The organism is Paraburkholderia nodosa DSM 21604, assembly GCF_000519185.1.
In the GTDB taxonomy this organism is placed as follows: Bacteria; Pseudomonadota; Gammaproteobacteria; order Burkholderiales; family Burkholderiaceae; genus Paraburkholderia; species Paraburkholderia nodosa.
Window position 1 is genome coordinate 1 of the sequence record NZ_JAFA01000052.1, and the last position, 50,704, is coordinate 50,704.

Annotated in this window: 47 protein-coding genes; 21 read left to right on the top strand and 26 right to left on the bottom strand. The window is 66.1% G+C overall.

Annotation, left to right across the window (positions count from 1 at the left end):
* Positions 1 to 141: 141 nt before the first annotated feature.
* From tssA to A3CW_RS0139775, 5 genes are all read right to left on the bottom strand, one after another.
* Positions 142 to 1,257 (bottom strand): type VI secretion system protein TssA, encoded by a 1,116-nt coding sequence (tssA, locus tag A3CW_RS0139755; protein WP_028208503.1) that lies wholly within the window; start codon positions 1,255 to 1,257, stop codon positions 142 to 144.
* Entirely contained in the window at positions 1,254 to 5,195 is a 3,942-nt protein-coding gene (locus A3CW_RS0139760) for a type VI secretion system protein (RefSeq protein ID WP_028208504.1), read from the bottom strand. Before A3CW_RS0139760 ends, tssA begins: the two co-directional genes overlap by 4 nt.
* Complete coding sequence (locus tag A3CW_RS50490; RefSeq protein ID WP_051482028.1) at positions 5,192 to 6,253, bottom strand: DotU family type IV/VI secretion system protein; 1,062 nt, start codon at positions 6,251 to 6,253, stop codon at positions 5,192 to 5,194. The genes A3CW_RS0139760 and A3CW_RS50490 overlap by 4 nt, the downstream gene beginning before the upstream one ends.
* Positions 6,246 to 7,613, bottom strand: coding sequence for a type VI secretion system baseplate subunit TssK (tssK, locus tag A3CW_RS0139770; RefSeq protein WP_035515335.1), 1,368 nt, complete (start codon positions 7,611 to 7,613; stop codon positions 6,246 to 6,248). The genes A3CW_RS50490 and tssK overlap by 8 nt, the downstream gene beginning before the upstream one ends.
* 88 nt (positions 7,614 to 7,701) lie before the next feature.
* The gene (locus A3CW_RS0139775) at positions 7,702 to 8,196 is read right to left on the bottom strand and encodes a hypothetical protein (RefSeq protein ID WP_051482029.1); all 495 of its coding nucleotides are present in this window, start codon (positions 8,194 to 8,196) and stop codon (positions 7,702 to 7,704) included.
* A 548-nt stretch (positions 8,197 to 8,744) separates the two neighbouring features.
* Here A3CW_RS0139775 and tssB point away from each other — a divergent pair.
* The 16 genes from tssB (at position 8,745) to A3CW_RS49170 (ending at position 26,721) form a co-directional block, all read left to right on the top strand.
* Positions 8,745 to 9,320 (top strand): type VI secretion system contractile sheath small subunit, encoded by a 576-nt coding sequence (gene tssB / locus A3CW_RS0139780; protein ID WP_028208507.1) that lies wholly within the window; start codon positions 8,745 to 8,747, stop codon positions 9,318 to 9,320.
* A 21-nt stretch (positions 9,321 to 9,341) separates the two neighbouring features.
* A complete protein-coding gene (gene tssC / locus A3CW_RS0139785; protein WP_035515337.1) occupies positions 9,342 to 10,817 on the top strand; it encodes a type VI secretion system contractile sheath large subunit in 1,476 nt (491 codons plus the stop codon).
* Positions 10,818 to 10,950: 133 nt separating this feature from the next.
* Positions 10,951 to 11,457, top strand: a complete 507-nt coding sequence (locus A3CW_RS0139790; protein ID WP_028208509.1) for an Hcp family type VI secretion system effector — start codon at positions 10,951 to 10,953, stop codon at positions 11,455 to 11,457.
* A 12-nt stretch (positions 11,458 to 11,469) separates the two neighbouring features.
* Positions 11,470 to 11,964 (top strand): type VI secretion system baseplate subunit TssE, encoded by a 495-nt coding sequence (tssE, locus tag A3CW_RS49155; RefSeq protein WP_051482030.1) that lies wholly within the window; start codon positions 11,470 to 11,472, stop codon positions 11,962 to 11,964.
* Entirely contained in the window at positions 11,948 to 13,735 is a 1,788-nt protein-coding gene (gene tssF / locus A3CW_RS0139800) for a type VI secretion system baseplate subunit TssF (RefSeq protein ID WP_028208510.1), read from the top strand. Before tssE ends, tssF begins: the two co-directional genes overlap by 17 nt.
* On the top strand, positions 13,699 to 14,829 hold the full coding sequence (gene tssG / locus A3CW_RS49160; RefSeq protein ID WP_035515339.1) for a type VI secretion system baseplate subunit TssG: 1,131 nt from the start codon (positions 13,699 to 13,701) through the stop codon (positions 14,827 to 14,829). Before tssF ends, tssG begins: the two co-directional genes overlap by 37 nt.
* Entirely contained in the window at positions 14,826 to 17,492 is a 2,667-nt protein-coding gene (tssH, locus tag A3CW_RS0139810; protein ID WP_028208511.1) for a type VI secretion system ATPase TssH, read from the top strand. Before tssG ends, tssH begins: the two co-directional genes overlap by 4 nt.
* A gap of 49 nt (positions 17,493 to 17,541) precedes the next feature.
* Positions 17,542 to 19,530, top strand: coding sequence for a type VI secretion system Vgr family protein (locus A3CW_RS0139815; protein ID WP_028208512.1), 1,989 nt, complete (start codon positions 17,542 to 17,544; stop codon positions 19,528 to 19,530).
* Between the two features lie 7 nt (positions 19,531 to 19,537).
* Positions 19,538 to 20,083, top strand: coding sequence for a toxin-antitoxin system YwqK family antitoxin (locus A3CW_RS0139820; protein ID WP_028208513.1), 546 nt, complete (start codon positions 19,538 to 19,540; stop codon positions 20,081 to 20,083).
* A gap of 43 nt (positions 20,084 to 20,126) precedes the next feature.
* Positions 20,127 to 20,522: a DUF4280 domain-containing protein gene (locus tag A3CW_RS0139825; protein ID WP_028208514.1), complete on the top strand. Its 396-nt coding sequence runs from the start codon at positions 20,127 to 20,129 to the stop codon at positions 20,520 to 20,522.
* Between the two features lie 362 nt (positions 20,523 to 20,884).
* The gene (locus A3CW_RS0139830; RefSeq protein ID WP_028208515.1) at positions 20,885 to 21,658 is read left to right on the top strand and encodes a hypothetical protein; all 774 of its coding nucleotides are present in this window, start codon (positions 20,885 to 20,887) and stop codon (positions 21,656 to 21,658) included.
* 237 nt (positions 21,659 to 21,895) lie between these two features.
* Positions 21,896 to 23,479 carry an alpha/beta hydrolase family protein gene (locus A3CW_RS0139835; protein WP_028208516.1) on the top strand — a complete coding sequence of 528 codons (1,584 nt, stop codon included), beginning with the start codon at positions 21,896 to 21,898 and terminating at the stop codon, positions 23,477 to 23,479.
* A 42-nt stretch (positions 23,480 to 23,521) separates the two neighbouring features.
* On the top strand, positions 23,522 to 25,096 hold the full coding sequence (locus A3CW_RS0139840; protein ID WP_028208517.1) for a serine/threonine-protein kinase: 1,575 nt from the start codon (positions 23,522 to 23,524) through the stop codon (positions 25,094 to 25,096).
* An 82-nt stretch (positions 25,097 to 25,178) separates the two neighbouring features.
* Positions 25,179 to 25,595: a hypothetical protein gene (locus A3CW_RS49165; RefSeq protein WP_051482031.1), complete on the top strand. Its 417-nt coding sequence runs from the start codon at positions 25,179 to 25,181 to the stop codon at positions 25,593 to 25,595.
* The gene (locus A3CW_RS0139850) at positions 25,592 to 26,161 is read left to right on the top strand and encodes a MerR family transcriptional regulator (RefSeq protein ID WP_028208518.1); all 570 of its coding nucleotides are present in this window, start codon (positions 25,592 to 25,594) and stop codon (positions 26,159 to 26,161) included. The genes A3CW_RS49165 and A3CW_RS0139850 overlap by 4 nt, the downstream gene beginning before the upstream one ends.
* 140 nt (positions 26,162 to 26,301) lie before the next feature.
* A complete protein-coding gene (locus A3CW_RS49170) occupies positions 26,302 to 26,721 on the top strand; it encodes an ester cyclase (protein ID WP_051482033.1) in 420 nt (139 codons plus the stop codon).
* A 70-nt stretch (positions 26,722 to 26,791) separates the two neighbouring features.
* On the opposite strand, the gene A3CW_RS0139860 is transcribed toward A3CW_RS49170, so the two are convergent.
* On the bottom strand, positions 26,792 to 28,063 hold the full coding sequence (locus A3CW_RS0139860; RefSeq protein ID WP_051482034.1) for an NAD(P)/FAD-dependent oxidoreductase: 1,272 nt from the start codon (positions 28,061 to 28,063) through the stop codon (positions 26,792 to 26,794).
* A 182-nt stretch (positions 28,064 to 28,245) separates the two neighbouring features.
* Here A3CW_RS0139860 and A3CW_RS0139865 point away from each other — a divergent pair, with 182 nt between their 5' ends.
* Positions 28,246 to 28,983 carry a class I SAM-dependent methyltransferase gene (locus A3CW_RS0139865; RefSeq protein WP_028208520.1) on the top strand — a complete coding sequence of 246 codons (738 nt, stop codon included), beginning with the start codon at positions 28,246 to 28,248 and terminating at the stop codon, positions 28,981 to 28,983.
* Positions 28,984 to 29,024: 41 nt separating this feature from the next.
* On the opposite strand, the gene A3CW_RS0139870 is transcribed toward A3CW_RS0139865, so the two are convergent.
* The 18 genes from A3CW_RS0139870 to A3CW_RS0139955 form a co-directional block, all read right to left on the bottom strand.
* Entirely contained in the window at positions 29,025 to 29,465 is a 441-nt protein-coding gene (locus tag A3CW_RS0139870; RefSeq protein WP_028208521.1) for a YbjQ family protein, read from the bottom strand.
* A gap of 17 nt (positions 29,466 to 29,482) precedes the next feature.
* Entirely contained in the window at positions 29,483 to 29,938 is a 456-nt protein-coding gene (locus tag A3CW_RS0139875; protein ID WP_028208522.1) for a signal peptidase, read from the bottom strand.
* A gap of 35 nt (positions 29,939 to 29,973) precedes the next feature.
* Positions 29,974 to 31,218, bottom strand: a complete 1,245-nt coding sequence (locus A3CW_RS0139880) for a beta-ketoacyl synthase N-terminal-like domain-containing protein (protein ID WP_028208523.1) — start codon at positions 31,216 to 31,218, stop codon at positions 29,974 to 29,976.
* A 2-nt stretch (positions 31,219 to 31,220) separates the two neighbouring features.
* Complete coding sequence (locus A3CW_RS0139885; RefSeq protein ID WP_028208524.1) at positions 31,221 to 32,447, bottom strand: beta-ketoacyl-ACP synthase; 1,227 nt, start codon at positions 32,445 to 32,447, stop codon at positions 31,221 to 31,223.
* A complete protein-coding gene (locus A3CW_RS0139890) occupies positions 32,447 to 33,172 on the bottom strand; it encodes a 3-ketoacyl-ACP reductase FabG2 (protein WP_028208525.1) in 726 nt (241 codons plus the stop codon). Before A3CW_RS0139890 ends, A3CW_RS0139885 begins: the two co-directional genes overlap by 1 nt.
* Positions 33,169 to 33,654: a hotdog family protein gene (locus A3CW_RS0139895; protein ID WP_028208526.1), complete on the bottom strand. Its 486-nt coding sequence runs from the start codon at positions 33,652 to 33,654 to the stop codon at positions 33,169 to 33,171. The genes A3CW_RS0139890 and A3CW_RS0139895 overlap by 4 nt, the downstream gene beginning before the upstream one ends.
* An 8-nt stretch (positions 33,655 to 33,662) precedes the next feature.
* Positions 33,663 to 34,841, bottom strand: a complete 1,179-nt coding sequence (locus tag A3CW_RS0139900) for a beta-ketoacyl-[acyl-carrier-protein] synthase family protein (RefSeq protein ID WP_028208527.1) — start codon at positions 34,839 to 34,841, stop codon at positions 33,663 to 33,665.
* The gene (locus A3CW_RS0139905; RefSeq protein ID WP_028208528.1) at positions 34,841 to 37,252 is read right to left on the bottom strand and encodes an MMPL family transporter; all 2,412 of its coding nucleotides are present in this window, start codon (positions 37,250 to 37,252) and stop codon (positions 34,841 to 34,843) included. Before A3CW_RS0139905 ends, A3CW_RS0139900 begins: the two co-directional genes overlap by 1 nt.
* Positions 37,252 to 37,935 carry an outer membrane lipoprotein carrier protein LolA gene (locus A3CW_RS0139910; RefSeq protein WP_028208529.1) on the bottom strand — a complete coding sequence of 228 codons (684 nt, stop codon included), beginning with the start codon at positions 37,933 to 37,935 and terminating at the stop codon, positions 37,252 to 37,254. Before A3CW_RS0139910 ends, A3CW_RS0139905 begins: the two co-directional genes overlap by 1 nt.
* Entirely contained in the window at positions 37,923 to 38,363 is a 441-nt protein-coding gene (locus tag A3CW_RS0139915; protein WP_028208530.1) for an acyl-CoA thioesterase, read from the bottom strand. Before A3CW_RS0139915 ends, A3CW_RS0139910 begins: the two co-directional genes overlap by 13 nt.
* A complete protein-coding gene (locus A3CW_RS0139920) occupies positions 38,360 to 39,937 on the bottom strand; it encodes an HAL/PAL/TAL family ammonia-lyase (protein ID WP_028208531.1) in 1,578 nt (525 codons plus the stop codon). Before A3CW_RS0139920 ends, A3CW_RS0139915 begins: the two co-directional genes overlap by 4 nt.
* On the bottom strand, positions 39,924 to 41,633 hold the full coding sequence (locus A3CW_RS0139925) for a glycosyltransferase family 2 protein (protein WP_028208532.1): 1,710 nt from the start codon (positions 41,631 to 41,633) through the stop codon (positions 39,924 to 39,926). Before A3CW_RS0139925 ends, A3CW_RS0139920 begins: the two co-directional genes overlap by 14 nt.
* Positions 41,630 to 43,345: an AMP-binding protein gene (locus tag A3CW_RS0139930; RefSeq protein WP_028208533.1), complete on the bottom strand. Its 1,716-nt coding sequence runs from the start codon at positions 43,343 to 43,345 to the stop codon at positions 41,630 to 41,632. Before A3CW_RS0139930 ends, A3CW_RS0139925 begins: the two co-directional genes overlap by 4 nt.
* On the bottom strand, positions 43,342 to 43,941 hold the full coding sequence (locus A3CW_RS0139935; RefSeq protein ID WP_245623857.1) for a COG4648 family protein: 600 nt from the start codon (positions 43,939 to 43,941) through the stop codon (positions 43,342 to 43,344). The genes A3CW_RS0139930 and A3CW_RS0139935 overlap by 4 nt, the downstream gene beginning before the upstream one ends.
* Positions 43,942 to 44,006: 65 nt before the next feature.
* Positions 44,007 to 44,258 carry an acyl carrier protein gene (locus A3CW_RS0139940; protein WP_028208535.1) on the bottom strand — a complete coding sequence of 84 codons (252 nt, stop codon included), beginning with the start codon at positions 44,256 to 44,258 and terminating at the stop codon, positions 44,007 to 44,009.
* 3 nt (positions 44,259 to 44,261) lie between these two features.
* Positions 44,262 to 44,561, bottom strand: coding sequence for a phosphopantetheine-binding protein (locus A3CW_RS0139945; protein ID WP_028208536.1), 300 nt, complete (start codon positions 44,559 to 44,561; stop codon positions 44,262 to 44,264).
* Positions 44,536 to 45,330 (bottom strand): lysophospholipid acyltransferase family protein, encoded by a 795-nt coding sequence (locus A3CW_RS0139950; RefSeq protein WP_028208537.1) that lies wholly within the window; start codon positions 45,328 to 45,330, stop codon positions 44,536 to 44,538. The genes A3CW_RS0139945 and A3CW_RS0139950 overlap by 26 nt, the downstream gene beginning before the upstream one ends.
* The gene (locus A3CW_RS0139955) at positions 45,314 to 46,015 is read right to left on the bottom strand and encodes a beta-ketoacyl synthase chain length factor (protein WP_028208538.1); all 702 of its coding nucleotides are present in this window, start codon (positions 46,013 to 46,015) and stop codon (positions 45,314 to 45,316) included. Before A3CW_RS0139955 ends, A3CW_RS0139950 begins: the two co-directional genes overlap by 17 nt.
* 420 nt (positions 46,016 to 46,435) lie before the next feature.
* Between A3CW_RS0139955 and A3CW_RS0139960 the strand changes: the two genes are divergently transcribed.
* Positions 46,436 to 47,035 carry a LysE family translocator gene (locus A3CW_RS0139960; RefSeq protein ID WP_028208539.1) on the top strand — a complete coding sequence of 200 codons (600 nt, stop codon included), beginning with the start codon at positions 46,436 to 46,438 and terminating at the stop codon, positions 47,033 to 47,035.
* A gap of 10 nt (positions 47,036 to 47,045) precedes the next feature.
* On the opposite strand, the gene A3CW_RS50495 is transcribed toward A3CW_RS0139960, so the two are convergent.
* Positions 47,046 to 47,564 (bottom strand): plasmid fertility inhibition factor family protein, encoded by a 519-nt coding sequence (locus A3CW_RS50495; protein ID WP_051482035.1) that lies wholly within the window; start codon positions 47,562 to 47,564, stop codon positions 47,046 to 47,048.
* Between the two features lie 271 nt (positions 47,565 to 47,835).
* Here A3CW_RS50495 and purU point away from each other — a divergent pair, with 271 nt between their 5' ends.
* The gene (gene purU / locus A3CW_RS0139970; protein WP_028208541.1) at positions 47,836 to 48,717 is read left to right on the top strand and encodes a formyltetrahydrofolate deformylase; all 882 of its coding nucleotides are present in this window, start codon (positions 47,836 to 47,838) and stop codon (positions 48,715 to 48,717) included.
* Between the two features lie 16 nt (positions 48,718 to 48,733).
* On the opposite strand, the gene A3CW_RS0139975 is transcribed toward purU, so the two are convergent.
* On the bottom strand, positions 48,734 to 48,994 hold the full coding sequence (locus A3CW_RS0139975) for a hypothetical protein (RefSeq protein WP_028208542.1): 261 nt from the start codon (positions 48,992 to 48,994) through the stop codon (positions 48,734 to 48,736).
* Positions 48,995 to 49,230: 236 nt separating this feature from the next.
* On the opposite strand from A3CW_RS0139975, the gene A3CW_RS0139980 reads away from it, so the two are divergent.
* Together A3CW_RS0139980 and A3CW_RS0139985 are read left to right on the top strand one after the other, a co-directional pair.
* The gene (locus tag A3CW_RS0139980) at positions 49,231 to 50,340 is read left to right on the top strand and encodes a GlxA family transcriptional regulator (protein WP_028208543.1); all 1,110 of its coding nucleotides are present in this window, start codon (positions 49,231 to 49,233) and stop codon (positions 50,338 to 50,340) included.
* A gap of 144 nt (positions 50,341 to 50,484) precedes the next feature.
* Positions 50,485 to 50,704, top strand: a 220-nt coding sequence (locus tag A3CW_RS0139985; RefSeq protein WP_028208379.1) for a transposase, incomplete at its 3' end; no start/stop codon positions are given.

The following is a 50,704-nucleotide window of genomic DNA, read 5'->3' on the forward strand; positions in this document are numbered from 1 at the left end:
CCCATGTCCCCGCACACCTGTTACCCATGTCTCCGGTCCATACACCGCTGCAAAGAAAGGAGGTGCCGCCCCGCACAGGGGCAACGCCTGCATACCGACGCGAAAACAAGCATGCCCAGTCGGTGTGAACAGAAAAAAAGCCTACGTTTCCCCACTCTCGGGCAGCAACCCAAGCGCCGCCCCCAACGCCCTGCCCCGCTCGCCGGCCATCAGCTCAGCGAGCAGTTCCGGCAACGGCTTACCACCCCAGTCAAGCGCCCGCTTGAGCATATAAGGCACAGGACTATGCGGCTCATAGCGCATGAGGTACTCCGCAACAATAGCGAGCAACCGATACGCCTCATCGCGCGACTGCGGCGCATCCAGTCTCCTCGGCCCAACGGGCTCCAGCACCGCGCCAGCCGCAGCAACCTGAACCGCCGCAGGCTCAACCACAGCCTCCTCCTGAATCGATGCGGCCTCAACCATCGGTACGTCCTCCCATTCGGGATGCGTCGTGAGCCAGTCACGCAACACGCTCTCCATGCGCTCCAGCGTCTCCAGTAGCGCTCCGAACGACGGCGCCTCCGCGCCGAGCCGCTGCGTGCACCACGCATCGAGTTTCGCTATGGGCGCCCGAGCCGCGCGCAGCGCCTGTAACTGGTCGCGCAACGCGGCAGGCGCCGCCGCATGCGCTGCCTGAGCCAATGCCTGCGCCACGCGGGCGACCTCCTCCCGCTTCGCGGCCGGCACGTCTTTGCGGTCTTTCAACGCGACAGCCTCGCGCTGCGCGCCCTGCCAGCGCGCAAGCGTCAGCGCTGATCCGTCCGGCCCTGCGCACAACGCAATCCGGCCGCCGAGCAAGGTCGGATACTGCTGGGCCACCCACGCGAGCGGCGCGGCCCGAAAGCCCAGGTCGCCATCGCGCGGCAACGGATGAATGTCGTCCCAAAAGCGCGCACACAATTCGCTCAGTAATACGAAGCTATCCGGCAAGGCAACACATCCGTATCGATGCAGCCAGCTCTCGCCCAGCCATGCGGCGAGCGTCAAATCCTTGCTACGGCGCGCGAGGATGTCCTCGCAGCCCGCTTCGACGGCGGCCCAGTCGGCAACCTTGAGCGTGGTTTGCCAGATGCCCGCTGGCAATGCCGGATCGTCCTCGCGTCGCGCCGCCTTGATGGCGTCGAACGCGGCGTCGTGCAGGAGCGAGACGCCGGCTGGCGCGCCGCCCGGTATCGGTTGAACGAGTGCTTCGATGTCGAATGCCGGGTTCATCCGCGCCCCGCTTGTGTGCTCGACGGATACGGTCCATAGGTGACCGCAGGGGTGCCGTATGCGCTGTAGCCCGGCGCGGCGTACGGCAGGTCAGGCCAAATGAGCGCCGCTTTCGACGCGCCCGTCATGCCCACACGCATGAACATGCGCGCGGTTTGTGTGCCGCCGTTGCGGTCGCGCACCGGCACGCTCAGCACCATGCGTGCGTTGCCCGCGCCCGTGCCGGTATCCACGCCGTCGTCCGGAACCGCGTGCAGGCGCACGAGGCGCAATAGCGCCCACGTGTCGTTTGCCGCCCAGGTGGCGGCTTCGCCGTCGACCGAGAGCGTCGGCTGCGAGGCGTCCTGCATAGGCCGCCACGGACCGTCCTTCGCCCAGCGCAGGCTCAGCGCGGCAGGCTGCCCCGGCGCCCAGCGCAGCGGCGTGCCCGCCGTGGCGGGCCAGGCGAGCGTCTGGCTGCCGCTCGCAAGCGACCACTGGATGACCTGGTCCGCACCGGCTTCGTCGGCGCGATCGATGCGCCAATCCACCGCCACGTCCACGCCCACGAGCGCGCCGTCCGCGCCGCGCGCCACCAGCGCGTCGAGCCATGGCTTCGCGCGTGCGAGCTTCGAGAGAAACTGCTGCGCGCCCGCTTGCGGGCCGCCGCTCGCGGCCGCGGCGCTCATGCCGCGTTGCGCGTCCGCGAGCTTCGCGTCGAGCAGCGCCACGAAGGCCGCCGTCTGCCGCAGGTCGGCGGCCTGCGCGTTCGCATCCGCGGAGAACGGGAAGCGGCCCGCCAGGTAGCGCGCAAAATAGTTGCGCAGCTGTTCGTAGGCCTCCCCACCAGTGCCGATTTGCAGCCGGTAGCAGCGCTCGCGCGCGGAAGAGACGAGCCGCATGCCCGCGCTCGCGACGATGTCGCCCGAGCCCGGTACATCGACCTGTGCGAGCGAGGCGCTGCACGTGTCGAGGTCCATCTTGTCGAGCTGGTTGGAGATGATCGACGGCACCGCCACCAGCGCGCTCGCCGGGCTGCGCGCGCGGTATTGCGCGAGGTCCGCGAAGAGCGCCTTCCAGCGCGCCACGAGCCGTGCGTCCGCGGTGGAGAGCGGCGGGTTCTGCGCGGTCAGCCAGTCGAGCGCGCTCGACGCGAGCGTGGCCGTGTCCGCCACCGCACTCGACTGCGCGGCAAGGTAGGTTTGCAGCGCTTCGGGCGTGGCGGCGCCGAATGCGCGCATCGACCCGCCGGCGTTGCCGTTCCACGCCGAGAAGTCGCCGCGCAGCGGTCGAAACGGTTCGAGCGATTGCAGCTGGACATCGGTCGAGCGCAGCACGTCCAGCGCGGCGTCGCTCACGCGCAGGGCGACCGCTTGCGCGAGATCGGCGCGACCGAGCGAGTCGAACGCTTCCACGAGATCGGTCGCGTTCTTGCGCAGCGTGTCGAAGGACGCGCCCTGCGTTGGCGGCGCGTAGGCGACGTTGCGCGCCCCGGCTGCCGATGTTGCCGCTGTTGCAACAGGAGCCGAAAGCGCGGCCACCATGCTGTGCACGGTCGCGTTGCCCGCCGCGGCGAGCAGCGCGCCGCGCCACGCTTCGGGCGCCTGCGCGAGAAGGCCGGCGGAATATTGCTTGTAGGCGGGCAGGATCGCCAGTGCGCGCTGCGCCGAGTCGGCATCCACGCCGCGGATTTCGGCCGTCGCGTTGCCCTCGCCCGCGACGAACGACTGGCCGAGCAGCGTGCGCAACGCGTCGCGCAGCGGCAGCAGGTCCGAGGCCAGTTGCAGCCCTGTGGTCGGATTGGAGGCCAGCACGCCAGGCAGGTTGCCGCTCGCGAGCCAGCGCGCCGCGAACGCGCTTTGTTCGCTCTGTTCGTGCTCCAGCACGCTCGCCACGGGCGTCGCGCCGATCAGGCGCAGCCCCTTTGCGGTGTCGAAGGTCGCCGTGAGTCCCGGCACGAGTTCCTGGCCGTGCGTGCCCGCCCAGCCGTGGTCCGCGGTGTCGACCTGGATCGCGAGCGTGTCGATGCGCGTGGCCAGTTCGGAGAGCGAGGCGGTGGTCGGAACGGCGCCAGGCGCCTTGAGATCGGCGAGCATGGCCTGGATTTGCGCCGCGTTCGTCGTGAGCGAGGAGTCCTGATAAATGTCGTCGAACCAGCGGTCGAAGGTCTCCTCGAAGCACACGCTCGCACGCGCTTGCGCGGCGCGCGCCTCGGTGCCGTCGAACGACAGTTGGCCGCCTTCCACCGCGGTCGCGCGCACAGCGTCGTCCAGCCCCGCGCGGTCGGCCACATGATCGGGCGAAAAGCTTACGCCCACCGCGCCGCGCATGAGCTGAGCGAGCATCACGGTGTTGCCCGAATCGCGTTCCACCAGTTCGTTGTAATTCGTGATCAGCCGCTCGGTCTGCGCCGCGTTCGTGACGAGCCGTGTGCCCTGGGTGTATTCGGGCAGGTCCTGGGGACGCCGCGCGGCGGCCGCGAGGCTCGCGTTGTCGCCCGACCCGGCGGCGCCGTCACAGTTCAGATCGGCGAGACGGCTGACGAGCCGCGCGCGCAGCGGCGTGAACACGAGCCCGCTCAGCACGTGGTATTGCGCGTCGTCGAGCCGGCGGCGCAGGCCGAAATACGAAAGCGGCATAAACGGCGTGGCGAGCTGCCAGCGCGGCACCTTGACGAAGGCGTTCGCGGCGCTGCCCAGCGCGTTCGCCACCGCCGTTTCGCTCGTGCTCGCGCCCGCTTCGTGCCAGGCGACGCTGGCGAGCGCGAGCGCGTCGTAGCTGCTCGCGAGCGAGCGTGCGTCGCTGCGCACGTGCCAGGTGGTGATGCCCAGGCCCACGCACCAGCACACGCCCAGCGCGATCGCGCCGAACGTGGCGATACGGTAGCGCCGCATGCGCAGCGCGAGCACGCGCGGAATGGCGAGCGCGAGTCCCTGTCCCGGCATCAGCAGGTCGTGCCAGAGACGCGACGCGAAGGCCGGCGCCGCCGCCGCGCGCGCCTCCCTGCGCGCCGCGGTCGTGATGGCGGGCTCCTCGCGCTCCTGCGCCTGCGGCATCGCACCTACGCACCAGATGCCGCGCAGGAGCGGCGCGGTGCCGTCCGCAGCGCCGCGCAAGGTGGGCTCGATGTGTTCGCGCAACGGTTCGCGCAGCGTGTCGAGGCGCTGCGGCAGCAGGAATACGTCACCGTCCAGCGCGCCGTCCAGCGTGCCCATTTCGGTGACCGTCGCCGCGAGCGCGCGGCTCATGTCGGCGAAGGCTTCGTCTACCCACGCGGCTTCGAAGGCGCGCCGCGGCGCATACGGCGAGGCCCAGCCCAGCGGCGTTTCGATGCGCTCGCGGCGCAGCCGGGCCGCGAGCGCATTGAAGCCCGGCAGCGCGTCGCAGCCCGTGACCACCACGTAGAGCGGCAGCATCTGGCCCAGTTGACGTTGCAGCGCGAGCACCGTGCGCGAGGCTTCGAGCGCCGCGTCGGTGTCCGCGCGCGCGGTTCCGTTTTCGTCGATGAGCGTATCGAGCGCGATCACCCACACGAGCGTGTCGAGCGGGCGGCCCGGCCGGTTGCGCAGCAGACCGCGCAGCAACCGCCCGCCGGTCGAGCCGCGCCGGCGCTCGGCGGCCGCGCGCGCGCCGAGCGACTCGCCTGGCTCCGCGATCAGAATGCCTTCGGCGTCGTGCCAGAGCCTGCCGAACCAGGCCGGCTCGCCAACGGGCGTGAGGCGCCAGCTGAGCGCCAACGCGTCGAGCGCAGCGGGTGCTCCGGTTGCCAGCACGCGCGGCACCGAGTACGGATCGCGCACGCCCATCGCGTTGTGCGCCGTGCGCATCATCGCGGAGAAGTTGCGCAGCGGCCTGCGTTCATCGCGCCCGCGCAACCAGCGCACGACGAGTACGGCTGCGAGCCCCACAATCAACAGCGCGATGAGGACGATCAGGACGACTACGAGTGTGGTCGTCATGGCCGTGCTCCGCGTGGCGTGGCGTCCGGGCTGTCTTCGCTGGCTTCGTCGATGCCCTGTGCGCTCACCGCGACGATGCGCCGTGCCGCGAGCGCGAGCGTGGCGGGCGGCGTTGCGGAAACTGTCGGTGCCTCGGGTATGTCCTGATTCTGCGGCATGGCCTGAACGTCGGCGGGCGGAGCCGCTGGCCGCAGTCTTCGCACTGTCCGGGCGCGCGGCAGCACCATGCCCGTGGTGCTCGTATGGCTCGCCTGCGTCGGACGCCCTTGCGCCAACGACACCGTTTCGAACTGTTCGAGCGATGGCCGCACAGGCGCCGTCGCATAGAGCCACAGCAGCTGCGAGATGCCGAGCAGCGCCGCGAATCCGCCGCCCACGAACAGGGCGAGGCGTGCGCGGTCTGGAAACATCTGCGTGAGCGGACGGGTTTCGCGCGGCGCCAGCGCGGCGCGTTCGAGCGGCGCGCCAAGCCGGTCGGGCTCGGGGTCGCGCTGCATGGCGAACGCGAACAACGCGTGGCGCAGCTGGTCGTGCCGCAAGGCGCCCGCCTCGCCGCGCAGGCGGCCGCGAAAGCCTAGCGTGAGGCAGGCGAGATAGACGTTGGCGAGATCGCGCTGCGCAGGATCGCGCTGCGCGAGCAAGGTTTCGATGGCGGCCGGGATACGCTCGCCCGCCGCGCGCGTACCGAAAATTCGCGCTTCGAGCGGATACGTTTCCCACGCGCTCGCGCCATTCCACGCCGAAAACAGCAGCAATTCGTCGAGTAGCGCGACATAGGCGTACTGCGCGGCGGCGATGTCCGCTTCGCCCGCCGCGCCGGTCCAGGCCATCGCGTCGCGCGCGAGCTTGCGTGTGGCGGACTGCAGCTGCGTGGCGAGCGCGTCGGCATCGCGCTGGGGATCGGCGGGCGTCTCTGCGCTCGCGGCGTTCGCCGCGCTGGCTGCATTCGCCGCCTGCGCGACCGCGCGCAGGCGCGCGTTCTCCGCGAACGCGAACGCCACGACGAACGCGCGCATGAGCGGCAGGCGCTCGTCGCTCTGGTCGCTGGCATCAAGCATGATCGGCTCCCGCCTGGCGGGCGTCGTCGGCGGCGTCGCCCGTGGGCGTGAAGAGTTGCACAGCCCAGGGCGCGCGGCCCGGCACGGTCGTGCGGACCTCGATGCACAACGGCTGCGCGCGGTCGAACCACGCGTCCTCCACCGCCACCGCGAAGAGCGTCGTGTCGTCGCCCGTGGCATAGGCTGCGCGCTCCTCGCGCGCGAGCCGCCGGCGCGCGAGGCCGCGCATGCGTTGCCGCGCGAGTGTGGGCACGTAGGGCCGCGACGCGACGACGGCATGATCGAGCCACACGCTCGCGTCGTGCTCGCCCGCGTCGGGCGGCATGCGCAAACCGATCACGAGTTCGCGCGCCACGTTGCCGCCGCTTTCGAACGGCGGCGCGATCCAGAAGCTGCCGCCCTCCTCGGTGAACGCGCGCACGCGGTACCCCTGGCGGATCGTCGCGAGCGCTTCGTCCGCCCATTCGAGCAGCGGATCGAACGACGCGAGCAGCGCCATGTAATCGAACGTCGCGAACGCGGGCACGCCGCGCGCGGGACGCAGCGCCGCGAGCGCGCCCGTCATGCCGGCAACGGCGCGGTACAGTTCCGCGGGATGCGCGATGCCGGTGACGAGCGTCGCCTCCACTTCGGGCAGGCGGCTCCAGAGCGCGCAAAGCTGGCGCTCGATCTGGCCCGCGTCGTCGCGCTCTTCCGCGCGTTGCGCCGCCTGCAGACGCCCGGCCAGGAACACGCATTTTTCGCGCACGCGCAGCAGCAGCTGCATCACCCGTTGACCGAGCACCGAGTCGGCGCGCACGAACGGACAAGGCGGCGCGTAGTCCGCAATCGCCACGCCGCCGCCCTGCTGCCTCACGCGCATGAGCGGCAAGCGGTCGAATTCGTGACGGCCGAGATCCGTCATGAGGTGCAGCCGCGGCGTCCATGTCGTGATCGAAGCCGGCTCGCCGCCCGAGACAAGATCGGGAACGTCCGGACTCTCGCGCTGGGTGTAGCGCCCGGCCTGCGGATCGAGCTGGCCGCCGCGATACAGCGGCGGCACCGCGAGATAGATCGTGACCTCCTCGTCCGGCGCGCTGAACGCGTGGCTCACGTCGATCTCCAGCACGGGATCGTGTGGCGTGTGGCGGATGGCGAGGCCGTCGGCCAGAATCGCCTCCAGCGCGCTGATGCGCACGAGCCCCTGGGCGAGCCCCGCGGCGTCGTGCTCCAGCGCGAGCACGCCCCAGTAATGCGCGCGCGCGGCGCCGGCGAGCAAGGCCGCGTGCCCCGCCGCGTGCAGCGCCTGGGTCTGGAAATGCTGCGGCAGCAAGGGCATGCCGTCGAACCAGCAGACCGGATCGGGAAACGAAGTTCGCATGATGTGTTTGCTTTCTATTGCTAAACGTTTCGTCGTTCAGTGTTGCCGCGGCGTCGTGCGACACCGTTGCGTCACACAGTCTCGTTGCTCAATGCGCGGCCTGCACGCTCAGATCCTGGTCGCCGAGCAGCAGCAGCGCGTGAGCGGGCCCCGTGTCGAGCCTCACGCGGTGCGCGCCCGGTGTCTGGTAGTCAGCAAACACCACCACGCCCGCGCCCCGCTTGCCGCCAAACGGAAACGGCGCCGCCGCGATCTGCTGGCCTGGCACGACTTCGAACGAGACGACCGTGATGTCCTCGGGATGATCGCGGCGCCATTGATCCCGCTGCGCGAACCACTTCGCCGAAGGCAGGCCGAGCAATGCGTCGAGCAGTTGCGGGTTGCGCACGAGCACGGCGTCCACGGCAATGGGCGTGTCCTGATTCGCTTGAGTGGAAACGGCAATGGCCAGGGTATCTACCTGTACCTTGGGCAGCGACGAGCACGCCGCGAGCCCCTGCGCGAGCGCGAACGCCAGCGTGGCGGCACGCCAGCCGTACGGCTTCGCGGCGCGCGACGCGCCGGCGAATAACGTGGTGATCACTGCGCAATCCCCATTGTGTGCGTCGCCTCTTGTCCGCGATGCCTCCTGCCCGCGCGCAGGAGAATTCATGCTAGTTCGTATTTCTAATCAAGACGCATGTTCCGCTGCGCAAGCTGTTTCGCGCGTAGTCTACAAGCGCCCCATGCGTCATTGCAATAACGATTTTTTAATCGATCAATTCAAAAACAATGCGTAAATAAACTTGAAAGGAAATGAGTCTATGCGCCGTAAATATACTTTGAAATTCCGCGTTTACTGTCCTAAAGTCGTGACCGTCTATCTTCACGACGTGCGCGACGAAGGACAAGGTGAAGCCGCACGCAGCGCGAACGCTTGACGCCGTGAATGCTCTCGTCTGACGAATCCGGGGCATGCTTTAGCTGTGTTTTTTCTGAAGGACCGGGAATGCACCTGGCAATCGTTTAATTACGTTTTGCGGGGCATTGTCGTCTTAAAGAAAACGCATCATGAAAAGGGCAGATTGACGACAAACGCGCATCTCTCCCGTTACACAATGCAATAGAAGAACGACCGCCACCGAGGTGACCATGGCCGACAGTACCCAGCACTGGTTCGAACGGAACCGACCGCCGCGTGTCCAGATCACGTACGACGTCGAAACGGGCAATGCCATCGAAAAACGCGAGCTGCCGCTCGTCGTGGGCATTCTTGCCGACCTCTCCGGCAAGCCTGTCGAGCCGTTGCCGAAAATGACGGAGCGACGCTTCGTCGACATCGACCGCGACAATTTCAACGACGTGATGAAGTCGATCGGGCCGCGCGTGACGCTGCAGGTCGACAACACGCTCGCCGCCGACGGCAGCAAGGTCAACGTCGAGCTGAAGTTCGAGCATATCGACGACTTCGATCCTGTGAGCATCGTCCAGCAGATCGGTCCGCTCAAGCAGCTCTACGACGCGCGGCTGCGCCTGCGCGACCTCCTCACCAAGCTCGACGGCAACGACGAACTGGACAAGCTCCTCCAGGAAGTGGTGCATGACCCGAAGGGGTTGAGCGAAATCCGTTCGGCGCACCCGCAGGACACGCCGGCTGCGCAGCTGCCGCCGCCCGCAGGCGACGCCCCTGCACCCGCCAGCCCTTCCAGTGACACGCCGGCCAGCTAAGGCCAACGCGAGGAGACGATCATGTCCGACATTCAGGCCGCCGCGACCGCGCAGGCGGGTACGGTCACGCTGCTCGACCGCATCGTGCACGAAGGACGCATGGCGCAATACGAAGAGCAGCAGCAGCATGCGCGCGAGCTGCTCGCCGAGTTCGCGCTGCAGGTGCTCGACAAGAACATGACCATCAGCCGCGACACAGTGGCGATGATCAACGATCACATCCGCAAGATCGACGAGCTGATCAGCGAGCAGCTCAACGAGGTGCTGCACCATCCCGACATGCAGGCGCTGGAGTCGTCGTGGCGCGGGCTGCACTTTCTGGTGAAAGGCTCCGAAACGGGCACGCGCCTGAAACTGCGCCTCCTGAACGCTTCGAAGAAAGACCTGCAGAACGATCTCGAGAAGGCCATCGACGTCGACACGAGCGCGCTCTTCAAGAAGATCTACGAAGAGGAATACGGCACGTTCGGCGGTTTTCCGTTCAGCGTGCTGGTGGGCGACTACTACTTCACGCGCCAGACGCCCGACGTGAGCCTGCTCGAAAAGCTCGCCTCGGTGGCCGCCGCCGCACACGCGCCGTTCATTTCGGCCGCGCACCCGCAGCTGTTCGACATGTCGAGCTTCACGGAGCTGGGCGTGCCGCGCGATCTCTCCAAGGTCTTCGAGACGATCGACATGGCCCGCTGGCGCGAATTCCGCAAGAGCGAAGACTCGCGCTATGTCGCGCTCACACTCCCGCACATCCTGATGCGGCGTCCTTATCATCCGGACAGCAATCCGGTGGAGGGCATGAACTTCTTCGAGGACGTCGACGGCACCGACCACTCGAAGTATCTCTGGGGCAACGCCGCCTTCGCCCTGGCGCAACGCATCACCAACGCGTTCGCGCAGTACAGCTGGTGCGCCGCGATTCGCGGCGTGGAAGGCGGCGGCGCGGTCGAGCGCTTGCCGGACCACATTTTCCAGACGGCTTCGGGCGACAAGGCCATGAAGTGCCCCACGGAAGTGGCGATTACCGACCGCCGCGAAAAGGAGCTCGACTCGCTCGGCTTCATTGCGCTCGTGCACAAGAAGAACGAAGGGCTCGCGGTGTTCTTCGGCGGCCAGACCGCCTGCAAGCCGGCGCTCTATAACACGCCCGAGGCCACGGCGAACGCGCGCATTTCGGCCATGCTGCCGTATATCCTCGCGGCGTCGCGCTTTGCGCACTACATCAAGGCGATCATGCGCGACAAAGTCGGCAGCTTCATGACGCGCGACAACGTGCGCGCCTATCTCAACACGTGGATTGCCGACTACGTGCTCGTGAACGACAACGCGCCGCAGGAAATCAAGGCCCAGTATCCGCTGCGCGAGGCGCGCGTGGACGTGACCGATGTGCCGGGCAAACCCGGCGCGTACCGCGCGACGGTGTTCCTGCGGCCGCACTTCCAGCTCGAGGAACTCACTGCCTCGATCCGGCTCGTGGCGACGCTGCCGCCGCCGGCGGCCGCCTGATCCACCCGCGCAAGAAAGCGATTCGATGAAGAAACGACGGCCAGGCGGCGCATAAGCGCCCCTGGTCCCTGAACGCGCCTGGCGCCGCGCACGCGGCCCGCGCGGTTCCTTACTGCTTCGGGAGCAGCAAACCATGGATTCGATCATTCTCGACCTGGGCGGCGACATCAAAGGCGAGTGCACGCTGGAAGGCTATACCGACAAGATCGAGTTGATGTCGTACAGCCACAACGTGGCGATGCAGGTCACCAACGACGTCAGCAACTCGGAGCGCACGTCGGGCAAGCCCCATCTCGGCGAATTCACCGTGACGAAGTTCGTCGACGTCGCCACACCCACGCTCAACGAATATTGCTGCTCCGGCAAGGCCATTGCGAGCGCGACCGTCGTGGTTGGCCGCAACGCCGCCGAAAGCGACGGCAAGATCATGCCGTTCATCACCTATACGCTGAACAACGTCGTGCTGAGCAACGTGAGCGTGTCGGGTGGCGCGGGTGGCAAGCCCGTGGAAACGCTCTCGCTGAACTTCACGAAGATCAAGTGGGAACTCACCGCGCAGAAGGACGACGCCACCAAGGAAGGCACGGCGGCCACGACGTGGGATCTGGCCGCGAACAAGGTCGTGAAGGCGGCAAGCTAGCGCGCACCGCCTATGGCGAACGTCCGCGCCTTCATCGCCATCGCGCCGATGCCGCTCTTCGAGCGGCTGGCCGACGACGCGCCTTTCGACGCGCATGAGTCCGTCGACGAGCTCGCCGCGCGTACGCTGGACGCGGCCGGCTTGCGCGCGTCGGTCCGCGCGGAGTTGCTGCGCCTTCTCAACACGCGCCGCGGCGCGCCGCGCATGCCGCGCGCGCCGGACGTCCTGCTCTACGGCCTGCCCGACTGGAGCGGTCAAAGCGCGGCTCGCGCGGAAGACCGGGCAGTGATCGAGCGTGAAGTGGCCGAGGCCATCCGCGCGTTCGAGCCGCGCCTTCGCGACCCGCGCGTGAAAATCGAAGCGGACGCTGCCGCGCCATGGCGGCTGTGCCTGCGCATTCGGGGAACGCTGCGCGGCAGCGACGGCGTGGAACACGTCGTCACCTACGTCGCCGGGCAGGACGGCGAAACGCAGTCCATCGGGATCATCGATGAACGACTCGCTTGATGCGCAACTGCTCGACTACTACCAGCGCGAGCTGACTTATCTGCGCCGCGCGAGCGAAGGCTTTGCGCAGCGGTATCCGAAGATCGCCCGGCGGCTCGAACTCGGCCCCGGCGAGAGCGCCGACCCAAACGTCGAACGTCTGATTGAAAGCTTCGCGGTGCTGACCGCTCGCATCCAGCGCACGCTCGACGACGAATACACCACGCTCACGGACGGCCTGCTCGAGCAGTTCTATCCCTACGCATCGCGGCCCGTGCCTTCCATGACGATCGTGCAGTTCGAGCCGGACCCTACGCAAGGTAGCATCGCCGCAGGGTATCGCGTGCCGCGCGACACGCCTCTCATGCACGTGGACGCGAGCGGCGCGACGGTCTACTGGCGCACGAGCAGCGACGTCACGCTCTGGCCGGTCACCCTCGCCGCGGCCCAGTTGCTCGACGCCGAGGAAGCCCAGGCGCTCACCGGCAATGCGTCGCTGCAATCGGCGCTGCGGCTCACGTTGCGGGCCATCGGGCCGCACAAGCTGGGCGCGCTGCCGATCGAGCGCTTGCGCGTGCGCCTCACGGGGTCGCCCGTCACCTCCGCCGCGCTCTACGACCTGCTCGGCGCGCACAGCGCCGCCACCTGGCTGCAGACGCCAGAGGGTACCTTGCACGCGCAACGCGGGCTGCCCTCCCCGGTCGGCTTCGATGAAGAAAACGCGCTCCTGCCGCTCGAAGACGGCGCGCATCCGGCCTGCCGCCTGCTGGTCGAGTACTTCGCATTTCCCGAGAAGTTCGCGTTCTTCGATCTGCCGTTCAAGCCGCCCGCCGATGCGCTCGACAGCGTCGATCTCGTGATCGGCTTCACGGCGGCTCCGCGCGGGCGCTTCACGTTGCATACGCACGATATCCAGCTCGGCTGCGCACCCGCGCTCAATTTGTTCGCGCGCACTTCCGAACCCTTGCGGCCCGACGGCACGGCGCGCGAAATGCGCGTGAGTCCCGACGCGCACCGCGAATCGAGCACCGAGATCTACGCCGTGCGCAACGTGCGCGCCGTGGCGGGCCGCACGGTGACGGACGTGCCGCCCTGGTACGGCTCGATGCACGGCGCGGATTCGGCTATCTACTGGTACGCGCGGCGCGTGAGCGGCCTGCATCCGTCGCGACCCGGCAGCGACGTCATGCTCACGTTCGTCGATACACGTTTCGATCCCGCCGCGCCCGCGGCGCGCACGCTCACTGCGGACCTGTTGTGCACCAATCGTCATTTGGCCCACCGGCTCGCACCGGGCGCCGCGCTGTCGTTCGAAGTGCCCGGTCCCGTGACGAGCGTGCGCATTGCGCATCGGCCCACGCCGCAGATCGTGGCCGCGCTCGACGGCACGTCGCGCTGGCGCCTCGTGTCGCAGCTCGTCCTCAACCACACGTCGATCGTGGAAGGCCCACAGGCGCTGCAGTCACTGCGCGAAATGCTCATGCTCCACAATCTCGGCGCGCATGCCCCCTCGCAGCGCCAGATCGCGGGACTCGTGGCAGTGTCGAGCGAAGCCATCGTCGCGCATGTCGGCACGGACCGCTGGCGCGGCTGGCGCAACGGACTTGGCGTGCGTATCGAACTCGACGACGCGAGCTTTGTGGGCACGAGCACCGTGCTCTTTTCCGGCGTGCTTGCGCAATTCTTCTCGCTCTATGCGAGCGTCAACCGTTTCGTACAGACCTCGCTCGTGCGCGACGGTCGGGAGATCCGCACATGGCGGCCGACGATGGGCAGCCCGCTCGTTCTCTGACGCAGCGGCTGTTCGACGAACCGCATGCGTTCGAATTCACGCAGGCGGTACGTCTGCTCGAGTTGTTGCAGCCGCACGCGCAGCCGCTCGGCACCGGGCTCGACCCCGGCCAGGAAGCGCTCGCGTTGAGCGGCAATCTTTCTCCCGCGTTTCCGGCGAGCGCGCTCGGGCCATTGCGGCGCGGCTTGCCGCGCTCGCTCGCTTTTGCGCCTCAGCCGGGCGAAGAACCATCCGCAGCATCCGTCCATGCGGGACCGCCCCAGCTCCAGGTCAACGCGTTCGCGCTGGGCGGCCCGAACGGCCCGCTGCCCGGGGCATGGCAGGAATGGCTACAGGACCGTCTGCGCCGCAAGGACCGCTCGGCATCGGCGTTTCTCGACATCTTCCAGCACCGGCTGCTGGCGCTGCTGTATCGTGCGCAGCGCAAGTACCGCAGCGCCGAGCCGCTGCCCGCCACGGCGCAGCGTTCAGCCGACGTCGTGCTGCGCGCGCTGACGGGCAACGCCTCGCTGAATTCGCGCGCCTCGTACAACCGCGCGGCGCAAGAAGCGCCAGCGCCGCCCGAGCCACTCGACCTGCGCGCCGTGCTGGCGCGCGCGGGCCTCTTCGCGAACCGCCGGCGTTCGCTTGCGGGCTTCGACGTCATGGTGCTCCATCATTTCCGCGTGCACGTGCGCTCCACGCCATTCGCGGGCGGCTGGCGCACGCTGCCCCCGGCGAGCCGCACGGCGATCGGATCGGGCGGCCGCAACCGGCGGCTCGGCCAGGATGCCGTTGCGGGCACGAGGATCTGGGACGAACACCAGGGCATACGCGTGCGGCTCGGACCGCTCAGGCGCGAGCAGTACGAAGCATTCCTGCCGGGCGCGCCTGCGCACGAAGCGCTGCATTCGCTGGCCGCCGAGTGGTTCGGCGCCGAACTCAAGGTGCATCTCGAACTGCAGCTCGCCGCAGGCGAATTGCCGCGCGCGCGCCTCTCGCGGCACGCGCCGCTGAGACTGGGCTGGACCGCCTGGGCCGGCGCGGCGGAATCAGCGCCCGCGCGCCTCACGCGCCTTGCGCCCGACGACATACAGGGGCGTACCGGGCCGTGACGCTCGATCTCAAGACGCTCGTTGCGCGCCTCGAGCGCGAGCCGCGCGAAGCCCTCGAACGCGCCGCGCAGCAATGCCTGCGTGAAACGCATTTCGTGGTCGAAATCGAGCACTGGCTGCACGCGCTCGCCGAACCCGAGGGTGGCGATTTCGCGTGCGTGCTGCCGCACTTCGGTGTGGACCGCGCCGCGCTCAGCGCCGAGATCCGCATGGCGCTCGCGCGCTTCAAGCGCGGCAACACCGGCATGCCGTCGTTCTCGCCCGACCTGCTCGTGTGGCTCCAGGACGCGCTCGTGCAGTCCACTGTCGTGCTTCAGCAGCCGCGCGTGCGCGCGGCGACGCTGCTCATCGCCCTGCTGGAAAACGACGCGCTGCGCGCACGCGTCGTGCATGGGGCACCCACGCTGCTTCGCGTGGCGAGCGCTGCGCTGCGCGCCAATTTCAGCGTCTGGCTTGCGCCCATCGAAGCGGCCGCGCCGCTCGCGCCGTTGACTCCGGTCGCTCCCCTCGAACCGGCCACAGACGACAACGCGACCATTCCCGCGTTCGCGGGTGCGCTTGAGACCGCTGCGCCATCGCCCGCCCTGCTCGACCAATACACGCTCGATCTCACCGCCGAAGCGCGGGCCGGACGCATCGACCCGATCATCGGACGCAATGCGGAGATTCGCCAGACGCTCGACATCCTGTTGCGGCGGCGGCAGAACAACCCCCTGCTCGTGGGCGCGCCGGGCGTGGGCAAAACGGCCGTGGTCGAAGGACTCGCGCTGCGCATCGCGGCCGGCGACGTGCCGCCGCCGCTTGCCGAGGTCTCGCTGCGCATGCTCGACCTCGCGCTGCTGCAGGCGGGCGCGGGCTTGAAAGGCGAGTTCGAGCGACGCCTGCGCGCGGTGATCGACGAGGCACGTCACTCGCCCCGGCCCGTCGTGCTCTTCATCGACGAGGCGCATACGATGATCGGCGCCGGCGGCGCGGAAGGCGGCAGTGACGCCGCAAACCTGCTCAAGCCCGCGCTTGCGCGTGGCGAGCTACGCACGATCGCGGCCACGACGTGGCTCGAATACAAGAAGTACTTCGAGCGCGACCCCGCGCTCGCGCGGCGCTTCCAGCTCGTGCAGATCGAAGCGCCCGACGAGCCCGCGGCCGTCGCCATGCTGCGCGCGCTGGCGCAAAAGTTCGAGGCGCATCACAACGTGACGATCCTCGACGCCGCCATCGTCGACGCGGTGAAACTCTCGCATCGGTACATCTCCGCGCGCCAGTTGCCCGACAAGGCGATCGCCGTGCTCGACACCGCGTGCGCGCGCGTGGCGCTCGCGCAGCACGACACGCCGCCGCAACTCGAAGCCGCCAGGCACCGGCAGCGCGCGCTCGACGACGAACTGCTGCGCCTGCGCACGGAAACGGTGCTCGGCGCGAACCACACGCAGCGCCTTGCCACGCTCGAAGCCGAACATGCGCACAACGCCACGCTCGTCGAGACGCTGGAAACGCGCTGGCATGACGAGGCAGCTACCGTGCGCGAGATTCTCGCGGTACGCGCGCGCCTGGCCGCCCTCGACGCAGCGCCTCGCGATGCCGTCAACCACGGCGCGCAAGAGCCGCCAGATAGCGCGGACGCGAACGAGAACGAAAACGAGAACAGCGAGGCCGCCGATCCGCGCGAAGACCTCGCCGCCGAGCTGGCGCGCCTCGAAAGCGGCCTCGAAGCGATTCGCGACGACGATCCCATGGTCCCGGTTTGCGTGGACTCGAAAACCATCGCCGCCGTGATCGCGAGCTGGACCGGCATTCCCGTGGGCAAGATGCTCGCCGACGAAGCCCACGCCGTGCGCACGCTCAAGGGCCGTCTCGCGCAGCGCATCGTCGGGCAAGACGCTGCGCTCGACCGCATCGCCATGCGTATCCAGGCGTGGCGCGCGGGACTCGCCGACCCGTTGCGCCCGGTAGGCGTGTTCCTGCTCGTGGGGCCGACGGGCGTGGGCAAGACCGAGACGGCCTATGCCCTTGCGGATGCGCTCTACGGCGGCGAGCGCAATCTCATCGTGATCGACCTCGCCGCGTATCAGGAAGCACACGCCGTCTCGCAGCTGCGCGGCGCGCCGCCGGGCTATGTCGGCTATGCGAGCGGCGGCCAGCTCACCGAAGCGGTGCGCAGGCGTCCTTATAGCGTCGTACTGCTCGACGAAATCGAAAAAGCGCATGTCGACGTGCTCGAAGCGTTCTACAACGTCTTCGACAAGGGCGTGATGGAAGACGGCACCGGGCTCGTGGTGGATTTTCGCAACACGGTGATCCTGGCCACCAGCAACGTGGGCGCCGAGCTGCTGCTCAATACGCCCGCCGCAACGCTTGCCACCGACGCCTTTGCGCGGCGGCTGCACGATGAACTGCTGCACGCGTTTCGTCCGGCGTTCCTCGCGCGCATGACCGCCGTGCCTTATGCCGCGCTCGACGACACGGTGCTGCGCGCCATCATCGAAAAGAAGCTCGAACAACTGCGCATGCGCTACCGCGACGCGACGGGCAAACAGTTCGCCTTCGATAGCAGAATCATCGACGCCGTGCTTGCGCGCTGCCGCGCCGCGGGCGGTGCGCGCGAGATCGACAACGTGCTCATGAACGAGCTGGTCGGCACGCTCGCGCAGTGGGCGCTCGAATGACGACGCACGGGACTCGCCACACCGCATTCCACTCAACATACTCCCCGCGATGAACCGCCCCATTTCCGCCGACACCGATGCGCGCATCAGCCTCACCGGCGACGCGTTCAGCACGCTCTTTCCCGCCCGCTTCGATGCGCGCGAGGCGCTGGATGCACCCACCACGCTGACGCTGCACGCCCACGGCGGATTGCCGCCGCCCGCCCCCTCGGGCATGACGGGCAACCATGCAACGCTCTCGCTCGCGTGGGGCGAGTCGCCTCGGCTCATCGACGCCGTATGCACGCGCGCCGCGCAGTTGCCCTCGACGATAGACGCCAGCCACTTCACCCTGGCGCTGCGTTCGTGGTTGTGGCTGCTCACGCTCTCGCGAAACAACCGCATCTTTCAGGGCAAAAACGCCCAGGAGATCATCCAGGCCGTATTCGGGGGGCACAGCTTGACGGACTACTCCTTCTCCATCACGGGCACGCCGGCTACGCGCGAATGGTGCGTGCAGTACGCGGAGTCCGACTTCGCGTTCGTGAGCCGCCTTTGCGAAGAGGAAGGCTGGTTCTATTTCTTCCGCCACGATACGGGCAGCCACACGCTCGTCATTGCCGACAGTAACGACGCCTTCACGCCCTTGCCCGGCGACGCGACACTGCATTACACGGGCGGCACGAGCGGCGCGCGCGAATCGACGCAGATCGTCCACTGCGAGGTCGTCGAAGAGACGGCCACCGGTCTCTTCTCGCATACCGACTACGCGTGGGAGACGCCGACCGCCCAACTTTATTCGCAGGCACAGGCGGCATCGAATGGACACAGCGTGTACGAATATCCGGGGCGCTACGCCACCAGCGGCGATGGCTCCACGCTCTCCAAGCACCGTGTGGATGCGCTGCGTGCGCCTACACGGATCCTCATTGGCGAAAGCGATTGCCGCGCGCTCGCGCCGGGCTGCCGCTTTACGCTGGCAGATCACGAATCGAGCGACGCCAATATCGAATGGGTCGTGCGCAGCGTGATTCACGAAGCCGATCACAACCGCTATCGCAACCGTTTCGAAGCGTTTCCGTTCGCGACGACCTGGCGGCCCGCGCGCGCGACGCCGCGCCCCTTCATGCCCACGCAGACCGCGACGGTGGTGGGCAAGAGCGGCGAGGAATTGTGGACGGATCAGTACGGCCGCGTGAAGGTTCAGTTTCACTGGGACCGCGACGGTCAGAACGACGAGCAGAGTTCGTGCTGGATTCGCGTGGCGCAGCCCTGGGCGAGCAAGCGCTTTGGCATGCAGTTCATGCCGCGCGTGGGCGACGAAGTCGTGGTGACCTTCATCGACGGCGATCCGGACCGGCCGCTGATCACAGGCAGCGTGTATAACGGCGCGAATCTGCCGCCCTATACGCTGCCCGACAACCAGACGCAGTCCGGCATCAAGACGAATACCTCCAAAGGCGGCAATGGCTTCAACGAGCTGCGGTTCGAAGACAAGCAGGACAGCGAGGAAATCTTCCTGCAGGCGCAAAAGGACCTCAACGCCAAGGTGATCAACGACGCCGCGTGGACCATAGACCACAACGAAACGAGCACGATCAAGAACGACCGCGCGCATACGATCAAGGAAGGCAACGATACCCTCACGGTCGAACAGGGCAACCGCACCACGACGGTCAAGACCGGCGACGAGACCGTCGACATCAAAGGCGCACGCACCGTGAAAGCCGGCGGCAACGAGACGCGCACGGTGGGCGGCAACCTCGATCAGACCGTGACCGGCAACATGACGCTCACCGTGGACGGCAACCTCACCATCAAGGTGAGCGGCACGCTAACGCTGCAAAGCACGGGCAACCTCACGGCGAAGAGCGACGCATCGCTTACGAACCAGGCCGGTGTGTCGCTCACGAATCAGGCCGGGACGTCGCTGACCAACAAGTCGGACGGCACGCTTTCGAACGAAGCCCAGAGCGTGACGAACAAGGGCGCCGTGCAACAGACGGTGGACGGAGGCGGCATGCTGGTGGTCAAGGGCGGCATAGTGAAGATCAACTGAGGCGAGCATGGAGACGATTCAACCGGTCACGATAGAACGCGACGACACGCGCATTGAAGGCGCGACGCTGGGCGGCGCGCTACACGGACCCGTGCGCATCGAGGCGGAAGGACGTCCCGTCGCGATGATTCGTTATGCGAATGGCGTGCTCAGCGGCCCAGCCACTTACTTCTATCCAGAGGGCAATCCATCGGCGCAGGTGCAGTATGCGAACGGCAAGCTCGACGGCAAGGCACTCTTCTACCACCCCGATGGAAAGATCCAGCGCGAGGCGCACTACGCGCACGGCGTGCTGCACGGCGTTTCGCGCACCTGGCTGGCCGACGGCACGCTTCTCGAAGAAGCGCATTACCGCAACGGCAAGCTGCATGGTGTCTTGCAGCGCTTCCATCCAAATGGCTGCCTGGCGCTGCGGCAGCCGTTCAACGCCGGAAAGCCGCTCGAAGCGGCGAAACGTTATACCGACGACAACCGCCCGCTAGCGGCGGACGGCAAGCCGCTGCCGCGCTGGAAGCAATGGTGGCAATCGCTCGCGAATCCGTCTTCGGCTTGATTTCAGCCTGATACGTTCGCACGAACACGGAAGGAGACACACGATGACCAGTCCGCAAGTCTGCGCCGGCGCCACACTGCAATGCTCGTTTGGCGGCGCGCCGGGCACGCTCAACGTTCTCCCCGTCAATCGCGTGCTCGTGAGCGGTGTGCCCGCCGCGACGATTGCGGACTCGATTCCGATCGCCAATGTCACGCCGTTCGCGCTGTGCCAAAGCCCGGCGAACCCTACGGTGATCGCGGCGACTGCTGCAGCGCTGGGCGTGTTCACGCCCATGCCCTGCGTTCCGGCTACACCGTCGCCGTGGATTCCGGGCGGTGCACCCACCGTGACGCTGGGCGCCATGCCGGCGCTGGATGCTCAGGCAACGCTCGTTTGTATTTGGGGCGGCGTGATCAAGGTGGTGCAGCCGGGGCAGGTAACTACGCTTGTGCCGTAGGGTATGGACAGCTACCCGAAAACATCGTCGTACGATCTTTTCAAACCACGCACAAGGTGGACAGCATGCCGAATTGCATTAAATGCCGAGCTTTCCTGCATCACGAGCCAACTGCTTACGATCCCTGCCCTTATTGCGGCTTCCCAAACGCAATATCGAGTACGCCTTACTATCCTCCACCACCTCACGGTGCTTACCCTCAATACGGCTATTATGTGCCGCCGCCCTACCTGCAACCGCAGCCGTTATATTGGACACCAGACACGGGGTATCACGGCGCTTATCCTCCGCAACATGCCCCAATGCAGGTCCCAAAGCCGAGCAACTTCATCAAATGCGCAAAATGTGGCGGTACGGACAGAATGGGCACGGGACATGTTTGCTTTCCCGACATACCGTCACCGCTGCGCTTGAATAACGGCGAAATCACAATCCTGATTGCCGAGCACGAATCCTTTATTGCTAAATACAGCAGCAGCAATTACGCGCCGATTGTGGATAGAGTGAAACGTTCGAGGGCCAAGCTCGTTGAACTGAATATGGAGCTCGTGCTGCGTAACAAGATCAAGATTGCCGCACAGGAGAATAAAGCCCGCTTTGGCCGCTTTCCTCTGCCAACCGACTTCGACATCGCCGGCGCCAGATACCTTGCGTACGTCATCCAGTTGCTGGCAAGGAAAGCCGATCCGCCAGATGGTATGCCGGAGCCCCCGGAGGTACGCTTGATGGATAGCTTGACTGTGGCAGTGGGCAGTTGCTCTGACGGAACCGGCTTAAATTATTCGCTTTCAGGTGAGTGCGAGGGGCAAAAAGTCGACGTGCTTCAGCCCGAAATTCATTCGTTCTGTGGCTCTGTCTACCTGAAGTTCTATGCCATCAATACTGTTTTCGATATAGAACAGAATTTAGGAAAGGCGTCGAGTTACGCTCCGGAGACTTACCAGATTCGCGTCTGTGCCGAGCCCAAGCTCTGGAACGGTCTGGATACGAAGAAGGAGAAAAAGCACTACAACGGCATGACCACGCTATGGGTAGGATCGAAAACGAATCCCTATCCCTTGATTCCCGAAGAGACCGGCGTTGGCAGCCCCATGCTCCCCTGCCTAAGATGTCAGCACTTCTCAGAAAGGCTTTAGCAACTGCGCGGACAACACGCATGTCAACCTTGTTTCGGTAGTTGTTTCATAGGCCGCGGACGTTTAATTACATGCACTTATCGCATTCCCACGAAGCGCTTGATCAAGTTCTTCATCAAGCGCTTCAATGGAAAATTGTTCCCGCAACAAGTAGCAATCGGCGATTTCGTTTACCTATACTCGTTTGACTCTGCAAGGCAGCCCCATTTTCCGAACATCAAAAAAACGGAGCGTGAGATGCGAGGAGCGATTCTTAAGACGGGTTGGGTACTTCTGACTTTCTTTTTGTCGAGTGCCAGTGTCGTCGTGCAGGCGGGATCGACATGCAGCGGGTTGAGCTGCTTTTTCCGCGGCCAGCTAGTCGAGCAGAGAACGAGCCTGCGCCTGAGCGCGAGTGACTTCAGCAAACTGCTGGGGACAAACGCAACCGGTCAGCAATTGCTGCAGATTGCCGGCACGCCCCGCTGCGACATCGAAATCAAGTACTTCCGCTACCTCACGATAGGCGGTGCGGGCGAACCCACCATGTCGAGCGCGGCGTTGATGATCCCTGGCGGCGGCGCGTCCTGTACGGGGCCGCGCCCCCTCATGTTGTACGCGCACGGAACCACGACCTACCGCAACTACAACATCGCCGACATTACGCAAACGGACCCGGCCAACGGCGACGGCGCGGGCGAAGGCATTGCCGTGGCGGCGATCTACGCAGCGCAAGGCTATATCGTCGTGGCAAGCAACTATGCCGGCTACGCGGGCTCCCCCTTGCCGTACCACCCCTATCTGAACGGCGAGCAGCAATCCGCCGATGTGATCGATTCGTTACGCGCGGCCCGCTTCGCGATGGCCTTGCCCGATCCGGCAAACAAGACGCGTGAGAACGGCAAGCTGTTCGTCACCGGATATTCGCAGGGCGGCTACGTGGCGCTCGCTACACACCGCGCGCTGCAGGCGGCCGGCATCAACGTCACGGCTTCCGCGCCCGGCTCGGGTCCGTACGCGCTGGGCGCCATGGCCGATGCCCTCGTCCAGGGCGAGGTCGACCTCGGCTCGACCATCTTCACGGTGCTGGTGACCACGAGCTACCAGCACGCCTACGGCAATATCTATCGCAAGCCAGGCGACTTTTTCGAGGCGGCCTATGCCCCGGGAATAGAGAACCTGTTGCCGAGCGTCACGTCAATGGACACCTTGTTCGCCAAAGGCAAACTGCCCGCAACGCAGCTCTTCAGCAGCACGCCGCCTGCGTCACAGTTCGCTTCGTTGACGCCGCCTCTTGCCCCGCCCCTCGCGCCCGCTGAATTGACGCCGCTATTCGCGATGGGATTCGGCACCGCGAATCTCGTGCGCAATACCTATCGTCTGAGCATCCTCGAAGACCAGATCGTCAACCCGGATGGCGCGTATCCCTCGCCGACCGCAGCGATGGCCCCGGCTGCCAGTCCGGCTCAGCCGCTGCGTCAGGCGTTCAGGAGAAACGATCTGCGTAACTGGGTGCCGCGCTCGCCCGTGCTGCTATGTGGCGGCCATCTCGACCCAACCGTGTTCTTTTTCAATGCTGCAATCGAGCAGGCCTACTGGAAAAACGCCAACGTCCCGCCGGGCCTGACGAACGTGCTCGACGTCGATTCCGCTCCAGGCGCGAGCGATCCGTTTGCCGCTGTGAAAGCGGGTTTCGCTCAGGCCAAGGCATCGGTCGCCACTCAGGCTGTTCAGGCTGGCGCAACGGATGGCGGCCTTTCTGCCGTGCTTCAGGCCTACCACGCCGACATCGTCGCGCCGTTCTGCATGGTCGCTGCGCGCGGCTTCTTCGGCAACTTCTGAGTGGCAGACGAGTATCGCGCGCGATTAGCGGAGGTGAAGACGATGGGACGCAGTGAAGCAGAATCCATTTACCAGGCCTGGAACACCTCTGCGAGCAAGCGCGCCGTCACGCCCGTCGCGAGAGCGACGGGCAAGTTCGACGAATTTCGCGCGCATGGCTTTGACATCGTCACGGCGCGCCTGCTCGCTTACCAGCGCACGCACGGCTCTCACAAAACCGCGGAGCAGACCTGGAAGCTCCTCGAAAAATTCGAGCGCCGCAACGGGGATATCGTCGCCCGGGAGTTGATGAAGGTCCTGCAGGCGGAGACCGTTCTCAAGGGCATGCTCGCTCAATTTCCGGCTGCGATGTTCCCCAAACTGTCCGACGACGCGCAGGAATACGCAACGAAGCTCGATCCCAACAACGTGGTCTTTCCGAAAACCGGCAAGCGAATCCGCATCGTCCGTATGCTCGGCAAGGGCGGGATGGGGGGCGCAGTCTTTCTCGGTGAAGAGCAAAACGGGCAACGCTATGCAGTCAAACACTTTGTCAGGGACTCGTATACCGTGACCGGTTATGGCGGCCCCACGCCTAGAAATCGTCTCGACAAAACCAGCCAGTACCTGATGCGGTACTTCGAAGCAGCCCTGACCACAACGTGCGTGGACGTTCTGACGCTCGGACGCGATGAGTACGTCTTGCTGGAACTCGGCGAAGGCACGGTCGATTACACGACACTGAATATGTCGGACCTCATCAGCGTGTTCGAGGACCTGCGCAAGTTGTATGAGTTCTCCCGGCATTACATGACAGTGGACGTCACGCAGGATGTCAGCGTGTTGCACCTCGATATTCACGGTGAAAATCTGATGCGGTTCGGTGGGAAACTACGGCTGATCGACTTCGGCCAGGCCATCATTTTCAGCCCTGGGCAGGACGATATGGTGCGATCAGCCACCCCCGTCGCCTACGTAAAAACCAACCCAAATCTCTATTTCCAGAACGACTCGTTTCTTGAGTCAAAGAAGGCTTACTACGATCAGGAGCAAGGAAGCTGGAAGAAATACATCGACGACTGGCAACAGGCCTATCGCGTCGCACCTGAGGTGCTGTTGTGCGAGAGTTGCAGCCGGCAGTATCCGGCGGGACTCGACATCAAGGAATGTCTGCGCTGCGGCTCCAAAAAAATCGTAACCGCGAAGCTACGCGAGGTCGATATCAACGCAATCGCCAGACTCAAGGGCGTTTCACCCGGCACGATTGGTGACAATCCCTACGCTCACGGCACAGTGACCTCCGTCGATCCTCAGGAATACGGCTGCATCGTTCTGACCGCGGTGCTGATCAAGGAAATATGGGCCGCCACCGAGCACGGACGCAATTTGGGCATGGGCGGCGCCTCGGCTCGTGCGATCGTGAACGTCAACGTCTATTCGCAGGCGCGGCGCGGTATGCACCTGTTCAAGGGCGAAGCGCAAGCGGGAGTCGTCCAGATCCTGCTCATGTGGTTCGATGAAATGATGCGCCGCCTGTTCGACGGCGAGTCGTTTTCCGCCCGCGACGCGGTGACTTTTTTCGGTGGCACGCGTGGATCGCAGGCTTCCCGCCAGCGCCGCCACTCCGTAGCCTTCTGACACTGAGCGAAGGGGCTTGACCCGACTACCGTAGTCACCTTCACGATCGATACCGTGTTCAACAAACAGGGAATCGATCGAGATGGAAACGACCCGCGATCTCACTGACGACGCCTTCCTCGAAGCCTTTCTCGCCTGCCGGTTGCCACCGTCTGCGTTCAATCATCGCAATCATCTGCGCGTGGCGTGGATACACTTGCAGCGCTTTCCTCTGGACGAGGCGATCGAGCGCACCTGTGCCGGTATCGCGCGATACGCCACGCATCTCGGCGCGCCGGACCGGTACCACCGTACAATCACGGAGGCGCTGATCCGGCTCATGGCGCATGCGGGCGCATCGGATCCATTGCACTCGTTCGATGCGCTTCTCGCACACGCACCGGCCTTTTCCGGCGATTGCCGCGCGCTTGTCGCCGCATACTATTCGCCCGACAGGCTGAGCCGGCCCGAAGCGCGCCTGTTCTTCCTCCCACCCGATAGACTTCCCTTGCCGTCATGACACGTCTCACTCGTTTCACTCTCGGACGACTGGCACGCGAGGCGGGACTTTCGCGTTCCTCGCTGCTGCACTACGAAGCGCTGGGCTTGCTCGTGCCGGTCGCGCGCAGCACCGCGGGCTACCGGCTCTACGATGAGACGCAACGCGAGCGTCTACGCGCAATCTGTGCGTATCGGGCCGCCGGGTTGCCATTAGCCGCAATACGCGACGTCCTCGCGAACGAGGCAGATAGAGCCGCCCAGATCCTTGAAACGCATTTGATGGTGTTGACGGAGGAAATCGCGCGTCTCAAGCAGCGTCAGAATGCGATTGCCACGTTGCTCGCGCAACCATCGTTTCGCCGGCGAGGAAAGAAACGCGGCAAAGACGCGTGGGTAGCGTTGCTGCGGAGCGCAGGCTTCGACGAAGCGGAGATGGACAGGTGGCATGCAGGGTTCGAGGCTGAAAACCCCGACTCGCACGCAGCGTTTCTGGCTTCACTCGGACTCACACGGGAAGAGGTGAAAGCAATCCGCCGGCGCGCGAAACTCACAGGCAGGCCACCCTCCGGGCACGTGGCCTCGTGAAGGTCATGGAACGCGAAGCCCCGAACGTGCGCCACCGCACGTTCTCGTACGACTCCGGCGCACGTCCTGGCGCTTGCCCGCCTACTCTGCAGCAACCGGCTTTCACTTCCCACGCTCGCCAACCAGGAGACATTCATTCCATGCATGAAACAAGCGATATTGTTCGCGCGTTTATCGAGGAAGTCCTGAATCAAGGGCAGATCGACGCCGTGGAGCGGTTTTTCTGGGAAGACATGGTCGAGCAGGTGCCGTTCCCCGGCCAGGGTCCCGGTATCGAGGGCCTCAAGGATGTCGTGCGAGGGATGCGAGCCGCGTTCCCGGACATGCATTGGCGCGTCGAGGAACAACTCACAGAAGGCGACCGCGTGCTGACCCGCTTCGAGTGGACGGGCACGCACAGGGGAGCATTCCTCGGCGTGGACGCGACGGGGCGCTCCGTCAAGGTATGGGGCATGGTCATCGACCGCTTTCAGGAAGCCAGGATCAAGGAAACCCGCCTCATCATGGATACGCTTGGGCTGATGATCCAGCTAGGCGCGGTGCCTCCACCGGGCCAGTGAAACCGCGAAAACCGGGTTGGTCCTGCGACCCGCCGCAGGCGCCAACCCAACATGCGGCCCTCACCGCTCGCTACAGGGACAGCTTGCACGCCTCATGCAGCGAAGTGAGCCTGCGCACCGGCTCCGCCACGTACGGGTTGCTCTCGTCCCATGCGTAGCCCGCCAGCACCGAGCTAATCATCCGACGGATCAAGGGCGTCTGGCGCGGGTAGTAAATGATGTCCTGCAGCTCGCCCGTGTACCAGCGCTCGACGAACGCGCGGAACGTGTCGATACCCTTGCGCAGTGGCACGTCGTATTCGGCCTGCCAGTCCACGGCCGCACCGCCGAGCGCGCGCTCGAGCACCTTCACGGCCAGGTGCGCCGAACGCAGCGCAATGGTGACGCCCGAAGAAAACACCGGGTCGAGAAACTCGCCCGCGTTGCCGAGTAGCGCGAAGCCTGGCCCATGCAATCGTTCGACGTTGGCCGAATAGCCGCCGATCTGGTTCACGGGCATGAGAAATGGCGCGTCGCCGATCAGGCGGTTCAGTGTCGGCTCCTCGCGAATGAGCGCGCGCAGCCGCGCCTCGCGTTCCGCTTGCGGCACGTCGAGGAAAGCGGCATCGGCAACACAGCCCACCGAAGAGCGGCCGCCCGCGAGCGGGATCATCCAGAACCACACGTCGCGGTGCTCGGGGTGCGTCGCGATGCAAATCTTGTTGCGATCGAAGGCGTCCAGCGGCAGCCCGTCACGCACATGACTGAAGATCGCGGCACGCGTCGGCAGACCGGTGGGCGCCTCCAGCTTCAGGAGGCGCGGCAGCACGCGGCCGAAGCCGCTCGCGTCGAGCACGAATCGCGCGTGCACTTCATAGCGCGCCTGGTGTTCGTCGATCACCTCCAGCACCGGCGCGTCGCCCGTGCGCATGCCCGTCACCGTGTGGCCGAAACGCACTTCGGCGCCCTGCTGCGCGGCGCAGCCGATCAACAGCTCGTCGAACTTCGCGCGCTCCACCTGGTACGTCGTGCCCCAGCCCGCCGTATGCTTGTCGCGGAAGTCGTACGACGATACCTCATCGCGCCACACGAAATGCGCGCCATTCTTGTACTGAAAGCCGGCCTCCACCACGGCCTGCAGCATGCCGGCCTCTTCGAGATACGCCATGCTTTGCGGCAAGAGGCTCTCGCCGATCGAGAAGCGCGGGAAATGCTGGCGCTCCAGCACGAGCACCGAACGGCCGGCCTTGCGCAACAAGGCGGCAGCGACCGCGCCCGAGGGGCCCGCGCCGATGATCGCCACGTCGACGGCTTCGCGTCGCGCGGCTGGGGTCGTAACGGCTTCTCCAATGCTCTTTTCCATAGTCCGATTCCTTCTCTTTCTGACGCGCTCTGTTACGTCCTGTCACGTCCTGTTACGTCTTGTAGGCCCAATGCAAGCGCACTACGCTGCGCGAAACCGTGATTCTGACACCCCTCGCCCCGCCCTTGCATTTACAATGCCCATTCTCGTCCACGACCGCATTCGCAACGGATAAAAAAAATATGTCGGTTTCCGAATCAAATTACGTCCCGTTCGTACCGGAAACGGCCTTCGGCATCTGGTTTCTCCGCACCCATACGTGGGAGCACCACGTGCTGCGCGTGGCGATCAATGACCTCAAGCACCTCGTGGACGCGCCTTTGCCCGATTCGCCCGAAATCGTCGATGTCGGCTGCGGCCAGGGCAAGTCGTTCCGCCTGCTGGCCGAGGCTTTCCGCCCGCGCCGCATCGTCGGGATCGACTATCACGAGGCGTCGCTCGAACTGGCGGCGCGCGCCGCGCGAACCTGCCAGGACAAATTGCAGACGTCAACCGCGTTCGAGCTGCTGCACGGCGACTGCGCGAGCCTGCCGCTACCCACGGCCAGCGCGGACATCGTCTTCTGCCACCAGACGTTCCATCATCTCGTCGAGCAGGAACGCGCGCTCGCGGAGTTCCACCGCGTGCTCAAGCCGGGCGGCGTGCTGCTGTTCGCCGAATCCACCGAGGCTTACATCCGCTCGTGGGTCATCCGCCTGCTATTCCGCCATCCGATGCACGTGCAGAAAAGCGCCAATGGCTACCTCGAGATGATCCGCACGGCGGGTTTCCGCTTTTCGGAGCGCAATGTTTCGCTGCCCTATCTGTGGTGGAGCCGTGCAGCGGATTTCGGTCTCTTCGAGCGCCTCGGCCTGCATCATCCCAAGCCTGGGAAGCGGCGCGAAACCCTGGTCAACGTAGCCGCCGTCAAGCCGGCATGAAGGCGGCGTGAGGCGGGTCGCCCGACGCCGCCCGCTGCGGGTTACTTGCCGCCCTTGAGCGTCACCACGTCGCCGACGAGCGCCACGCCGGCGATCATTGCGCCCGCGCCACACGTGAATTCGGTGGCGCTCTCGCGCAGTTCGTTCTTGTAGTTGCTCTTGATGTTGATGATCGCGTTGCCGCCTTCCTTGCGCGCGTGTTCCTGCAACTCGGCCACGGCCGAAAGGAACACGTGCTGGCACGCCGCTTCGTCGCTCTTGCCAAACGCGTTCGTCTTCTTGTTCGTGGAGAACTGGCCCAGCGTTTTCTTCACCGCCGGATGAGGCTGGCCCGCAAAGTACAGCGCAATGTCGTCGCTCACCTTGCCGGGCTCGCTCTGGAGCGCCACATCGACGGAATAGGTGTCGACCGTATTGCGTGCGTAGGCGTGCGACGCCGCAAAAGCCGCGCACAGCGCGGCGAACATCCACAGTTTCTTCATTGCTTTTCTCCGTTGGTTTAGTTCGTTTGCAGCACCACGAGGTCGCCCGTGACGGCGATGGCCGCCGCGCTCGGACTCACGCCGCAGGTGTATTCGGTGGCCGACCCGGTTTCGGTGCCGTGAAAGCGCGTGGTCACGTTGATGACGGCGTTGGCGCCCTTGTTGTGGGCGTCCGCGCGCAGCTTGTCGAGCGCGGTCGCGAGCGCCTTGTTGCAGGTAGCCTCGGCGCCGTCGGTCGCGCGGGCGACACGCAGGGAATGCGAGGCGTCACCCACGTGGCGCACCACTTCCGGATGCGGCTGCGCACCGAAATACACGGCGATTTTCGCGGCGGGGTCCGCGCTGGACGCGGCCTTGGCTGTCGAGAGGGAAGCCGCGGGCTGGATCGGCAGCGTGAGGCGCTCCGATCCGCAAGCGGCCAACGTCAGGCTGACGATCGCGGCCGTGCTCAGCGTGAGGTAAGTCTTTTTCATTGGAATCCTCATTATCTTCAGGGTTGCCTGAAACCTCAGACCGCATTCCAGGCGCGAAACACCAGGCTCGCGCAACTGCCGCCGAACCCGAATGAAACCGACATCGCCGTCTCGATGCGCGCATCGCGCGTTTCCCGCACGAGCGGCATGCCGGCCGCAGCCGCATCGAGCGCTTCGATGCCCACGGCACCGGCAATCCGGCGATCGCGCATCATCAGCAAGGTGTAGATGGCTTCGTGCGCACCGCATGCGCCGAGCGGGTGGCCGCTGAGCGCCTTCGTCGAGGAAAACGCGGGCACATTGCCGCCGAACACGGCGCGTAGCGCCAGCAGTTCCTCGATATCGCCCGAGGGCGTCGAAGGCGCATGGGTGTTGATGTAGTCGGGACGGCAGCCGGCCTCGCCGAGCGCCTCGCGCATCGCACGCGCAATGCCGCCCGCCTGCGGCGCGACCATCTGCGCGCCGTCGGTGCCATGGCCGTAGCCGGTCAGCTCGGCGTAGATGCGCGCGTTGCGTGCCTGCGCATGCGCGAGCGATTCGAGCACGAGGATGCCTGCGCCCGAGCCGATCACAAAGCCGTCACGCTGCGCGTCATAGGGCCTCGACGCCCGTTCCGGCGTGTCGTTGAAGCCGCGCGAGAGTGCGCCCATCGCGTCGAACATCAGCGTCATGTTGTCGTGCAAGCCTTCGGCGCCGCCCGCGAGCACGATGTCCTGGCGGCCCGTCTGGATCAGCTGCATGGCCTGGCCGATTGCGAGTGCCGAAGTCGTGCACGCCGACGAAGGCGAATACGTCACGCCTTCCATTCCGAACACGTGCGCAAGATTCGCCGATGTCGTGCTGCTCATCGCCTGCGGCACCGTATAGGGCGGCACGCGGTCGATGCCGCGCGCGTTCGCGCTTTCCATGGCCGTGTCGTAGGCGGACATCGTGCCGACGCCCGAGCCCACCACCGCGCCGGCCCGAGGCGTGCGCAGCGCGTGCGCGTCGAGCTGCGCATCGGCGATCGCGCGGCGCGCGGCGTGGCAGGCAAAGCGCGCCGTGTCGCCCATGAAGCGTTCGGCTTTGCGCTCGAACGGCGCTTCACCGTCCACCGAAGCGACGGCCGCCACCTGGCTCGCGAAGCCGCGTTCGCGCCACGCCTGAACGCGCGTGATGCCGCCCCGCCCGTCGCGCAATCGCGAGGAAACGCCGTCGAGCGTATTGCCGAGGCACGAGACGATGCCCATGCCCGTCACGACGACGCGCTGCAAGCCGCCCGCTGATAACGATGTCGGCATGCTCAACGCGCGCGCCGGAAGATCAGCGACGTGTTCACGCCGCCAAACGCGAAGTTGTTGCTCATCACGTATTCGGCGTCTATCGTGCGCGGCTCGCCCAGGATGTAGTCGAGCGGCGCGCAGGCCGGATCGACCTCGGTCAGGTTGAGCGTGGGCGCGTACCAGTTGCGCTTCATCATCTCGATCGTCCACCAGGCCTCGATCGCGCCACAAGCGCCGAGCGTATGGCCGATATAGCTCTTGAGCGAGCTGATCGGCATGCGCGCGCCGAAGGTCTCCGCCGTAGCCTGGCTCTCGGCCACGTCGCCGCGATCCGTGGAGGTGCCGTGCGCATTCACATACGCGATCGCCTCGGGGGCCAACTGCGCGTCGGCGAGCGCCTGGCGCATCGCGACCGCCATCGTGGCCGCCGTGGGCTGCGTGATATGCGCTCCGTCCGAATTGCAGCCGAAGCCCACCACTTCCGCATGAATGCGCGCGCCGCGCGCCACGGCATGCTCGTATTCCTCGAGCACGAGCGTAGCCGCGCCTTCGCCCACCACGAGGCCGTCGCGTGCGGCATCGAACGGACGCGGCGTGAGTTGCGGCTCGTCGTTGCGCGTGCTCGTGGCGTAGAGCATGTCGAACACGGCCACGCTGGGCCCTGAGAGCTCCTCGGCGCCGCCCGCGAGCATCAGCGTCTGCTTGCCATTCGCGATCATCTCGTAGGCGTAGCCAATGGCCTGGCTGCCCGAAGCACACGCGCACGACGTCGGCACGATGCGTCCTTTGAGGTCCCAGAAGAGGCTCACGTTCACGGCCGTGGTGTGAGGCATCATCTGCACATAGCTGTTCGACGTCACGTCGCTCATCGAGCCCGTTTCGAGCATCTTGCCGAACGCACGCACCGGCTCGACCGAACCGGCCGATGACCCGTACGCCACGCCCATGCGGCCGTCCTTGATCGACGCGTCGTCGAGCAGGCCCGCGTCCGCCAGCGCGTGTTCGCTCGCGCGCACCGCGTAGAGCGAGACCGGGCCCATCGAACGCGTTTTCTTGCGCGGGTAATGTTCAGGTGTATTGAACGCCGGCAGCGGGCACGCAAGGCGCGTATGCAGCGATTCGATATAGTCCCAGTCGTGCACGCGCTTGACGGCGTTGACGCCGCTCTTGAGCGCGGCTTCGACCTGCTCCCACTGATCGCCGAGCGCGGTCACTCCGCCCATGCCGGTAATGACGACGCGTTTCATCAGACCATCCCGCCGTTGACGCCGATGACCTGGCGCGTGACATAAGACGCCGCGTCGGACATCAAAAAGCCGACCACGGCCGCGACTTCGGCGGGCTGTCCCACGCGATTCATCGGCACGGCCTTGAGCGCGTGTTCGAGCGGCACGTCGTCGAGCATGCCCGTATCGACGAGCCCGGGCGCGACGCTGTTGACCGTGATGTTGCGCGTGGCCAGTTCCACAGCGAGCGCTTTCGTCGCGCCGATCAGCCCGGCCTTGGCCGCGCTGTAGTTGACCTGCCCGCGATTGCCCGTCACGCCCGACACTGAGGCCACCGTCACGATCCGGCCGCCCTTGCGCGCACGCACCATCGGCATGACGAGCGGATGCACGACGTTGTAGAACGCGTCGAGGCCCGTTTCGAGCACGATGTCCCAGTCTTCGTCGGTCAGTGCGGGGAACGCGGCGTCGCGCGTCACGCCCGCGCAGCAGACGATGCCGTAGTAGGCGCCGTGTGCCGCCACGTCTTCTTCGAGCGCCGTGCGGCATGCGGTGCGGTCGCGCACGTCGAACTGCAGCACGCTGGCCGCGCCGCCCTGTGCGACGATGCCTGCCGTGACGGCATCCGCTTCGTTGCGGCCCGTGCGGCAATGCACGGTGACGGCAAAGCCGTCCGCGGCGAGATGATAGGCGATCGCGCGACCAATGCCGCGGCTCGCGCCGGTGACGAGAACACGACGGCTCATGATCTGGAATTCTCCTCGATGAAAGTCTGAAAATCGCGCGGCTGATACACCTTCACGGTGGCCTCGGCGAATAGTTTGCCATCCTGACTGATGGTGCAGCCGTACGCGCCGTGGCCTTCTTCGCTGCGCAGCAGTTCGTTGACCGTAATGCTGAGCGGCGCGCCACTTGCGAACGCGCCTTGCGCCGCCTCATAGCGGCGCGTGCCGAGCAGCACGCCTGGGCGCGCGGGCTTGCCATCGCGCATCGACAACAGGCCGACGTGGGCCGCGATCGCCTGCGCCATCAGTTCGATGCCGATCCACGCGGGCATCGCGCCCTGCTCGTCGGCATACCAGGCATCGGCGCGCACGCTGGCAAGCGCCGTGAGCGATTCGTCGCTGCATACGGCGACCGAGTCGAGCAGCAGCATCGTGCCGCGGTGCGGGATGATCGCCTCGATCGGCGGGAATGCGTCCGTCGATAAGGAAGGAACGGAATTCATGGCCTTGATCACCGTCCGAGTATGAGTGAAACGTTGCTGCCGCCAAACGCGAATGAGTTACTCATCACGTATTGGCGCACGCCGTTGCGCGGCAAATACCGCACGTCTTCAACCAGGTCGAGCGAGGGCAGCGCCGGGTCGGCTTCGCCGTCCCACAGATGGCGCGGCAGCGCAACGTCGTCGCGAGCGAGCGTGAGCCACGCGAGCCCCAGTTCGCTCGCGCCCGCCGCGCCGAGCGTATGGCCCGTGAGCGGCTTCGTGCCGCTCGCGGCCACGCCGTCAGGAAACACGCGCGCCATGAGGTGCGCTTCCATCTGGTCGTTCTTGATCGTGGCGGTTGCGTGCAGGTTGACGTAGCCGATCGCGGCCGCACCGATGCCCGCGTCGGCGAGCGCGGCACGCAATGCGAGTTCGCCGCCCGCGCCCTGTGGGTCGGGTGCGGAAATATGATGGGCGTCGCTCGACTCGCCCGCGCCCGCCAGCATCACCGGCCCCGCCTCGCGGCTCATCAGGAACACCGCCGCGCCCTCGCCGATGTTGATGCCGCGACGCTGCGCGCTCATCGGGTTGGTGCGTACGGGGCTCGTCGATTCGAGCGAGGCGAAACCTTGCAGCGTGAGTTCGCAAAGCGAATCGACGCCGCCCACGACGACGGCATCGCACAGGTTCGCGCGCAGCAGACGGCGCGCGGCGACGAACGCCTTGGCGCTCGACGTGCATGCCGTGGAGATCGTGTACGCCGGGCCGCGTAGGTCGAGCGCCGCGGCGGCAAACGGCGCGGCCGTGCCGATCTCCATCTGGCGGTAATCGAACGTCGAAGCGGCTTTTTGCTGCAGAGGATGGGTGAACGTCATTTCCGCGGCACTGATGCCCGACGTGCTCGTACCCAGCACGACGCCGATACGGCCCGCGCCAAAGCGTTCGCGCGCGGCTTCGATGGCGCTGCGGATCTGTGCCAGCGCGGCAAGCAGAAGCCGGTTGTTGCGGCAGTCGTAGCAGGCGAGCGATGCGGGCGGCGCAACGTCGAGCGGCGCCTTCACGCTGCCCGCGAACGCCGTACCGGTGCGGGTCGCGATCGGCCCCATGCCGGGCGCCTCGCCGCGCGCGAGCGCATCGACGATCGCAGCCACGTCGTCGCCAAGCGCGTTGACCATGCCGAGCGCGTGCAAATAGACAGGGAGCGCCATTAGGCCTTTCTCCGTTGATTCGTGGGCATGCCGATCGGCGCGAGCATGACGGACACCATGATGCCGAGCGACAGTGTGGCGCCGAAGCTCTTGAGCGCGGGCATCGAACTCATGCCGAGCATGCCGAACGAGAGCAGCGTGGTCGCGGCGGATAGCAGCACACCCGTCCATACCGCGCCGCGATCGGTGGCAGCGCGCATCGCGCCTTCGCGCAGAAAGACGGCATAGTTCGCGCCCACGCCGAGCACGAGCATCAGCGCCAGCATGTTGAAGAGATTGATGCGCACGTGCGCATAGCCGAAAGCGGCGAGCGTGACGCCGATGGCGAGCCACACCGGCAGTGCAACCGAGATGGCGCCGCGCCAGCCGTAGCGGAACATCAGCAGCGCGAGCACGAGCGTGAGCGCACCCGCGAGCCAGATCGCACCGTCCTGCCGATACACGCCGAACAGCCGCGATACGCTCGCCGCCTTGTCGACGAAGCTCACGCCGGGCAGCGCATGCGCGACGTCGAGAAGCGCGGGCGCGTTCGCAGCGGACACGCCTTGCGGAATCACGATCGCGGCGAATGCACCGGGCGTGCTCACGGAACGCCCGAGCCACAGGTGGCGGAACGGCTGCGACCAGGGTTCGGCAAGCCAGTCGTCCACGTGCAGCACGGAAGCGCCCGAATGCGCCCAGGCATCTAGCCACGTTTGCGCCACCTCGTCACGAAAGCCCGCCGCGCCCAGCAATGTGCGCAAAGCGGCGGGATCGGCGAACACGTGCGCGCCGAGCAACGCGCGATCGGCCCGCTGCCGCGCTTCGGACGGCACGAACGACGTCACCGACTGCCAGCCGCTCAGCGCAGACGCGCCCGTGAGCGTGCCGAGCCGCGCGCACAACGCCTCGGTGCGCTCGAGCACGACCTCGGGCGACGTGCCGCGCACGACGAATAACTGAGCGCTGCTGTCGGCCCCCACGGCGCTCGACACCACACGCTCCTGCGCAACGAGCGCCGGGTCCCGCTGGATCAGCAGATGAATGTCGTCGTCGCTGCGCAGTTGCAGCCAGCCCGGCACGGCAACGACCACGAGTGCGAGCGCGACGCCCCATGCGCGCCGCCCGCCGATCAGCGCTTGCCATTTCGCGAGCGAGGCCGCGGCCACCGCGAAGAGCGTTTGGGGACTGCGGCGCGCGGGCTGCGTCATGAGGCTCGGCAGCAGCCAGATGACGGAAGCGAAGGCGGTGAAGATGCCGACGATGGCAAAGCAGGCGATCTGCCTGAGCGCCGGAAACGGCGCGAACGTCAGAATGGCGTAGCCAAGCAGGCTCGTACTGAGCGCCACCGTGAGCGCGGGCAGCACGTCGCGCGCGCCGCGCCGCGAATCCCAGCCGTGCCGCGCGCCGAGGTAGACGACGAAGTACTGAATGGAGTAATCGACCGCCTCGCCGATCAGGCTCGCGCCGAACACAAGCGTCAACAGATGCAGCTTGCCGAAGACGAGCATGGTGGCCGCGAGCGCGCACACGATGCCGAGCGCGGTGGAAACGAAACCCAGCAGGATCAGCCGCGGCGAGCGGAAGATCCAGAGCATGAGCAGCGCGATGCCTACCGCCGAAACGATGCCGATCAGATGCACGTCGCGCTCCGAGGCGCGGCGCGCAGACTCGGCATAGAACACGGCGCCCGTGCGCGCGACGGTCACATCGGGCCATGAAGCCTTGAGCGCGGCCTCGCCGTGTGCGACGGCAAGCAGCACGCCTCGCTGAACATCGGATTCGTAGGCTGATCCAGGCAGCGTGCCGATAACGAGCACGCTCGTGGTGTTAGCGCGGTGCGCAACGAGGAAACTGTCTTCGATGGTGAGATTCGATGCCGCGAGCGGCAGCCCCGTGAGCCAGTGCTGAAGCCAGCCGAAGGGATCGTCGGCGAGCGACGTTGCGAGACCCGCGTCCGGCAGTCCATAGAGGCGCTCGGCGAGCGCTCCGCGCAGCGTTTCGATGCTCCCGGAAGCAATCGCACGGTCTTGCGCCGTGAGCAGCCCAAAGCGGTACGGCAGGTAGAAGCGCGTAATGCGGCCGAGGTCGAACGGCGGGACTTGCGCCGTCACCGAAGCGAACGCGTGACTCGCGCTCAGCACCGCGCCCAGTCGCTGCGCCGCGGCTTTCGCGTGCACCGCGTCGCTGCTCGACACCAGCAGCACGGCGCGGTTGCCGAGCGCGCTCGCAAGCTGGTCCACGGCCTCTTCGGCCACGGGGTCGGCCTCGGTTGCCGGCAGCAGCGCGAGCAGGTTCGTCTGCAGGGGCGTCGGTCCCGCAAAGCGCCAGGCGCAATACAGCGCCGCCGCGAGGGCCAGCAGCAGCCACGCGGCGCGCAGCGTCCACTGCCGCCACGGCTGGGTTGCGGTGCGAAGCTCAGAGGAACTCACTACGGCGTTCCGAAAAGCTTCTGGTCGGCGGGCGCCAGTTCGGACACCTGCGCGCTGCCGCTAAAGTCGTACTGCGTGACGTCGCCGTTGGCGAACGTGATGCGCAAGCTGTGCAGGAAGTCGCCGCCTTCCATCTCGATGCCGCGCAGCGCCTGCGCGATCTGCGGCTGGCGCGGCACGAGGTGCATCTGCCATTGCGAAGGCGTCCCGCGCGCCGCCACGTCGAATTGCGAGTACAGCCCGCTCAGGTCGCCGCCGAGCATCGCCCGCATCATCTTCGCGATCTCCGCCGCACCGCGCGCGCCCTGTGCACCGCCGTTCCGGGTGCGCTGATCAGGTTGAACGTTGGCATCGATCACGGTGACACCGCTGTCGCGCATGATCCACGTTTTCCTGTACGGCGTCTCGACCTGCCAGATCACGCCACGCTCGCGAAAGAACAGCAGCGAGCCCGTGCTGACGAGCGGGGCTTTCATCGCGGCAAGCGTCTGCGTTTGCGTGAAATGCGCACGCACGCCGTTCGCACGCGCGAGACGCGACGCGATCTGCGAGACGAGTGCCGCGTCGCCGGCGCTCGCGTTCGTGCTCACGGTTACAGCCGCCGTCGCGGCCCGCGCCGGCATCCACATCGACTGAAGCGCAAGCAGAGCGGCCACCGCCGCGCATCGTTTCAACGCGCCCATGCACGCTCCAGCCTTTCGAGCACGACCGGCGGCGAGACGAACTGCAGCTCCTGCGTCGCGGCGTTCACGGCGACCTGGATCGTGTAGCCCTTCGTGAGCCGCGTGCGCGAATCGCAATCGTAGATTTCGTAGCTGATTTTCAGGCGATTTTCGTACTCGAGCAGGTGTGCGCAGACCTCGAGTTGCTGCCCGTAAACGGCGGGCCGCACATACTTTAAATGCGCTTCGACCACGGGCCAGACGTAGCCCGAGGTCTGCATCTCGCGATAGTCGTAGTCGAACTTGCGCAGCAGCGCCGCGCGGCCGAATTCGAAATACTTCAGATAGTGGCCGTGCCAGCAGACATTCATTGCGTCGACGTCATGGAACGGCACTTCCACGTTCGCACTTGCGCTCAACACCGGCGCAAGCTTGCGTGATTCGCTCATGGCCTGCCCTCCGCGTTCTGCGCCAGGAAGTCGCCTGTTGCGATCCGCTCCGTCATGGCGCGCAGTTCGTGTTCGAGCGCGCGGTCCTCGTCGACGAATGGCGACGTCGCGGCTACGTCTTCCATGAACGCGGCAAGCGGCTCGGGAATCACGGTCGCGGCGTTGCCGCGCAGCCGCAGGCGCGCGGCCTGCACGGTGGCGAGCGCGTGGGCGGCCGCGACCTGCTCGGTAAGTTGCAGCACGCGCAAACAGTCGCGCGCCGCGATCGTCCCCATGCTCACCTTGTCCTGATTGTGTGCCTCCGTCGAGCGGGAGAACACGCTCGCGGGCATCGTGTGCTTGAGCGCTTCCGCCGTCCACGCCGACGACGAAATCTGCACGGCCTTGAAGCCGTGATTGATCGGCGCACGCGCACTCGTCGCGCCCGTGAGATTGCGCGGCAGGTCGTTGTTGAACTTGTCGTCGACGAGTAAGGCGAGTTGCCGGTCCATCAGATCGGCAAGATTCGCCACGGCCGTCTTGAGGCCGTCCATGGCGAACGCGATATGGCCGCCGTAGAAGTTGCCGCCGTGCAGCACGCGCTCGCCGTCGGGATCGATCAGCGGATTGTCGTTGGCGCTGTTCAGTTCGTTCTCGATGTCGCGGCGCATCCACGCGAGCGCGTCGTTCGCCACGCCGATCACGTGGGGCGCGCAGCGGATCGAATAGCGGTCCTGCAAGCGGTGACCCGGCGTGTCCGGACGGCCAGCCAGATCGGCACGGATCCAGGCCGCCGCCTCGCCCTGCCCAGCGTGCGGCTTGGCTTCGAAGATAAACGCGTCGAAATGCGCGGCGCGCCCGTCGAGCGCCACCGTGGCGAGCGCGGTGAGCCGCGCGGCCAGACGCGCGAGCTGCGCCGCGCGCGTGAACGCGAGACAGGCGAGGCCCGTCATGACCGCCGTGCCGTTCATCAGCGCGAGGCCTTCCTTGGGCGCGAGCGTGAGCGGTTCGCGGCCTAGCGCGAGCCACGCGTCGCGCGCCTCGCACGGCGCGCCGCGAAACTGCACGCCGCGCTCGCCGACCAGCGCCGCCGCGACATACGAAAGCGGCGTGAGGTCGCCGCTTGCGCCCACCGAGCCTTCGGCGGGAATACGCGGCAACACGCGATGATTGATGAGATCGGCAAGGCGTTCGAGTAGCACCGGGCGTACGCCCGAAAGCCCGAACGCCAGCGAATTCAGACGCGCGGCGATCACGGCGAGCGCCGCGGCGTCGTCGAGATACTCGCCCATGCCGCAGCCGTGATAGCGCGTGAGCTGCAGCGGCAGGGCCTCGACGAGCGCCATCGGCACGTCGACGACGCAGGCGTCGCCGTAGCCCGTATTGACGCCGTACACGGTCGCACCGGCTTCGAGATGCCGACGCAGAAACTCCGCCCCGCGCGCGATGCGTTCGCGCCAGGCCGGGTCGTCGTTGAGCCGCACGGCGGCGCCGCCGCGCGCTACCGCCACGACGTCCTCGATCGTCAAATGGCGGCCGCCGAATACCACGGCATCCGCTTTGACGTCGGCATCCTTCAGGTCAGTTTCGGCCATCCGCACCCCCACTGGGGCGCGCCCAGAAATCGTAGAAGTTGAACCATTGGTAAGGCGCCTTGCGGCAATAGTGTTCGAGGCGCGACGCAAAGCGCTGCGCCCATGCCGCTATATGCTCGGCGCGGCCCCGCCGCGGCAAATCGATGCGCTCGGCAAACGGCTCGAAGTAGAGCCGGTAGCCCGTGCGCTCTTTCAGGCAGAACAACAGATAAACGGGGCACGCGAGCGCGTGCGCCAATACATAGGGCCCCTGAGCAAACGCGGCTGTCTCGCCGAGGAATTGCGCTTCGGTGGTACGGCCGGTTTCGCGCGCGGGCGTGCGGTCGCCGACGATGACGAGCAGCTCGCCGCGCTCGATGCGCTCCTGCATCATCAGCGCCGTTTGCGGGCCGAAGTCGCTCACCGGCACGAGATGCTGCGCGAAATCGTGGTGTGCGGTGGACAGCACGCTGTTGAAGCGTTTCGCGTGCTCCGTGTAGACGATGGCCGTCACCTTCGTTTGCGCGCCGCGCACGGCCAGCGCCCGCGCCATTTCGAGGTTGCCGTGGTGCGAGCCGATCACGAGCGCGCCGCGACCGCTCGCGATCAACGCGTCGAACGCGCGTGGGTCGTCGATCTCCACGTCGGTCTGATCGACGCGGCCTGTCCAGGCGGCCAGCTTGTCGAAGCCCGATTGCGCGAACGAGAGCATATGGCGGTAGGCCGTGAACCAGCCGGGGCGCGGCGTCTCGCGTTCCGGCGAACACTGCTGCAGCCGGTCGAAATAGCGCCGCGAGGCGTCGCGCGCGGGACGGCCCGTCACCAGGAAGTAAGCGACGATGGGGTGCAGCCAGAGCGCGGTGAAGCGCCGCCCGAACAGGCCGCAGCTCCAGGCGAGCAGCGCCATGCCGAGCCGGCTGCCGCGTTCGGCCGTGCGCCACCACGGGTCGTTGCCATCGCCCGCATCCGTGCGCCGCGGCAGGACCTTGTGCGCGAGCAGCAGCGGCAGACGTGCGAGCATGCCCGCGACGAGCCGCGTATGGCTGCGGCTGATGCGCACGTTGTCCCACAGCACGTCGAAATGCGAGACGCCATCGGCCGCATAGGTGACGGCGGTCGGAATCGAGACGAACGCCACGCGCCGCCAGTGCAGGCGCACGAGAATCTCGATGTCGAAGTCCATGCGCTCGGGCAGCTTCACGCTGTCGATCAGCGCGCACGCGAGGTCGAGCGGATAGAGGCGGAAGCCGCACATCGAATCGCGAATCGTGAACGAAAGCGTCTCGATCCAGACCCACACATGGGTCAGATAGCGCCCGTAGAGACGCGCTTTCGGCACGCTCTCGTCGTAGACGGGCTGGCCGATCACGACCGCGCGCGGATTCGCCTGCGCGGCGGCGAGAAAGCGCGGGACGTCCCCGGCGTCGTGCTGGCCGTCGGCGTCGATCTGCAGCGCGTGCGTATAGCCCGCGTCGCGCGCGGCGCGCAGCCCCGCCATCACCGCCGCGCCCTTGCCGCCGTTCACGGGCAGGCGCCGCAGCGTAAGCTTGCCGGCGTAGCGCCGCGCGAGGTCCGCCAGCACCTGCTGGGTGGCGTCGTCGCTGCCATCGTCCACGACGATGAGCGGCAGGCCGTGGACGATCAGGTTCGCCACGGTGCCGCCGATCGCGTCCTTGTGGTTGTAGATCGGAATGACGATACAGGCCGCGAGGCTCATGCGGGCTCCCTGTATACGAAGGCGCCGGACGCGCAGTCGCGTTCGCCGACGCGCCACGCGAACGCCACGCGCCGGCGCGCGGCGTCGTGCTTGAGCACGAGCTTGAGCAGCGCACCCGGCGGTACCGGCATGGTGAATTTCAGTTGATCGATCGAGGCGAGCGCGCGCACGCCGGGCACCCAGTCGCGCGCGAAGCGCATCGCCCAGTCGACCTGCACGACGCCAGGCAGAATCGGCAGGCCCGGAAAGTGGCCCGCGAAATGAACGAGCGTGTGCGGCACTCGCAATTCGAATGTCCGCCCTTCCGCGTCGTCCCATTGCGCGAGCAACTCGAACCCTTCTTCGCTGGCCGCGAACGCGCGGGCGACTGCCTGCGCCTGAATCTTGCCGCGCGAGTCGACTGGCAGCGCGCAATGAATGCGCCAGTGGCGCGGCAGAACGACCGCGTCGAACCAGGCGGCGAGATGGCGGCGCAACGCCTTGAGGAGCAGAACGCGGCCATCGCGGCGCAGCGTTTCGCGGCCCTCTGCGGTGAGCACCACGAGCGCGCCTATGCGCTCGCGCGAGCCGCCTTCGAGCAGCACGGTCCTCACTTCCGCGACGCCGGGATGCAGCAGCAGCTTGCTCTCCATCTCGCTGAGCGACACACGCTTGCCGTCGAGCTTGACCACGCGGTCGAGACGCCCTTGCAGCACGAAGCGGCCGTGCTCGTCGAACGCGGCCTTGTCGTCGGTGCGATGCCAGCCGTCGTGGCCGAGATGCGGCGAGCGCACTTCGAGCGCACCGCCCTGTTCCGCTGCGCCCGCGCGCGCGGCGATGCCCGGCATGGGCGTCCACGCTTGCATTTCGTTTTGTCTGCGCCAGGCGATGCCGCCCGTCTCCGTGCTGCCGTAGATCTCCAGCGGCGCGGCACCGAACGTGGCGGCGTATTGCTGCGCGGTGTCGAGCGGCAGCGGGCCGCCCGACGAGAAGAACGCGCGCGGCTGCGGACCGAGCGTCGCGAAGCCCGGCAGATCGGGCCAGCGCGAGAGCTGCGCAGGCGTCGAGACGACAACGGTCGCGCCGCACTGCGCCGAACATTCGGCAATCCGCGCCTGCAATTGCGCCGGGTCGGCACAGGTCGCGCGGGCGAACGGCCTTCCCGCGGCCAGTGGCCAGAAGACGCGGAACAGCAGCCCGTAGATGTGGTGATGCGGCACGCTCGCGAGCACGGCCGCGTCGCCCAGCAGCGTGCCCCACGCGGCTTCCAGCGTATGCACTTCGGCGTCGAACTGCGCGAGCGTCTTGTGTACGGGCTTCGGCGTGCCGCTGCTGCCGGACGTGAAGAGCGTGAGCATCGCATTCGCGTCGATCGCCATGCCGAGGTCGACAGGCTGAACCGCAGCCGTATCGGCACACCACCCGGCAAGCTCGTTTTCGTCCAGCACCGCGTCGTACGCGTCGCTCAGTTCGGCGAGATAGCCCGGCGTCGCGTTCGCCGGAATCACGGGCACCTTGCCGGCCGCAAGCAGTCCGAACAAAGCACAGGCGAACAGATACGGGTCGTCGCTCCATAGCGCGAAGCGCCGGCCCGGCCGCGTGCGCAGGCGCGCGGCCATGCCCAGCACATGCGCACGGAACGTAGCGAAATCCGTCACGTTCGCGCCATCGACGCAAACCACGCTACGCGGCGCGCGGCAACGCGTCACGAGAAGCTCGTGCAATGCGATCACACCGCCTCCCGTCGCGCAGCACGCGGCAGCATGATCCATTTGCGCCAGACGAACTCGCCGGCCAGCAGCGCGCCGATGATCCCGTAGGCGAGCGCGCCGTTGTAGAGCGACCAGGCGCGAGCGGACCAGGCGAGTGCCGTCCAGGCGGAAAACAGGCTGTTCAAAGCGAAAAAGCCACACCAGAGCTGCGTGACGCGGCGCGTATAGCGCACGATGTGCGCGGGCGGATCGGCATAGGTCAGACGCGCGAATTTTTCGACCATCGACGGACCCTTCACGAGGGTCGCGCCGAATGCGACGAGCAGCCCGAGATTCACGAGCGAAGGATACAGGCGCATGAGCCGTTCGCTATTGGTGATCACGATGGCCACCGAGGCAACATTGAGCGTGACGGCCACGGCCCAGTCCACCGGCGTGAGCTTGCGCAGCGTTGCGGCGAGCGCGCCCGTGCCGGCCACGCGCTGCATCCAGAGCAGCACGAGCAGCAACAAGCCCACGAAGCGCGGCGAATCCCAGCGCCACGCGCACAGGATCACGACCGGGTAAGCGAGACCGGCTAGCAGCTTCCACTTGCTGCGCGCCCGGCTGCCTGCCACGTTGCTTTCACCTGCAGCGGCGGGCTCAGCCGAGCCGTGCCTGCGAAGAACCGTCACGAATGGCCTCAAGCCTGGGTCACGAGCAGCGACTCGACCGCGGCGATCACGTCGCCCACCGTGCGCACCTGCTTGAACTCTTCCGGCTTGATGCGGCGGCCCGTCATTTCCTGGAGCTTGATGGCCAGATCGACGGCGTCGATGCTGTCCAGATCCAGTTCCTCGAACAGGTGCGCCTCCGGCGTGACGCGTGCCGGATCGATATCGAAGTTCTCGTGAAAGATCTCGCGGATACGGTCGAGAATTTCAGCTTCGTTCATGATTCAATCCCCTTTCCCTGCAGTGGCTTCCAGCGCCGCGTTTTCGTTTGCGTGGCCCGCGACGAGCGCCGCGAGCGTGTTGATCGACCGGAAGTAGCCGCGCACGTTTTCGTCGTCGGCGTTGATGGTCAGTTGATACTGCTGGCGCAGCACGATGCCGATCTCCAGCGCGTCGATCGAGTCGAGCCCCACGCCGTCGGTGTCGAACAGCGGCGCATCGTCGTCGATATCGGCGGGCGTGAGATGCTCGAGATCGAGTGCCTCGATCAGGAGCCGCTTAATTTCCAGTTTTAAAGTATCCATAGTCAAACAGGTGCTGTGTGATTTGCGCTTCGATGGTGCGCGTGACGTTGCGCGCGGCGAGTGCGGAAGGCATATCGCGCGGCGCGAGCGGCTGGACGCCGATGGGCGCCAGCACGTTCACGGTCATGCGGAAGGGTCGCTGCGGAACGTGATACCAGCGCATTTGCTTGGTGAAGGCGGGCGGATCGCAGTGCATGAGCACAGGCAGAACCGGCGCGCCGGCCTCGAGCGCCGTATGCGCGAAGCCGCGCGAGAACGCGTGCAGGCGATTCGGCGCGGGGCTGCGCGAGCCTTCGGGAAAAATGATCATGCTGTAGCCGTTCGCCAGCTGGCGCGCGCAGTCCTGCACGAAGCCTGCGGGATCGGCATTGCTCACGTACTCGGCCGCCCGCACGATGCCCCAGAAGCACGGGTTGCGCCAGTGCGCGTTCTTCACGACGCAACAGGCGGAAGGCGTGAGCGCGAGCAGCACGACCACGTCGAGGTAGGTGGGATGGTTCGCGACAACGATGGCAGGGGCGCCCGAGCGCAGCGCCTTCGCGCCGGCCACGTCGAGCTTCATGACGCCCGCGCGCTGCAAGGCGGCCACGAGCGAGCGGAAAAACCAGTGAATGACGGTGGTGACCGCGCGTTGCCGCGAAGCACGATGCGGCCAGACCGACGCGAGCGGAAACACGATCACCGAGAACAGCAGCCCGCATGCGCTGAACAACGCGAAGCCGAGGCCGGTGGCGAAGAGCCGCCAGCCGTAATCAAGCCGAGCCGACATGCCAGCTCCATTGCCATGTGCCGCCGCTGCCCTGCCACGCGGCGCTTGCGCCGCCGCTCAGGCAGTGATGCAGCGCTTCGCTTTGCGTAGCGAATGCGCGTGCTGGCGCGGCCGAGGCCTGCTTGTCTTCCGTGATGGAGCACGCGAGCCGGCCTTGCGCAGCCTCGCTCGCATCGAGCAGCAGCGCGAACGCGCCGCGCTGCACTTCCTGCTCGACCGCGCCGTAGCGCGCGTCAGCAGGTTCGTCGGCGTAGACGACCAATACCGGGCTGCAGGGGTCTTCGGCATGCAGCGCATGGCCTTCGAGCAGCGCGTAGCCCAGCGTTTGCGCGCCTGCCGAGAGGGCCGTAGCCGGCGAACGGTCGCTCCGCACGATGCCGAATAGCCCCGTCATCGCATTGAGCACGGAAAGGCTGAACGCGTTCGGCGAAACAGGTTTGTGTGCCTCGATGTCGCGCAGAATGTCCGTCGTGCGGCGCAACTCGCCGTGCCGCGATGCGAAAACCACGCGTGTCCGGGTTTGCGCATCGACGCAGTCGCCCGCCACCTTCAGCGCCATCCGCGAAAGCGCGCTCAGGCGGCGGCGCATCATCGGATCGACGAACGCAACCTCAGGCAGACTTTCCGACGCGGAAGACCAGAAGGACCAACGTGCCACGGGCATGGTCCACGACAAATCAGGCATAGGGGTTGACGATAACGGCGGCCGCAGCGTGCGGGCTCTCGACCCCGAACGGCGTATGTTTATTCTTCCTCGGCCCGCAAATTCTCTGGGCAAAGTTCTCGTGCGTACTTTAACGGCGTGAATCGCGAATTATTTAGGGCGAACCATGAAATATTTCGAAATGATTTGTTACGCATCAGTAGATGCATTGAAATCAATAATTTAAGCCCGTGGCGTAAGCGCGCATCTACCAAAGCCAATGCCGCTCTCAGCATGACGAATATGGGCCGATGGTTTAGCGCTCCGGACCCGGCTGAAATAGGCATATACCGGCGTAAGCCGTAGAATGCGGGCGCCGCGGGGCAGTTCTAGTCACTGGCTGACATAACGCCCTACAGTCGGCTTTCAATAATCCGAACACCCTATCCCCCAGTCGCTCCCATGCTTTCCATTTCCACCATCGGGCTGATGGTCTCGGGCTGTGCGATCGTGCTGCTCATGCCGGGGCCGACCAACACGCTGCTCGCCGCCGCCGGTTTGCGGCAGGGTCTGCGGCGCTCCGCGCATCTGACCGTCGCCGAACTGGCCGGCTACCTGGTGTCGATTACCGTCTGGGGGCTGTGCTTCACTCATGCGTCGAATTCGCTGAGCTGGCTGCCGAAGGTGCTGCGTGTGGCCAGCAGCCTCTATCTGGCGTGGCTCGCCTTGCGCCTTTGGCTCACGGCAGATTCGATCGAAACCTCGGCCAGGGGCGTGGTCAGCACGCGCACGCTGTTCAGCGCCACGGTGCTCAATCCCAAGGCCATTTTGTTCGCCGGCTCGATTTTTCCGCCCGCGGCGTTCGCGAGCGTCATCACGTGGCTCCAGGCCATGGCGATCTTCGCGGTCTTGCTGATTCCCATTGGCCTCACATGGATCGCCATTGGCGCCGCGCCGCGCAACGGCCGGGCGCCGTTCATTCGTCCCGCGTTCTTCCAGCGCTGCGCGTCCGTCGTGGTGGGCGCCTTCTCCGTGTCGCTCATGTGGGCGCTCGCGCACTGACGCTATCGCGTCATTCCCGGGCTCGAGCGACTAGCGGCGGAACGAGTTCGGCAACGCTGAACCAGAGGCTGCCAGCCGCTCCGGCCAGGCGCTGCAGCGCCTCGGCGTCGTTCACGCCGCATTCCACCGGAAAGGACTTCGCTGCATAGGCGGCTAGCCAGAGGGTCCGCATCACGCCATCCGTGAATGCAACGTGCGGCACAGCGGCGCTCGCCGGGCAACTGACTTCGGCAAGCGGCACGGGGTCTTCTTCGCCGAAACTGAAACCCTCGGCCGCCAGTTCGAAGCGCGGGTCGGCACGCCACGTCTGCGGATTGCCGTTTGCGAGCCCGGCGTGCTCGCCGCACGGATCGTCCCGCCAGAGCCTCAAGAAGCGCGCGCAGTCCACTTCGACCACGGCCCGTTCCTCGTTGCCGTAATTCGAGCGGCTCACCGACAGATACACGTCGGCGACCGATGTACGCACGCGAAAAAGTACAGCACGCTGCCCGTTCAACGCCCTCGCCTGCAGACCCAGATAACTCTCCATCTCCGCTCCCGTTTCGCCGCAGCCCATGCTTGCCGGAGAAAAAAGCGCGGGATAGCAGGAATGCGACAGCCATAGGGGCAAAAAAGACCTTCTTCATGTTGGCGACGGGTAAGTGCGGATTAGGCGCCGGGTTGGCGTATTCATTCTCGCGATACAGCGCGTGGGTTCTATGTGCCGCACGCCGATTGGTGGCTTACTTGCGCCATCAAGCCAGCGCCCCGGCACGAACCGCAAGCTGCAGCGGGCGCATCACGACACGAGGAGAACGCGCATGCCCACCGAAGACCCGCAGCACCGCTACGTGCTCACGCTGTCCTGCCCCGCCGCCGCCGGGCAGGTTGCCGCGGTCGCCGGCTTTCTCGACGCGCACCGCGGCTATATCGACGAGCTCACGGTCTTCGACGACGACATCAGCACGCGCTTCTTCCTGCGCTGCGTCTTTCACGAGGTCGTGCAGGCCGGCGCGGGCGAGCGCTTCGATCTGGCGGGTCTGCGGGACGAGTTCGCGAGCGTCGCGCGCAAGCACGAAATGACCTGGGCCATTCACGACCTGCGGGTGCGTCCCAAAGTGCTCATCATGGTGTCGAAGCTCGAGCACTGCCTTGCCGACCTGCTGTTTCGCTGGCGCATGGGCGAGCTGCAGATGGACATTGCGGGCATTGCCTCGAATCACCGCGATTTCGAACCGCTCGCCAGGCAGCACGACCTGCCGTTTCACTACCTCCCCGTCACGCCTGAAACGCGGCGTGAACAGGAAGCCGCCATCCTCGACCTGTTCGATTCGACCGGTTCGGAACTGCTGATTCTCGCGCGCTACATGCAGATTCTTTCCGACGAAACGAGCCGGAAGCTGGCCGGCCGCGCCATCAACATCCACCATTCCTTCCTGCCCGGCTTCAAGGGCGCGCGCCCCTATCATCAGGCGCACGTGCGCGGGGTCAAGCTGATCGGCGCGACGGCGCACTTCGTCACCGACGATCTCGACGAAGGCCCGATCATCGAGCAGGAAGTGCAGCGGGTCGACCACTCGCTGAACCCCGAGCGTCTGCTGGCTGTGGGGCGCGACGTCGAATGCGTGACACTCGCGCGCGCCGTGCGGGTATTTCTCGAGCGCCGGGTCTTCATCAACGACGGCCGCACCGTCGTGCTGTGAGCAAGCGCCTGGGCGTTCACGCCGCCATGCTGTGGCGGCGCTGCGCCTGCGCCACCAGCGCCGCGAACGCGTCCTCGCTCATCCTGCTCGCCACGCGCTCTGCATAGTCGTGATGCCGACGCGCGAGCGCCGCGCCCACGCAACGCGCCTGCAGATAACGCAGCAGCCCGATACGCCCGTGGCCGCGCGCCATGCTCTGCTCCAGCAGGGCGAGCGCGGCTTCTGCGTCGCCGTGACAGGCGCGTTTGTTGAGTTCGACGGTTTCGGTGCGCGGCATGAAAACAGGCCTCGTGGATGGGTGCGGCGTGGGCCGTGTGCCCGCTAAAGAGTTGACCAAAGCGGCGGCGGCGCCGCTAGAACGAACCCGCCAGGGCGGCGGAACCGCCCCGCCATGCGGCGTGTATTCCGTGAAATATTCGTTTTTGCGAAGATCGATGGCGGAAAACGACAAGCGTCTCGGGGCCATATCGTGGAAGCTTGGCTGAAACCACATCGCCGCTATCCTGTGCCTCCATGTCCGACACACTCGCCACCGCCGTTTCCTTCGACGCCGCTCCCAAGGAGCGCATCCGTTTCGGCATCGTGCTGCTGCCGAACTTCACGCTGACCGCGTTCTCGGGTTTTGTCGACATGCTGCGTCTGTCCGCCGACGAAGGCGACTACAGCAAGCCCGTGCGCTGCTCGTGGCGCGTGATCGGCGAAACGCTTGCGCCCGTGCGTGCGAGTTGCGGCATTCAGATCGCGCCTTGGGAGACCTTTGCCGACGCCGAACCGGTCGACTATCTCGTGGTCGTGGGCGGACTGCTGCACTCCGGCCCGCACGCAAGCGAAGCCACGCTGCGCTACATCCGCCGCGCGGCCAGCGGCGAGACGACGGTCGTCGGCATCTGCACGGGCGTTTTCGCGCTCATGCGCGCCGGCGTGCTCGACGGACATCGCATTTGTGTGAGCTGGTTCCACTATTGGGACTTCATCGAGCGCTTCCCCAATGTCAATGCCGACGCCATCGTCGCCGACCGCCTGTTCGCGATCGACCGTCGCCGCATTACCTGCTCGGGCGGCCGCGCGTCGATCGACGTCGCCGCCGCCATCTTGCTGCGCCATTTCGATCACGCGACCGTGCAGAAGGCGCTGCGCATTTTGCTGGTCGGCGAAATGCAAAAGGGCAATGCGCCCCAGCCTCACCCGCCCGGCCTCGAGCCCGCCACGCACCCGAAGGTCAAGCGTGCCGTACTGTTGATGGAGCAGCAGGTTGGCCGCAACGTGCCGCTGGAAGAACTGGCCTGCAAGCTGAACCTCTCGCCACGGCAGCTCGAACGCCTCTTCAAGGCGGAAACGGGCAAGAGTCCGCGGGCATTTGCCAATGCGTTGCGTCTGCGGACAGCCGCCTGGCTACTCACGAGTTCGGATCGCACCGTTGCCGATATTGCTTCGAGCTGTGGGTTTTCGGATGCTTCGCATCTGGGGCGTGAGTTTCGTAAGCAGTTCGGGGTGCCGCCTGTTATGTTTCGTGCGCAACGCAGTGGGCAGGATGCGGTGCAGTTGGCGGATCTCGATGCGCTATTGCGGAGTGGTGCTGCGCTTGCTGAGGGGGAGGTTGCTGTTGGCGGTTCGTTGCATTGATGTTTGGTGGCCGGTTGGCTGGTTTGGCCTTTCCTTGTTTTCGCGTCGGTACGCGAGCGTTGCCCCTGTGCGGGGCGGCACCTGTAGTGGTCCAATAGTCGTGGACACCTCTAAAGGGGATAATTGCCCCAACTGAGGTGAGAGATGAGCAGACGGAACCTGACTGACGAATTCAAGGCTGAGGCGGTACAACTGGTGGTTGCGCAGGGCTATTCATTTGCCAAGGCCTGCGAGGCACTAGGCGTTGGCGATACCGCGCTGCGACGCTGGGTGGCGCAATGGCGCGCCCAGCAGGTTGAACCGCCCCGCAGCGAGGCGCAAATCCAGAGCGACCAGCGGCGCATCCGTGAGCTGGAGGCCCGTG

Coding starts and splice junctions, on each gene's coding strand:
- tssA (WP_028208503.1), bottom strand. CDS start 1,257: ATGAACCCGGCATTCGACATCGAAGCACTCGTTCAACCGATACCGGGC.
- A3CW_RS0139760 (WP_028208504.1), bottom strand. CDS start 5,195: ATGACGACCACACTCGTAGTCGTCCTGATCGTCCTCATCGCGCTGTTG.
- A3CW_RS50490 (WP_051482028.1), bottom strand. CDS start 6,253: ATGCTTGATGCCAGCGACCAGAGCGACGAGCGCCTGCCGCTCATGCGC.
- tssK (WP_035515335.1), bottom strand. CDS start 7,613: ATGCGAACTTCGTTTCCCGATCCGGTCTGCTGGTTCGACGGCATGCCC.
- tssB (WP_028208507.1), top strand. CDS start 8,745: ATGGCCGACAGTACCCAGCACTGGTTCGAACGGAACCGACCGCCGCGT.
- tssC (WP_035515337.1), top strand. CDS start 9,342: ATGTCCGACATTCAGGCCGCCGCGACCGCGCAGGCGGGTACGGTCACG.
- A3CW_RS0139790 (WP_028208509.1), top strand. CDS start 10,951: ATGGATTCGATCATTCTCGACCTGGGCGGCGACATCAAAGGCGAGTGC.
- tssE (WP_051482030.1), top strand. CDS start 11,470: ATGGCGAACGTCCGCGCCTTCATCGCCATCGCGCCGATGCCGCTCTTC.
- tssF (WP_028208510.1), top strand. CDS start 11,948: ATGAACGACTCGCTTGATGCGCAACTGCTCGACTACTACCAGCGCGAG.
- tssG (WP_035515339.1), top strand. CDS start 13,699: ATGGCGGCCGACGATGGGCAGCCCGCTCGTTCTCTGACGCAGCGGCTG.
- A3CW_RS0139815 (WP_028208512.1), top strand. CDS start 17,542: ATGAACCGCCCCATTTCCGCCGACACCGATGCGCGCATCAGCCTCACC.
- A3CW_RS0139820 (WP_028208513.1), top strand. CDS start 19,538: ATGGAGACGATTCAACCGGTCACGATAGAACGCGACGACACGCGCATT.
- A3CW_RS0139825 (WP_028208514.1), top strand. CDS start 20,127: ATGACCAGTCCGCAAGTCTGCGCCGGCGCCACACTGCAATGCTCGTTT.
- A3CW_RS0139830 (WP_028208515.1), top strand. CDS start 20,885: ATGGGCACGGGACATGTTTGCTTTCCCGACATACCGTCACCGCTGCGC.
- A3CW_RS0139835 (WP_028208516.1), top strand. CDS start 21,896: ATGCGAGGAGCGATTCTTAAGACGGGTTGGGTACTTCTGACTTTCTTT.
- A3CW_RS0139840 (WP_028208517.1), top strand. CDS start 23,522: ATGGGACGCAGTGAAGCAGAATCCATTTACCAGGCCTGGAACACCTCT.
- A3CW_RS49165 (WP_051482031.1), top strand. CDS start 25,179: ATGGAAACGACCCGCGATCTCACTGACGACGCCTTCCTCGAAGCCTTT.
- A3CW_RS0139850 (WP_028208518.1), top strand. CDS start 25,592: ATGACACGTCTCACTCGTTTCACTCTCGGACGACTGGCACGCGAGGCG.
- A3CW_RS49170 (WP_051482033.1), top strand. CDS start 26,302: ATGCATGAAACAAGCGATATTGTTCGCGCGTTTATCGAGGAAGTCCTG.
- A3CW_RS0139860 (WP_051482034.1), bottom strand. CDS start 28,063: ATGGAAAAGAGCATTGGAGAAGCCGTTACGACCCCAGCCGCGCGACGC.
- A3CW_RS0139865 (WP_028208520.1), top strand. CDS start 28,246: ATGTCGGTTTCCGAATCAAATTACGTCCCGTTCGTACCGGAAACGGCC.
- A3CW_RS0139870 (WP_028208521.1), bottom strand. CDS start 29,465: ATGAAGAAACTGTGGATGTTCGCCGCGCTGTGCGCGGCTTTTGCGGCG.
- A3CW_RS0139875 (WP_028208522.1), bottom strand. CDS start 29,938: ATGAAAAAGACTTACCTCACGCTGAGCACGGCCGCGATCGTCAGCCTG.
- A3CW_RS0139880 (WP_028208523.1), bottom strand. CDS start 31,218: ATGCCGACATCGTTATCAGCGGGCGGCTTGCAGCGCGTCGTCGTGACG.
- A3CW_RS0139885 (WP_028208524.1), bottom strand. CDS start 32,447: ATGAAACGCGTCGTCATTACCGGCATGGGCGGAGTGACCGCGCTCGGC.
- A3CW_RS0139890 (WP_028208525.1), bottom strand. CDS start 33,172: ATGAGCCGTCGTGTTCTCGTCACCGGCGCGAGCCGCGGCATTGGTCGC.
- A3CW_RS0139895 (WP_028208526.1), bottom strand. CDS start 33,654: ATGAATTCCGTTCCTTCCTTATCGACGGACGCATTCCCGCCGATCGAG.
- A3CW_RS0139900 (WP_028208527.1), bottom strand. CDS start 34,841: ATGGCGCTCCCTGTCTATTTGCACGCGCTCGGCATGGTCAACGCGCTT.
- A3CW_RS0139910 (WP_028208529.1), bottom strand. CDS start 37,935: ATGGGCGCGTTGAAACGATGCGCGGCGGTGGCCGCTCTGCTTGCGCTT.
- A3CW_RS0139915 (WP_028208530.1), bottom strand. CDS start 38,363: ATGAGCGAATCACGCAAGCTTGCGCCGGTGTTGAGCGCAAGTGCGAAC.
- A3CW_RS0139920 (WP_028208531.1), bottom strand. CDS start 39,937: ATGGCCGAAACTGACCTGAAGGATGCCGACGTCAAAGCGGATGCCGTG.
- A3CW_RS0139925 (WP_028208532.1), bottom strand. CDS start 41,633: ATGAGCCTCGCGGCCTGTATCGTCATTCCGATCTACAACCACAAGGAC.
- A3CW_RS0139940 (WP_028208535.1), bottom strand. CDS start 44,258: ATGAACGAAGCTGAAATTCTCGACCGTATCCGCGAGATCTTTCACGAG.
- A3CW_RS0139945 (WP_028208536.1), bottom strand. CDS start 44,561: ATGGATACTTTAAAACTGGAAATTAAGCGGCTCCTGATCGAGGCACTC.
- A3CW_RS0139950 (WP_028208537.1), bottom strand. CDS start 45,330: ATGTCGGCTCGGCTTGATTACGGCTGGCGGCTCTTCGCCACCGGCCTC.
- A3CW_RS0139955 (WP_028208538.1), bottom strand. CDS start 46,015: ATGCCTGATTTGTCGTGGACCATGCCCGTGGCACGTTGGTCCTTCTGG.
- A3CW_RS0139960 (WP_028208539.1), top strand. CDS start 46,436: ATGCTTTCCATTTCCACCATCGGGCTGATGGTCTCGGGCTGTGCGATC.
- A3CW_RS50495 (WP_051482035.1), bottom strand. CDS start 47,564: ATGGAGAGTTATCTGGGTCTGCAGGCGAGGGCGTTGAACGGGCAGCGT.
- purU (WP_028208541.1), top strand. CDS start 47,836: ATGCCCACCGAAGACCCGCAGCACCGCTACGTGCTCACGCTGTCCTGC.
- A3CW_RS0139975 (WP_028208542.1), bottom strand. CDS start 48,994: ATGCCGCGCACCGAAACCGTCGAACTCAACAAACGCGCCTGTCACGGC.
- A3CW_RS0139980 (WP_028208543.1), top strand. CDS start 49,231: ATGTCCGACACACTCGCCACCGCCGTTTCCTTCGACGCCGCTCCCAAG.